The organism is Pseudomonas sp. C9 (assembly GCF_002000165.1).
Classification (GTDB): Bacteria; Pseudomonadota; Gammaproteobacteria; order Pseudomonadales; family Pseudomonadaceae; genus Aquipseudomonas.
The window spans coordinates 4,549,670-4,607,116 of record NZ_MPAK01000001.1; the positions used below are offsets into that span (position 1 = coordinate 4,549,670).

Annotated in this window: 50 protein-coding genes and 1 rRNA gene; 30 read left to right on the plus strand and 21 right to left on the minus strand. The window is 59.8% G+C overall.

Features of this window, described 5'->3' with window-relative positions; all coding sequences use genetic code 11:
- Positions 1-60 precede the first annotated feature (60 nt).
- The 6 genes from rrf (at position 61) to BMS17_RS21335 (ending at position 7,979) form a co-directional block, all read left to right on the plus strand.
- Positions 61-176: ribosomal RNA gene (rrf, locus tag BMS17_RS21310) — 5S ribosomal RNA — on the plus strand.
- Between the two features lie 213 nt (positions 177-389).
- Positions 390-2,282 (plus strand): penicillin-binding protein 2, encoded by a 1,893-nt coding sequence (gene mrdA, locus BMS17_RS21315; RefSeq protein WP_046032623.1) that lies wholly within the window; start codon positions 390-392, stop codon positions 2,280-2,282.
- Positions 2,283-2,403: 121 nt separating this feature from the next.
- Complete coding sequence (locus tag BMS17_RS21320) at positions 2,404-4,308, plus strand: sigma-54-dependent Fis family transcriptional regulator (protein ID WP_046032624.1); 1,905 nt, start codon at positions 2,404-2,406, stop codon at positions 4,306-4,308.
- Entirely contained in the window at positions 4,308-6,026 is a 1,719-nt protein-coding gene (locus BMS17_RS21325; RefSeq protein ID WP_046032625.1) for an ABC transporter ATP-binding protein, read from the plus strand. Before BMS17_RS21320 ends, BMS17_RS21325 begins: the two co-directional genes overlap by 1 nt.
- A complete protein-coding gene (locus BMS17_RS21330) occupies positions 6,016-6,693 on the plus strand; it encodes a S8 family serine peptidase (protein ID WP_077431688.1) in 678 nt (225 codons plus the stop codon). The genes BMS17_RS21325 and BMS17_RS21330 overlap by 11 nt, the downstream gene beginning before the upstream one ends.
- A complete protein-coding gene (locus BMS17_RS21335) occupies positions 6,690-7,979 on the plus strand; it encodes an NAD(P)/FAD-dependent oxidoreductase (protein ID WP_046032627.1) in 1,290 nt (429 codons plus the stop codon). Before BMS17_RS21330 ends, BMS17_RS21335 begins: the two co-directional genes overlap by 4 nt.
- A gap of 123 nt (positions 7,980-8,102) precedes the next feature.
- On the opposite strand, the gene BMS17_RS21340 is transcribed toward BMS17_RS21335, so the two are convergent.
- The gene (locus tag BMS17_RS21340; RefSeq protein ID WP_046032628.1) at positions 8,103-9,593 is read right to left on the minus strand and encodes an aldehyde dehydrogenase; all 1,491 of its coding nucleotides are present in this window, start codon (positions 9,591-9,593) and stop codon (positions 8,103-8,105) included.
- A 276-nt stretch (positions 9,594-9,869) separates the two neighbouring features.
- Here BMS17_RS21340 and BMS17_RS21345 point away from each other — a divergent pair, with 276 nt between their 5' ends.
- Positions 9,870-10,124, plus strand: coding sequence for a DUF1652 domain-containing protein (locus BMS17_RS21345; RefSeq protein ID WP_046032629.1), 255 nt, complete (start codon positions 9,870-9,872; stop codon positions 10,122-10,124).
- Between the two features lie 48 nt (positions 10,125-10,172).
- On the opposite strand, the gene BMS17_RS21350 is transcribed toward BMS17_RS21345, so the two are convergent.
- The gene (locus BMS17_RS21350; RefSeq protein WP_046032630.1) at positions 10,173-10,529 is read right to left on the minus strand and encodes a hypothetical protein; all 357 of its coding nucleotides are present in this window, start codon (positions 10,527-10,529) and stop codon (positions 10,173-10,175) included.
- Between the two features lie 342 nt (positions 10,530-10,871).
- Here BMS17_RS21350 and peaA point away from each other — a divergent pair, with 342 nt between their 5' ends.
- From peaA to peaD, 4 genes are all read left to right on the plus strand, one after another.
- A complete protein-coding gene (peaA, locus tag BMS17_RS21355; RefSeq protein ID WP_046032631.1) occupies positions 10,872-12,452 on the plus strand; it encodes a quinohemoprotein amine dehydrogenase subunit alpha in 1,581 nt (526 codons plus the stop codon).
- An 81-nt stretch (positions 12,453-12,533) separates the two neighbouring features.
- The gene (peaB, locus tag BMS17_RS21360) at positions 12,534-13,964 is read left to right on the plus strand and encodes a quinohemoprotein amine dehydrogenase maturation protein (protein ID WP_046032632.1); all 1,431 of its coding nucleotides are present in this window, start codon (positions 12,534-12,536) and stop codon (positions 13,962-13,964) included.
- A gap of 1 nt (position 13,965) precedes the next feature.
- Positions 13,966-14,289, plus strand: a complete 324-nt coding sequence (gene qhpC, locus BMS17_RS21365; protein ID WP_046032633.1) for a quinohemoprotein amine dehydrogenase subunit gamma — start codon at positions 13,966-13,968, stop codon at positions 14,287-14,289.
- 24 nt (positions 14,290-14,313) lie between these two features.
- A complete protein-coding gene (peaD, locus tag BMS17_RS21370; RefSeq protein ID WP_046032634.1) occupies positions 14,314-15,432 on the plus strand; it encodes a quinohemoprotein amine dehydrogenase subunit beta in 1,119 nt (372 codons plus the stop codon).
- Between the two features lie 105 nt (positions 15,433-15,537).
- On the opposite strand, the gene BMS17_RS21375 is transcribed toward peaD, so the two are convergent.
- The gene (locus BMS17_RS21375) at positions 15,538-15,939 is read right to left on the minus strand and encodes a lysozyme inhibitor LprI family protein (RefSeq protein WP_046032635.1); all 402 of its coding nucleotides are present in this window, start codon (positions 15,937-15,939) and stop codon (positions 15,538-15,540) included.
- 245 nt (positions 15,940-16,184) lie between these two features.
- On the opposite strand from BMS17_RS21375, the gene BMS17_RS21380 reads away from it, so the two are divergent.
- Positions 16,185-16,673 (plus strand): SRPBCC family protein, encoded by a 489-nt coding sequence (locus tag BMS17_RS21380; protein WP_077431689.1) that lies wholly within the window; start codon positions 16,185-16,187, stop codon positions 16,671-16,673.
- A 291-nt stretch (positions 16,674-16,964) separates the two neighbouring features.
- Here BMS17_RS21380 and inhA read toward each other — a convergent pair whose 3' ends face one another.
- The gene (gene inhA, locus BMS17_RS21385; protein WP_077431690.1) at positions 16,965-17,642 is read right to left on the minus strand and encodes an isonitrile hydratase; all 678 of its coding nucleotides are present in this window, start codon (positions 17,640-17,642) and stop codon (positions 16,965-16,967) included.
- Positions 17,643-17,732: 90 nt separating this feature from the next.
- Here inhA and BMS17_RS21390 point away from each other — a divergent pair, with 90 nt between their 5' ends.
- A complete protein-coding gene (locus BMS17_RS21390) occupies positions 17,733-18,716 on the plus strand; it encodes a GlxA family transcriptional regulator (RefSeq protein WP_077431691.1) in 984 nt (327 codons plus the stop codon).
- 71 nt (positions 18,717-18,787) lie between these two features.
- Here BMS17_RS21390 and BMS17_RS21395 read toward each other — a convergent pair whose 3' ends face one another.
- Positions 18,788-19,177 carry a hypothetical protein gene (locus BMS17_RS21395; protein WP_046032639.1) on the minus strand — a complete coding sequence of 130 codons (390 nt, stop codon included), beginning with the start codon at positions 19,175-19,177 and terminating at the stop codon, positions 18,788-18,790.
- 393 nt (positions 19,178-19,570) lie between these two features.
- Here BMS17_RS21395 and BMS17_RS21400 point away from each other — a divergent pair, with 393 nt between their 5' ends.
- The 5 genes from BMS17_RS21400 to BMS17_RS21420 all read left to right on the plus strand — a co-directional run bounded on the left by BMS17_RS21400 (position 19,571) and on the right by BMS17_RS21420 (position 28,136).
- Positions 19,571-20,305, plus strand: coding sequence for a thioesterase II family protein (locus BMS17_RS21400; protein WP_046032640.1), 735 nt, complete (start codon positions 19,571-19,573; stop codon positions 20,303-20,305).
- 445 nt (positions 20,306-20,750) lie between these two features.
- A complete protein-coding gene (mgtA, locus tag BMS17_RS21405) occupies positions 20,751-23,453 on the plus strand; it encodes a magnesium-translocating P-type ATPase (protein WP_046032641.1) in 2,703 nt (900 codons plus the stop codon).
- A 263-nt stretch (positions 23,454-23,716) separates the two neighbouring features.
- Positions 23,717-24,124, plus strand: coding sequence for a chemotaxis protein CheY (locus BMS17_RS21410; protein ID WP_046032642.1), 408 nt, complete (start codon positions 23,717-23,719; stop codon positions 24,122-24,124).
- Between the two features lie 151 nt (positions 24,125-24,275).
- The gene (locus BMS17_RS21415) at positions 24,276-24,896 is read left to right on the plus strand and encodes a response regulator transcription factor (RefSeq protein WP_046032643.1); all 621 of its coding nucleotides are present in this window, start codon (positions 24,276-24,278) and stop codon (positions 24,894-24,896) included.
- A gap of 12 nt (positions 24,897-24,908) precedes the next feature.
- A complete protein-coding gene (locus BMS17_RS21420; protein ID WP_256577203.1) occupies positions 24,909-28,136 on the plus strand; it encodes a transporter substrate-binding domain-containing protein in 3,228 nt (1,075 codons plus the stop codon).
- 3 nt (positions 28,137-28,139) lie between these two features.
- On the opposite strand, the gene dkgB is transcribed toward BMS17_RS21420, so the two are convergent.
- The 3 genes from dkgB to BMS17_RS21435 form a co-directional block, all read right to left on the minus strand.
- Positions 28,140-28,943 carry a 2,5-didehydrogluconate reductase DkgB gene (gene dkgB, locus BMS17_RS21425; protein ID WP_077431693.1) on the minus strand — a complete coding sequence of 268 codons (804 nt, stop codon included), beginning with the start codon at positions 28,941-28,943 and terminating at the stop codon, positions 28,140-28,142.
- A 114-nt stretch (positions 28,944-29,057) separates the two neighbouring features.
- Entirely contained in the window at positions 29,058-29,597 is a 540-nt protein-coding gene (locus BMS17_RS21430; protein WP_046032646.1) for a PaaI family thioesterase, read from the minus strand.
- 95 nt (positions 29,598-29,692) lie between these two features.
- Positions 29,693-30,601: a LysR family transcriptional regulator gene (locus BMS17_RS21435; protein WP_175648983.1), complete on the minus strand. Its 909-nt coding sequence runs from the start codon at positions 30,599-30,601 to the stop codon at positions 29,693-29,695.
- Between the two features lie 104 nt (positions 30,602-30,705).
- On the opposite strand from BMS17_RS21435, the gene BMS17_RS21440 reads away from it, so the two are divergent.
- The 5 genes from BMS17_RS21440 to BMS17_RS21460 all read left to right on the plus strand — a co-directional run bounded on the left by BMS17_RS21440 (position 30,706) and on the right by BMS17_RS21460 (position 35,219).
- Positions 30,706-31,572 carry a pirin family protein gene (locus tag BMS17_RS21440; RefSeq protein ID WP_077431694.1) on the plus strand — a complete coding sequence of 289 codons (867 nt, stop codon included), beginning with the start codon at positions 30,706-30,708 and terminating at the stop codon, positions 31,570-31,572.
- Positions 31,573-31,665: 93 nt separating this feature from the next.
- Positions 31,666-32,349 (plus strand): isochorismatase family protein, encoded by a 684-nt coding sequence (locus BMS17_RS21445; RefSeq protein WP_046032648.1) that lies wholly within the window; start codon positions 31,666-31,668, stop codon positions 32,347-32,349.
- A 56-nt stretch (positions 32,350-32,405) separates the two neighbouring features.
- Positions 32,406-33,032: an isochorismate family cysteine hydrolase YcaC gene (gene ycaC / locus BMS17_RS21450; protein WP_046032649.1), complete on the plus strand. Its 627-nt coding sequence runs from the start codon at positions 32,406-32,408 to the stop codon at positions 33,030-33,032.
- 158 nt (positions 33,033-33,190) lie between these two features.
- Positions 33,191-34,633, plus strand: a complete 1,443-nt coding sequence (locus tag BMS17_RS21455) for a mechanosensitive ion channel family protein (RefSeq protein ID WP_077431695.1) — start codon at positions 33,191-33,193, stop codon at positions 34,631-34,633.
- A 145-nt stretch (positions 34,634-34,778) separates the two neighbouring features.
- Positions 34,779-35,219 (plus strand): carboxymuconolactone decarboxylase family protein, encoded by a 441-nt coding sequence (locus tag BMS17_RS21460; RefSeq protein ID WP_046032651.1) that lies wholly within the window; start codon positions 34,779-34,781, stop codon positions 35,217-35,219.
- On the opposite strand, the gene BMS17_RS21465 is transcribed toward BMS17_RS21460, so the two are convergent.
- Entirely contained in the window at positions 35,220-36,812 is a 1,593-nt protein-coding gene (locus BMS17_RS21465; protein WP_046032652.1) for a DHA2 family efflux MFS transporter permease subunit, read from the minus strand. It lies immediately after the preceding gene.
- Positions 36,809-37,930, minus strand: a complete 1,122-nt coding sequence (locus tag BMS17_RS21470) for an HlyD family secretion protein (RefSeq protein ID WP_077431696.1) — start codon at positions 37,928-37,930, stop codon at positions 36,809-36,811. The genes BMS17_RS21465 and BMS17_RS21470 overlap by 4 nt, the downstream gene beginning before the upstream one ends.
- A gap of 336 nt (positions 37,931-38,266) precedes the next feature.
- On the opposite strand from BMS17_RS21470, the gene BMS17_RS21475 reads away from it, so the two are divergent.
- The 3 genes from BMS17_RS21475 (at position 38,267) to BMS17_RS21485 (ending at position 40,689) form a co-directional block, all read left to right on the plus strand.
- On the plus strand, positions 38,267-38,617 hold the full coding sequence (locus BMS17_RS21475) for a hypothetical protein (RefSeq protein ID WP_046032654.1): 351 nt from the start codon (positions 38,267-38,269) through the stop codon (positions 38,615-38,617).
- A gap of 95 nt (positions 38,618-38,712) precedes the next feature.
- Complete coding sequence (locus tag BMS17_RS21480) at positions 38,713-39,132, plus strand: PAS domain S-box protein (RefSeq protein ID WP_046032655.1); 420 nt, start codon at positions 38,713-38,715, stop codon at positions 39,130-39,132.
- Positions 39,133-39,138: 6 nt separating this feature from the next.
- On the plus strand, positions 39,139-40,689 hold the full coding sequence (locus BMS17_RS21485; RefSeq protein ID WP_077431697.1) for a sulfite reductase flavoprotein subunit alpha: 1,551 nt from the start codon (positions 39,139-39,141) through the stop codon (positions 40,687-40,689).
- A gap of 68 nt (positions 40,690-40,757) precedes the next feature.
- On the opposite strand, the gene BMS17_RS21490 is transcribed toward BMS17_RS21485, so the two are convergent.
- Positions 40,758-41,939 (minus strand): acetyl-CoA C-acyltransferase family protein, encoded by a 1,182-nt coding sequence (locus BMS17_RS21490; protein ID WP_046032657.1) that lies wholly within the window; start codon positions 41,937-41,939, stop codon positions 40,758-40,760.
- Positions 41,939-42,718 carry an enoyl-CoA hydratase gene (locus BMS17_RS21495; RefSeq protein WP_077431698.1) on the minus strand — a complete coding sequence of 260 codons (780 nt, stop codon included), beginning with the start codon at positions 42,716-42,718 and terminating at the stop codon, positions 41,939-41,941. The genes BMS17_RS21490 and BMS17_RS21495 overlap by 1 nt, the downstream gene beginning before the upstream one ends.
- A gap of 229 nt (positions 42,719-42,947) precedes the next feature.
- Between BMS17_RS21495 and BMS17_RS21500 the strand changes: the two genes are divergently transcribed.
- From BMS17_RS21500 to BMS17_RS21510, 3 genes are read left to right on the plus strand one after another with little or no spacing between them, the layout of a single operon-like run.
- A complete protein-coding gene (locus tag BMS17_RS21500) occupies positions 42,948-44,051 on the plus strand; it encodes a polyamine ABC transporter substrate-binding protein (RefSeq protein ID WP_046032659.1) in 1,104 nt (367 codons plus the stop codon).
- A gap of 30 nt (positions 44,052-44,081) precedes the next feature.
- Positions 44,082-45,500 (plus strand): aminotransferase, encoded by a 1,419-nt coding sequence (locus tag BMS17_RS21505; protein ID WP_077431699.1) that lies wholly within the window; start codon positions 44,082-44,084, stop codon positions 45,498-45,500.
- Entirely contained in the window at positions 45,497-46,384 is an 888-nt protein-coding gene (locus BMS17_RS21510) for a LuxR C-terminal-related transcriptional regulator (RefSeq protein ID WP_077431700.1), read from the plus strand. The genes BMS17_RS21505 and BMS17_RS21510 overlap by 4 nt, the downstream gene beginning before the upstream one ends.
- 150 nt (positions 46,385-46,534) lie before the next feature.
- Here the strand turns inward: BMS17_RS21510 and paaZ are convergent, their stop codons facing one another.
- The 9 genes from paaZ to paaA all read right to left on the minus strand — a co-directional run bounded on the left by paaZ (position 46,535) and on the right by paaA (position 55,786).
- Complete coding sequence (paaZ, locus tag BMS17_RS21515) at positions 46,535-48,604, minus strand: phenylacetic acid degradation bifunctional protein PaaZ (RefSeq protein WP_077431701.1); 2,070 nt, start codon at positions 48,602-48,604, stop codon at positions 46,535-46,537.
- A 58-nt stretch (positions 48,605-48,662) separates the two neighbouring features.
- Entirely contained in the window at positions 48,663-49,916 is a 1,254-nt protein-coding gene (locus BMS17_RS21520; RefSeq protein ID WP_046032663.1) for an OprD family porin, read from the minus strand.
- A gap of 34 nt (positions 49,917-49,950) precedes the next feature.
- Positions 49,951-51,597, minus strand: coding sequence for a cation acetate symporter (locus tag BMS17_RS21525; protein WP_077431702.1), 1,647 nt, complete (start codon positions 51,595-51,597; stop codon positions 49,951-49,953).
- On the minus strand, positions 51,594-51,902 hold the full coding sequence (locus BMS17_RS21530) for a DUF485 domain-containing protein (RefSeq protein ID WP_046032664.1): 309 nt from the start codon (positions 51,900-51,902) through the stop codon (positions 51,594-51,596). Before BMS17_RS21530 ends, BMS17_RS21525 begins: the two co-directional genes overlap by 4 nt.
- A 184-nt stretch (positions 51,903-52,086) precedes the next feature.
- The gene (paaE, locus tag BMS17_RS21535) at positions 52,087-53,163 is read right to left on the minus strand and encodes a 1,2-phenylacetyl-CoA epoxidase subunit PaaE (protein ID WP_077431703.1); all 1,077 of its coding nucleotides are present in this window, start codon (positions 53,161-53,163) and stop codon (positions 52,087-52,089) included.
- A 33-nt stretch (positions 53,164-53,196) separates the two neighbouring features.
- Complete coding sequence (paaD, locus tag BMS17_RS21540) at positions 53,197-53,730, minus strand: 1,2-phenylacetyl-CoA epoxidase subunit PaaD (protein WP_077431704.1); 534 nt, start codon at positions 53,728-53,730, stop codon at positions 53,197-53,199.
- Positions 53,717-54,478: a 1,2-phenylacetyl-CoA epoxidase subunit PaaC gene (gene paaC, locus BMS17_RS21545; protein ID WP_077431705.1), complete on the minus strand. Its 762-nt coding sequence runs from the start codon at positions 54,476-54,478 to the stop codon at positions 53,717-53,719. The genes paaD and paaC overlap by 14 nt, the downstream gene beginning before the upstream one ends.
- Positions 54,479-54,486: 8 nt before the next feature.
- Positions 54,487-54,768, minus strand: coding sequence for a 1,2-phenylacetyl-CoA epoxidase subunit PaaB (paaB, locus tag BMS17_RS21550; RefSeq protein WP_007943393.1), 282 nt, complete (start codon positions 54,766-54,768; stop codon positions 54,487-54,489).
- 28 nt (positions 54,769-54,796) lie between these two features.
- Positions 54,797-55,786 (minus strand): 1,2-phenylacetyl-CoA epoxidase subunit PaaA, encoded by a 990-nt coding sequence (paaA, locus tag BMS17_RS21555; protein WP_046032668.1) that lies wholly within the window; start codon positions 55,784-55,786, stop codon positions 54,797-54,799.
- Between the two features lie 488 nt (positions 55,787-56,274).
- Between paaA and BMS17_RS21560 the strand changes: the two genes are divergently transcribed.
- Positions 56,275-57,156, plus strand: coding sequence for a hypothetical protein (locus BMS17_RS21560; protein WP_256577204.1), 882 nt, complete (start codon positions 56,275-56,277; stop codon positions 57,154-57,156).
- Positions 57,157-57,447: the final 291 nt, after the last annotated feature.

Consider the following 57,447-nt stretch of genomic DNA (forward strand, 5'->3'; position numbering starts at 1 on the left):
CTATCGCATACCCAATTTGCTGAAGCGCGGCCAGCTGGCCACGATTCGGTACCCGAATTTCTTGACGACCATAGAGCATTGGAACCACCTGATCCCATCCCGAACTCAGCAGTGAAACGATGCATCGCCGATGGTAGTGTGGGGTTTCCCCATGTGAGAGTAGGTCATCGTCAAGATTAAATTCCGAAACCCCAATTGCGAAAGCAGTTGGGGTTTTGTTTTGTCTGCAGAAAAGTCGGTATTGTCCTTTTGACGCTCAAGAACAACCGTTCGAGGAAATCGCACTCAAGTGACCGGGCAGTTTTTGGTATGGTGCAGCTCGTTTTTTAACGGACTGATTTCACGCCTACGGATCGGCACCCTTTTTTAGTCAAAGAGTTGCCGCAGAAATGCCCGAACCGATTCCGATCAAAGACCACGAAAAAGAAACGCGCCTGGTTAAGAAAAGGCTGATGGCTTGCGGCTTGTTCGTCGCCGCCATTACCTGCGCGCTGGTGGTGCGCATGTATGTCCTGCAGGTGGTCGAATTCGACTATCACTCAACCATCTCCGAAAACAACCGCGTCCACGTCCTGCCAATTACTCCCACCCGTGGACTGATCTACGACCGCAACGGCGTGGTGCTGGCAGACAACCGGCCAAGCTTCAACCTGACGATCACCCGTGAACGCGCTTCCGACGTGAAAGAAGAACTGGATGAGGTGGTAGACCTCCTGCATCTGCCGACAGAAGATCGAACACTCTTCGACAAGGCGATGAAGCAGGCCCGTCATCCGTTCGTGCCGGTCACCCTGTTCTATGAACTGAGCGAAGAGCAGATCGCGATACTGGCGGTCAATGAGTTCCGCCTGCCGGGAATCGATGTCGAGCCTCAATTCGTTCGCCATTACCCGATGGGCGCGCACTTCGCGCATTCGATCGGCTACGTCGGTCGCATCAACGAGAAAGAATCCAAAGCCCTGGATAACGTGGAGTACCGTGGCACTCAATCGATCGGTAAAACCGGCATCGAAAAATTCTACGAGTCCGAGTTGCATGGCCACGTCGGTTACGAAGAAGTCGAAACCAATGCCCAGGGCCGCGTTCTGCGTGTACTCAAGCACACCGACCCTATCCCCGGTAAAAACATTGTCCTGAGCCTGGACGTTAAACTCCAGGAAGCCGCCGAAGAAGCCCTGGGTGATCGTCGAGGTTCAGTCGTTGCGCTTGACCCCTCCACCGGTGAAGTGCTGGCAATGGTCAGCAAGCCAAGCTTCGACCCGAACCTGTTCGTTACCGGGATCAGTTTCAAAGAATACGCGGCGTTGCACGACTCCATCGACCGCCCACTGTTTAACCGCGTGCTGCGCGGTCTCTACGCGCCGGGTTCGACCATCAAGCCGGAAGTGGCCATTGCCGGCCTCGATGCGGGCGTCGTCACGCCCCAGACCCGTGTCTTCGATCCGGGTTACTACCAGCTCCCGGATTTCGATCACAAATACCGTAACTGGAACCACAGCGGCGACGGTTGGGTCGACATGGACGCCGCGATCATGCGCTCCAACGACACCTACTTCTACGACCTGGCGCACAAGCTGGGCATCGATCGGCTCCACGACTACATGGCGATGTTCGGCCTCGGAGAGAAGGTCTCGATGGACATGTTCGAAGAGTCTGCCGGCTTGATGCCGTCCCAGGCCTGGAAACGGGCTACGCGCCGACAGGCCTGGTTTCCTGGCGAGACGGTAATCCTCGGTATTGGTCAGGGCTACATGCAGGTCACACCGCTGCAGCTGGCCCAGGCCACTGCGCTGATTGCCAACAAGGGTGTCTGGAATCGTCCGCATCTGGCCAAGTCAGTGGACGGTGTTGCGCCAGTAGATGAGCATCCGATGCCCAACATCCTGCTTAAGGATCCACGTGACTGGGAACAGGTCAACCACGGCATGCAGATGGTGATGCATGACGCTCGCGGGATTGCCCGGGCGGCAGCGCTCGGGGCGCAATACCGCATTGCTGGCAAGAGCGGTACTGCGCAAGTCGTTGCGATCAAGCAGGGCGAGCGCTACAACCGGGCGAAAACCCTGGAACGTAACCGCGACAACGCCTTGTTCGTCGGATTTGCCCCGGCTGAGCACCCGAAGATTGTCATCTCGGTGATGATTGAAAACGGCGAGGCGGGTGGTCGCGTCGCAGGTCCCGTGGTGCGACAGATCATGGACGCCTGGCTGCTCGATCAGGAAGGTCACCTCAAGCCGCAATACGCCGCGCCGAGCAAAGCCCCGGGTGATCCACACGTTTAAGTGGTCGTTCTGAAACCACAGGTGCTGTAAGGCACTTGCCATCGCCCTGACGTTAACGTAAAGATTGCGGCAGGGCGCTGATTTTAAAAATAGCGCAGGGCGGACCGACTCGGAGCGCTTGATGACGCTAATAAAAACAACACCACCCAAACTGCACCGTGAAGCTCGCCTGGCCCGGGAAAAACTCCATCTCGAGGGCGAAGTTCCCGACGGCGTGTTGCGCGCGGAAATCGACGCCTCGTGGCGACGCAGTCTCAGCCACGGTGTGCATTTCAATGGCAAACACGAACTGGCGCTGGAATCGAGCGCGAGCCTCGACGTGTTGCTGGCGAGCAACCGACTGCTGATCGACGCAGCATTGCCAGCCATCGATTACCTGGCCGAACGTCAGGGCAAGGAAGGCCTGGTTATCCTCGCCAACTCCGATGCCACCATCCTCGCCGTCGAAGGGCGCGCCGATCGCCTCAAAGGCAGCGGCCTGCAAGACATCACCTTGGGTGCCTGCTGGAGCGAAGCCGCTCGCGGCACCAACGCGCTAGGCACCGCCCTGGTCGAAGCCCGGCCAACGATGATCGACTGCGGCGAGCATTATCTCGATCGCCTGACTGATTTCTCCTGTACCTCGGTGCCGATTTATTGCCCTCAGGGCGACATCCTCGGCGTGCTCGACCTGACCCGTGAAGGCCCGCTAGGCCGCGTCCATGACAGCACCGCGTTGTTAGCCATGGCGGTCAGCCAGATTGAAAGCCGCGTCTTCAACGCCAGCTACCCGGACGAAATCGTCCTGGCGTTCCACAGCCGTCGCCAATACCTCGAATCTCCATGGCAAGGCCTGCTGGCAGTGAGCCTTGGGGGCCAGATCCTTGCGGTCAGTGCCCAGGCCTGTCAGTTGCTTCACGCCGAACGCTCGGCGTTGGTGGGCCGACGTTGCGAAGAGTTTTTGGGCGTCGATGGCCTGCAATTGCTGGCTCGCCTGCACCAGGGCGGTGTCGGCAGCCTGCAAACTGCCAAAGGCGAATTCTTCTACAAAACCCTGCGTGCACCGCAACGCTCGATCAGCGTCAGCAGCCCTCCACGCAGCACCGTCAAAACCGCCAAACCGCAACCGGACCTGGAGTCCCTGGCCGGCAGTAACGTGCGATATGCCCGAGCGTTGCGCATGGCTCGTCAAGGCCTGGCCAATGAATTGCCGGTGTTGCTGCTCGGTGAAACTGGCACCGGCAAAGAAGTCATCGCCCGCGCTTTGCACCTGGCCGGTGCTCGCTGCGACAAACCCTTTGTGGCGGTGAATTGCGCCGCCATTCCCGAAGGCCTGATCGAGTCGGAACTGTTCGGTTACCGCGAGGGCGCGTTCACCGGTTCCCGTCGTGGTGGCATGGTCGGTCGCTTGCAACAGGCCCATGGCGGCACCTTGTTTCTCGATGAAATCGGCGACATGCCGCTGGCCCTGCAAGCGCGTTTGCTGCGGGTGCTGCAAGACCGCAAAGTCGCGCCATTGGGTGCTGGCGAAGAGCAGGACATCGACGTCGCGCTGATTTGCGCCACCCATCGTGACCTCAAGCGCCTGGTGGATGAAAAGCACTTCCGAGAGGACCTGTTCTACCGGGTCAACGGCATCAGCGTGATGCTTCCGGCCCTGCGCGAACGTGAGGACTTCAGTGGTCTGGTCGGGCGATTGCTGGCCAAGCTCGATGCGCCGGCCGTCGTGCTGCATGACGATTTGAGCCGCTTGCTCGGCGGTTATCACTGGCCCGGCAACATCCGCCAACTGGAGATGGTATTACGCACCGCGCTGGCCATGCGCGAACCGGGAGAGACCGTCCTCACGCTCGATCACTTGCCCGACAGCATGCTCGACGAGTTGAGCGCGAGCGAACGACCACAGGCTGGCAGCATCCGCGAGAACGAACTGGAGCTGATTCGGCAGTCCCTGGACACTCACCAGGGCAATGTCTCGGCGGCCGCCGACGCGTTGGGCATCAGCCGCGCGACGTTGTATCGCAAGCTCAAACAGTTGCGTTCGTGATGCAGCGCCTGATCGTCCGGCTGATCGACAGCCAGCACCCCGAAGCCTTGCAAGCGGCATTGCGCTGGCTCTACAGCTTCGTGCGTCCGCATCGTTTGGCCATTGTCGGGCTGCTCGGTTTATCGGTGTGCGCCTCGCTGCTGGTGTTGGTGCAACCGTGGCTGACCAAGCTGCTGATCGACGATGGCCTGCTAGCCCGCAATTTCCCGATGCTGGTGTTGATTGCCGGGTTGATGATCGTTGCCGGGCTGCTCGGCACGGCACTGTCGGGCATCAATCGCTATCTGCACACGCGGTTGTCCGGGCGGATTCTTTTTGCTTTGCGCGATGATCTCTACCGGCATTTGCAGACACTCTCACCGAGCTTCTACGGTCAACGGCGTATCGGAGACTTGATGTCGCGCCTGGATGGCGACGTCGCGGAGATCCAGCGTTTTGCCGTGGATTCATTATTCTCGGCCGTGTCGAGCGTGATCGGTCTGGTCTGCGCGGTGGCGATGTTGTTGACCCTGTCATGGAAGCTGTCGTTGCTGGCCCTGGTGCTGATTCCCCTCGACGTGCTCTGGCTGCGCTGGATGCGGCGCAAAGTCGAGCGCGACGTACGGCAATTACGCGAGCGCTCGGCGGACATGTCCTCGTTCATGGTCGAGACCTTGCCGGTGATGAAATTCATCCAGTCCGCCGGCCAGCAACAACGTGAATCGCGGCGTCTGCAGACGCTGGGCCAAGGCTACATGAGCCAATTGCTGCGCCTGCAAGTCACCGAGTTTTTCACCCAGGCCGTACCGGGCACATTGACCTCATTGTCCCGCGCCTGTGCGTTTTTGATCGGCGGTTACTGGGTGGTGCAGGGCACTTGGCAATTGGGTGCCTTGATTGCGTTTTCGACCTACCTGGGCATGGCCGTCGGACCGGTCCAGAGCCTGCTCGGCCTCTACGTCGCCATTCAACGGATGACCGTCAGTCTCGGACGCGTGATGGAGCTGCGCGGTGAAGAGCCCACAGTTTTGACGCCGGTCCAACCGCAACCGATGCCGATCTGCGGCGACCTGCGATTCGACGATGTGCACTTCAGCCATCCCGGCCGCCCGACGACTTTGCGGGGTATCGAAGCGCGAATTCCCTACGGCTTGAAAGTCGCCCTCAGCGGCGGCTCCGGGGTCGGCAAATCTACCCTTATCGATCTGCTGCAGCGTCATCACGATCCGCAGTCCGGTCGGGTGTTGCTGGGGGAGGTTGATCTTCGGGAGCTGGACCTGTTCCAGTTGCGGCAGCGGATTGCCGTTGTCAGCCAGGACATCGTGCTGTTTCGCGGCAGCCTCGCCGATAACCTCGCTTACGCGGTGCCGGACGCCAGTCGCGAGGCCATTGCCGACGTCGCGCGCCTGGCACAACTCGACAGCCTGATCGAGTCGTTGCCCGAGGGGCTCGACAGTCCGTTGGGCGAGCGTGGCCAGCAGTTGTCCGGCGGCCAGAAACAGCGCATCGCCATTGCCCGTGCACTGCTGCAGGATCCGTTGATTCTGGTGCTGGACGAGGCCACTTCGGCGGTGGATGAAGCCACCGAGCGCGAGGTCATCGAGGCCATCGACCGACTGTTTGCCGGGCGCACACGCATCTTGATCAGCCATCGTCCCTCAACCCTGGCCGATGCCGACCTGCGCTTTGAATTGCTCGACGGCGTACTCACTTCGAAAACGGTGCTGCATGAAGCCTGAACTACGCATCGGGGTGGTCGACAGCGGGCATTCGGCGGCGCAACGGGTGGAGGTCGTGGCCGGGCGACGATTTTCGTTGTTGGAGGATGGGCTGGCCGAAAGCGACTTGCGTGATGATCCATTGGGTCACGGTAGCGCAGTCATCGAAGCCATCGGACGTCGGGCACCCTCAGCGGTATTTTGCGTGGGGCAGGTGTTTGACCAGCGCGGCGTCACCAGCGCCTTGCAGATTGCCAGCGCCATCGACTGGCTGGTGGCACAGGACGTCCGGTTGATCAATTTGAGCCTCGGTTTGCGTCAGGACCGCAGCCTGTTGCGCGAAGCCTGCGCGGCGGCGGTGAGCCAGGGCGTTTTGCTCTGCGCCTCCAGCCCGGCGCAAGGTGAAGGTGTGTTCCCGGCGAATTATCCACAGGTGTTGCGCGTCACCGGCGACGCGCGATGCGCTGAGCAGGAGTGGTCATGGCTCAACAGCGCTCAAGCGGATTTCGCCGCGTGTGTGCATGGGACTTATCCGGGGCAGTCCGGCGCCAGTCTTGGCTGCGCAGCGTTGAGTGGACACATTGCCGGTTTCCTGATGGCACACCCTGAGGCGAGCAACGAGCAGGTCATCGAGTGGCTGCGCGAAAACGCTCGTTATCGCGGTCCTGAACGGCGCGTTGGCCCATGATTGTGATTCTCGGCGCAGGACCGGCGGGGGCCGCAGTCGCCCTGGGTTTGCGCCGACTCGGCTATCCCGTCACGCTGGTCAGCGAGTGGCGCCGATTTGCGGCGCTGGAAGGCGTTTCGGTCCGTGTGCTGGAGGCCTTGCGCGGTGCGGGTGTGCATCAGGCGCTGGCGGACGCGGCGTTGCCTTCCCAGCGGCAGGTGTCGTGGAACGGCCAGCAGCACGCGCAGAACATTGAGTTTTTACTCGATCGCCCATGCTTCGACCGAGGCCTGCGCGAGGACCTGCGCCTGGCTGGCGTCGAGCTGATCGAAGGTCGAGTGTTGACCGTTGAGACCGACGCGACGGGCCATCGGATCGACATTGATGGGCGCGAAACGCTGCTCGCAGACTTTTTAGTGGAAGCCCGCGGTCGCCAGGCCCCGGCGCTCGGCAAAGGCCTGCGCGGGCCCGAGACGGTCAGCTTGCTCAATCGCTGGCAAGGCCCTCCGGGCACCACCGCCAGCGCCGTGGAAAGCCTTGAAGACGGCTGGGCCTGGATGGCGCGGCGGGCTGACGGCCAGTGTTACTGGCAATGGACGGTGGACGTGGCGAGCGCCGACCTGCCGGGCAAGGCGCAGTTGCTCGACTATTGTCGTCAGCGGCGCCAGGGTTCGGCGTTGGCTCAGGCGTTTTTCGCTGACCAGGCCGAAGTCGATCTGCAATTGCATGCCCGCAGCAGCACCGCGATTCTATGCCCGCAGGTGTGCGGCGATCACTGGATTCGGGTTGGCGATGCCGCCATGGCGGTGGACCCGCTGTCGGGCAACGGGATTTTTCAATCACTGTCTTCGGCGCTTCAGGCGCCGGCAGTAATCAACACGTTGTTGCGCAAACCCGAACGAGCGGCGTTGGCCCAGCGCTTTCATCAGCAGCGGGTCGAGCAGTTGTTTTTGCGCTTTGCACGAATCGGTCGGGATTTTTACGCCGATGAACTGCGTTGGCTGGATCAGCCATTCTGGCAAGCGCGGCGGCGTTGGCCGGATGCTGAAGTCGCCCATGCCGAGGCTGATTTTTCAGCATTGAGGATCGAGCGAGCACCGGTGCTCAAGGACGGATTTGTCGATGAGGCCGAGGTGGTGATCACGACGGATCAACCGTTGGGCATCTGGCATGTGCAGGGGGTTGAATTGGCGCCGCTTGTGCGGCGGTTGCGCACCGAGCCGGCGGAACGGGTATTGGCGGGGTTGACGGTGGAGCAGGGGCGGGTGGTTCGGGGGTGGTTGTTGGCTCAGGGTTTCAAACCTTGAGATTTGTAGTGGCCGGTCTGGCCCCTTCGCGAGCAAGCCCGCTCCCACATTGATTCTGTGTCGAGCACAAATTAAATGTGGGAGCGGGCTTGCTCGCGAAGGCGGCCTAACCAACGCAGACAATCACAGCTTGATCAACACCGACTTCAACTCGGTGTAATGCTCAATCGCCGCATACCCCATTTCACGCCCGACCCCCGACATTTTGTACCCGCCAAACGGCAGGGCCGGGTCCAGTGCGCTGTGGCAGTTGACCCACACCGAACCCGACTTGATCCGCGGAATCATCCGGTGCACCGCCGCCAGGTCATTCGACCAGATGCTCGCTCCAAGCCCATAAGGGCTGTCATTGGCCATGCGCAACGCATCGGCCTCGTCATCGAACGGAATCGCTACCAGTACCGGGCCAAAAATCTCTTCCTGCACCAGCGAGTGTTTTTGATCGACGTCGACAATCACGGTCGGCTTGACGAAAAATCCCGGTCCGAACTGCTCACCACCGCAGGCGATGGTCGCACCACTTTCCCGGCCCTTTTCGATATACCCGTAAACCCGTTCCTGTTGGCGCCGGGAGATCAATGGCCCCATTTCAACACTGGGGTCCAGCCCGTTGCCGAGCTTCATGGCATTGGCGATATCGCTGATGTCCGCCACCACATTGTCGAAATGTTTGCGCTGCACATACAGCCGCGAACCGGCGCAGCACACCTGTCCCTGATTGAAGAAAATTGCACTGGCGGCACCGGCCGCGGCGGTTTTCAGGTCGGCGTCGGCCATGACAATGGTCGGTGATTTGCCGCCCAGCTCCAGGGTTACGCGGGTCATCGAATCCATGGCGATCTTGCCGATCTCCTTGCCCACGGCAGTGGAGCCCGTGAAGGTCAGCTTGTCCACCAACGGGTTGTGCGTCAGGGCTGAGCCGGCGGTAATACCGGTGCCAGTGACCACGTTGAACACGCCTTCGGGGTAACCGGCTTCCAGCACCAGTTCGGCAAGTTTCAGCGCGGTCAGCGGGGTTTCATCGGCGGGTTTGAGCACCACGGTGCAGCCGGTGGCCAGGGCCGGGCCGAGCTTCCAGCAAGCCAGCAGCAGCGGGAAGTTCCAGGCGACGATGGCGCCGACCACACCCACCGCTTCGCGACGGATGAAACTGTGGAACTGATCGTTGGGCATCAACGGCAGCGACACTTCGACACTGGAGCCTTCAATCTTGGTCGCCCAGCCGGCCATGTAGCGCAGGAAATCGATGGCCAGTTGCACGTCCATCACTTGCGCCACCACCGCGCTTTTACCGTTGTTGAGGCATTCCAGCTGCGCCAGCAGTTCGGCGTCGCGCTCCATCAGGTCGGCGAGTTTCCACAACAGGTTCTGCCGCTCGCGTGGGCGGGTGCGGGTCCAGGTCGAATCATCAAAAGCCTGGCGGGCCGCGAGCACGGCGCGGTCGACATCCTCGGGCGTGGCCCGTGGCACCACACACAACACTTCGCCGGTGGCGGGGTTGTGCAGGGGCATGGTCTGGCCATCGGCGGCCTCGACCCAGTCACCGCCGATCAGCATGCGCGGGGCGCGCTGGATAAACGCGGAAGTGGCGGGAAGCAAATTAGGGAGCGACATGGCGAGGCCTCTTATTATTCGTGAGAACAGGGCTTTCGCAATGGCTGTGCCAAGTCGCCGCAAGGTCAGGCGAACCGTTGATTGGCCGGGGTTCGCCAGGTGAAAAGGGTTGGTAACGCCGGTGATTTTTTTCGCAAATTGCGACAACGGCTGAGACGACGAGCAACCCGGTTGCGCCCTTGAGACCCCTCGTGTTGAGGAATAGAATTTTCTGGCTCGGTGGGTGAAGTGATGGAGCACTCTCCCGGCCACACATCTCGCGCAAGGGAGGTACTGATGAACCTTTCAACCCTGGAGATTCAAAGCATCATTGAGCAGAGTTTTCTGCCTTCGGTATGCACCTGCAGTATGGCGCCGGATCAGTCGATGACGATTCGGGTCTGCGATTGCACCACCGGCAAAGTGGACCTGGTGAGCCACGTTGCAGTCTGGGAACTGGACACTGCTCATGCGATCACGGCGTTGGTGACGCAGATGCAGCAAGAGATCAGCGCACACAAAGGCCTCCTCCCTCCGACGTTTCCAGGCTGAACCGGCCAAGCCGCACCACCGCGCGTGGTGCGGCTCGCGTTGACACACTCATGACGGTACTTTTCGGTAAATTTCCTCGAACGTGTCGCTATCAACGGCAGCGAGTAGCTTTTTGTCATCCTTGAGCGTGGCCAGGAAGGTCACTTCGGTTTCCTTGCCTGCCAGCATGAACCCCGCAATCGCGCCGATTGGGCCCAGCAGCATGGCGCCGGCCACGCCGAACCCGATGGCGTCCTTGAAGTTGTTGATCGACTCCTCGTTAGCCACTTCCACACGCTTGAACGATGAGAGCGGAAGACTGAGACCGGGCCACGGGTGAAGCGGCGTCCTGAGGGTAAAAACGCCGTCCCTGTACTCTCCATCACCCTGCAGGAAGTCCCCCGCCAAGACAGTGATGTTTGCCATTTTTGATCCCCTGTCGGCAATCGGTGAACAACCATTTCGCCCCTTGATCCCGATGCCGTCAATCGTCGAGCGATGAGCTGTTCCGTGCGGGCATCTATGCTTGTCGCAGATTGCAACAACTGTCGCGATATTAGACGCAGGTGATCTGGTCGACAGCGCTTCGAACGCCATCTTTTTAACGCAACTGATTGATAGGAAAGGATATCGGCAAGCTGGCACGCTCCGTGTATTGCTCATCGCAGACGTTTCTCTTGCCTGCGTCGGTGGTTCGCCGCTGACGCTAGAAACCATAAAAACGATAAGCCACAAAAATAAGAAAGCACCGTGCGAGGTTCGACGTTGATGAAGAGAAAACTCCGATCAGGCCTGAGCGCCAGCCTGCTGGCCGTAGCCGCTTGTGTGGCGCTGCATGCGCCGGACAGCCAGGCAGCCCGAGACGCCCAGACCATCCTCAAGGAAACCTGTCAGGGCTGTCACACGCCCGAAGCCGGTAACGCCCTCAGTCGTATCAGCCACCAGCGCAAGACCCCGGAAGGCTGGCTGATGAGCATCGCCCGAATGCAGACCATGCATGGTTTGCAGATCAGCGATGAGGACCGCCGCACGCTGGTCAAGTACCTGGCCGACACCCAGGGCCTGGCGCCGAGCGAAACCGACGGTGTGCGTTATGCCCTTGAGCGCCGGCTCAATACCGTCGAAAAATTCGACGACCAGACCAGCCAGATGTGTGGCCGCTGCCACTCCGGTGCACGGGTTGCACTGCAACGCCGTCCGGCCCAGGAATGGGAGCGTCTGGTGAACTTCCACCTCGGCCAGTGGCCGTCGCTGGAATACCAGGCCCTGGCCCGCGACCGTGACTGGTTCGACATCGCCCGCAAAGACATGGTGCCGTTGCTGGCCAAGCGTTATCCGCTGGATAACCCGGCCTGGAAAAAATGGCAAAGCGTCGCGCCCAAATCCGATGCACTGGTGGGGGACTGGAGCTTCAGCGGTCACTTGCCAGGCAAGGGCGAACTGGCCGGCGTGATGACCGTCAGCGCCGATGGCAGCGACACCTTCAAGGTCAGCATCAAAGGCCAATACGCCGACGGCAGCCCGTTCAACGGCGACGGCAGCGCGATTCTCTACACCGGCTATGAATGGCGCGGCAACGTGACCATCGATGGCGTGACCCTGCGCCAGGTATTCGCCGCCCAGGGCAATGCCATGCAAGGCCGCATGTTCGAGGCCGAGCATGACGAGCGTGGCCTGGACTTCGTCGCCGCCAAGCAAGGCTCCAGTCGTTTGTTGGCGGTGCAACCGGGTTACGTGAAAGCCGGCAGCGAAACCGAAGTGACCCTGATCGGCAGTGGTCTCACCGGCAAACCGAACTTCGGCAAAGGTGTGGAAGTGCTCGAAGTCGTCGAACAGAGCCCGGACCGGATCAAGGTCAAACTCAAGGCCGCCGCCAATGCCCAACCGGGCCTGCGCACGGTGACGGTGGGCACGTTGAAAGGCCCGAGCCTGTCGGTCTACAACTCCATCGCCGAAGTCAAAGTCGTGCCGGAGTTTTCGGTCTCGCGGATCGGCGAGGGTGGTGGTTCGACGCCGAAAGTCCAGGGGCGTTTCGACGCCGAGGCATGGGGCAAAGGCGCCGACGGCAAGCCTTATCGCATCGGTGTATTCCCGGCGCAATGGAAAGTCGAAGCCTTCGATGATCGCGCCAAGGAAGACGAAGACGTCAAGTTCGCCGGCACCATGCAGGCTGACAGCGGCGTGTTCACGCCGGGCGATGCCGGGCCGAACCCGCAACGCAAAATGTCCACCAACAATGCTGGCAACCTCAAGGTGATCGCCGCCGTCGACGACGCAGGGAAATCCCTGACCGGCGAAGGCCACATGATCGTCACCGTGCAACGCTGGAACAATCCACCCATTCCGTGATTTGCCCTGAAACCCAAGGCTTCAGACACTTTTCGGAATGACCGCAGGCCCCGTCGAACGGGGTTTGCACAGGAGGTTGCAATGGGCGCTATTTTGAATCTGGTCGAACGGAACCTGCACGAAGTGCACGTCGATGCCGACCGCATGCTGTTTCACATCCCCAGCAGTTCGCTGTTCGCCAGCGATGAGTTGACGGGCACCATCATCGATACCTTGCGCGGTCCGGGCTGTTCGTCCGATGACCTGATCCAGCGTCTGGCCGCGCGCTTCAACGGCGAAGAAATCACCGAGACGCTGCGTGAATTGATCTCGCTGGAACTGGTCAGCGACGGTTCGCCGCTGACCCCGGACATCGGCACCAAACGGGTCGAACGCACGGCGATCAATACCGTGGTGCTGAACGTCAACACCGGCTGCAATTTGAGCTGCACCTACTGCTACAAGGAAGACCTCGACAAGCCTTCGGCCGGAAAGAAAATGGACGTGGAAACGGCGATTGCCTCGGTAGAAATGCTGCTGCGCGAATCCCCCGACGAAGAGCGTTTCACCGTGGTGTTCTTCGGTGGCGAACCGCTGAGCAATCGCAAGCTGATCGAGTACATGGTCGACTACTGTGAGAAACGTTTTCGCGAGGCCGGCAAGTTCGTCGAATTCGTGATGACCACCAACGCCACGCTGCTCACCGAAGAAACCGTCGACTACCTGAATGCCCACCGCTTCGGGCTCTCGGTGAGTATCGACGGGCCGAAGACCGTGCACGACCGCAACCGCATCACCGTGGGCGGGCAGGGCACGTACGACGTGGTGCGGCGCAAGGCCGAGATGCTGCTGTCGCGCTACAACAGCCGCCCGGTCGGTGCCCGTGTGACGTTGACCACCGGCGTCACCGATGTCGAAACCATCTGGGACCACCTGTTCAACGAGCTAGGGTTTGCCGAAGTCGGTTTCGCTCCCGTGACCTCCGGCGATATCAGCACGTTCAACCTGACCAGCGACGAGCTGATCGAAGTGTTCGCCAACATGAAAAAACTCGGTCGTCGTTACCTGGAAGCCGCGCTGGAGCACCGCAACATCGGTTTCTCCAACCTGCACCAGTTGATCACCGATATCCACGAAGGCCACAAAAAAGCCCTGCCGTGCGGCGCGGGCCTGAAGATGCTGGCGGTGGATCACAAGGGCGAGCTGAACCTGTGCCATCGCTTTACCGGTTCCAGCCTGCCGACGTTCGGCAACGTCCACAGCGGTGTGAAGCAAGTCGAGTTGAACGACTTCTTGTCCCAGCGCCTGGACCGCACCAACACCGGTTGCGAAGACTGCCAGATCCGCAACCTGTGTTCCGGCGGCTGCTATCACGAGAGCTACGCCCGGTATGGCGACCCGACTCATCCGACTTATCACTACTGCGAACTGATGCGTGACTGGGTCGACTTCGGTATCGAGGTCTACACCCGGATCATGGCCAATAACCCTGCGTTCATCAGCAGCTACATCACTCCGCGCAAGGCTCACTGATATGAAACATCTCAAGGCAATCAATAACAAAGCGCTGAAAATGGATCAGGCCGCGGCCGAAAACCGCATCGAAGAAGTGGTCGCGATGAGCTCCGTGGCGGGCTGCGCCTCGACCACCGACCCGGGCTGGGAAATCGACGCGTTTGGTGGTGTGTCGTCGCTCTGCCAACCGATGGAAGCCGACCTGTATGGCTGCTCCGACCCGTGCTGGTGGCCGGCCCAGGTGCCCGACATGATGAGTACCTACCCGGACTGGAACAAGGATGCCCAGGCGTCCAACGAAAACTGGCGCAACCTCGGCACTGTCTTCCCGAAAGACAAGTGATCAGATAAGAAGAAGGATTCCAGCATGCACAGCATCAAAGCCTGCGGCCTGGCCGCATTCGCCGCCCTGAGCACGTGTTCGTTCACTGTTCTGGCCGATGAAAACACTGCACTGCAAGACGGTCACGAGTACATGTTGACCACCAATTACCCGAACAACCTGAACGTGATCGACCTGGCCACCGACACCTTGCTCAAGACCTGCAAGATGCCTGACGCCTTTGGCCCCGGCACCGTGCAATTGTCACCGGACCGCAAGACCGCCTACGTGTTGAACAATCACTATGCGGATGTCTACGGCGTCGAACTGGACAACTGCAAGCAGGTGTTCCACGCCAGCATCACGCAAAAAACGGGGGAGAAAGCGCGCTCGATGTTCGCCTTCACCCTTAGCCACGACGGCAAGGAACTGTACACCGTCGCCAACCCGACACTGATGCTCAACGACCGCTACGAAGTGCAGCAACCGCGGCTCGATGTGTATGCCACCGATGCCGGGATGGACGCCAAACCGGTGCGCAGTTTCCCGGCACCACGGCAACTGACCATCATGCAGAGTGGCGATGACGGCACGCTGTATGTGGCGGGGGCGGACGTTTACAAGGTCAATGTGAAAACCGGCAAGTTCGACGTGCTGATCCCCAGCCGTCACTGGAAACGCGAGAACTACAGCGCGCCGGACGTGCTCTACGTGTGGAACCAGCAGACCTATCGTCATGACTTCTCGCTGCTCTACACCGCCGCGAAATTCAAGGACAAGAAGCAGGACCCGGCCACTGCCGAGTACCTTTACGGACTGTTCAGCATCGACCTGAAAACCGGCAAGACCGAAACCACTGACTTCGGTCCTTTGACGGAAATCTACTTCAGCGGCATGCGCTCGCCGAAGGATCCGAACCTGATGTTCGGCGTGCTGAACCGCTTGGCCAAGTACGACATCAAGGAAAAGAAAATGCTGCAGGCGGCGACGCTGGATCATTCCTACTACTGCATTTCCTTCAACAAGGACGGCAGCAAGATCTACCTGGCCGGGACGTTTAACGACGTGGCGATTTTTGATGCCGACAGCCTGAAGCAGATCGGCAGCATCAAGATGCCGGGCGGGGACATGGCGATTACCACGGCACAGGTGTTTGTCCGGTAATCATTTTTGCCTGATCAGACGCCATCGCGAGCAGGCTCGCTCCTACGCACATCCAATGTAGGAGCGAGCCTGCTCGCGATGAGGCCCTTGAGAACGCTGGAAACCTTACTGTCCCGGCACCGGGCAGCCCAAATCCCCCTCCTGACACTTCAAGTAAGTCTTGAAGGTCTCGGCTCGCGCCTTGGTCAATTCAGTCACGCAATTGCTGTAGATCAGTGGATAAACACTCCCGCCTTCCACCCCGGACGCCGAAAAATTGCATTCGGCATCCCGAAACGCAATCCACGCACGCTGCGCACCCACTAGCGACTTCTTGCGCTCGGGCTCACTTTTGAGTCGCGTGGTGATTTGCTGATACAGCGCATTCAACTCCTTGTCAGCCGCCGCATGCTGCTGCGCCGCGCACTGGTTCATCGTGGCCTGGTCGGCGGCATTGTCGCAGTCCAGAGCGAAGGCCATCGAGGTAAACAGCACGGGTGTCAGTGCCAGGAGAACGCGTGAGTACATGGAGGAAAACTCGCTGTGACAGAGGAGATTGAGGTGCAGTGTAGCGAATCGTTTTTGCCTTGCGCCGACAGAAGACCTGCCACCTGTGAGGCCCCGCCAGCCAACAGTCTCGTCCGTCTGTCAGAACTTATGCATGCAAATGCGGCCGAATATTGCGGGCAAGGTTGATCGCGGCAAGCGATTGATACATTTTAGGGTTGGTCTTGTGGTCTTACTGACCTACTGTTCAATACAGGAGGTGACTTATGAACGCAGCATCTGATCGCATCGAAAGGAAAGTCCTGCTCAAGGTCAAGCGTTCGCACGTCTGGCGCGTGCTGGCCAACGCAGAGGCATTCGGGCAGTGGTTTGGCGTGGCACTGGAAGGCAAGCGTTTCATCGCCGGTGAGTGGACTCAGGGGCAGATAACCTATCCCGGTTATGAACACTTGCGGTGGAATGTCCTGGTGGAGAGCGTTGAGCCGGAGCGGCTGTTTTCGTTTCGCTGGCACCCTTATGCCGTCAACCCGGACGTCGACTACTCCCAGGAGCCGACCACACTGGTGAAATTCGAGCTTGAAGACGGGGACGACGGCACGTGGCTCAAAGTGTCCGAGTCCGGTTTCGATCACGTCCCCCAAGCTCGTCGTGAAAAGGCTTTCCGTATGGACAGCCGCGGTTGGGAAGAGCAGATGAACAACATCGAACAGTATCTGATCGAAAACGCCAAGGCCCATGAGCGTGAGGGTGGCTGATTGGCTGGAAGTCTCTGTACCGAAGCTCTCCGGCGAGATGCCTGAGGCGTCTAGGGGTTTTCGGAAGGGTGGCTATAGCGAATGTCTTACACGCGGTGGTAGCTATGTCGACTATTGCAGATTGGATCCGACGCGTAATCTAGCTCCATCAACTGAAGCACAGGAAGCGCTTCAGGATCACGGATGATCGACCATCAGCAAGGATTGGCTACCGACAGGGAGTCGATAATGGTCTTGGGAAAAACCCGCTTCGGCGGGTTTTTTTTTGCCTGTCGAAAAGTCTGGCAGTGCTTAGAGCCTGGCCGCTGCCCGTTGGGTGATCAGTGCCCGTTGCTCAATCGAGGCGGCGGCACGGCGATGCGCTTCAGCCAGAACACTCTGCGGCGCGGTGTCAGGGCTGCCCGACTGGAACGGCGGTGCCGGGGCATATTCAAGCTGCAACTGCAGCAGTTGCGCCGTGTCCTTGTCGAACAACTCTGCCGCCAGGGTCAGGGCAAAATCGATCCCCGCGGTGATCCCGCCACCGGTCAGCAGATTGCCGTCGCGCACCACCCGGTCCTTGACCGGGATCGCGCCCAGCGGCTTGAGCAATTCGTGATAGGCCCAGTGCGTGGTCGCCCGTTTGCCCTGGAGTAAACCCGCTGCGCCGAGCACCAGCGCCCCGGTGCAGACCGACGTGATATACCGCGCGTTGACGGCTTGAGCCTTGAGGAAAGACAGGGTTTGCTCATCCTCCATCAACGGCCCGACGCCGCTGCCGCCGGGAACGCAAATCACGTCCAGCGCCGGGCAATCGTCGAACGTCGTGGTCGGTTTGAGCATCAGGCCGGTGCTCGCGGTCACCGGCACCAGGTCCTTCCAGATCAAATGCACCTTCACGTCCGGCAATGAGGCCAACACATCGTAAGGGCCGGTCAGGTCGAGTTGCTGAACCTGGGGAAACAACAGAAAACCGATCTGCAACGTCATGGCTTATTTCTCCTGAAGTGGGTGGACGTCTTCACTGTAGGCTCGTAGGATTTGGCGTATCCGCCAATAACCCCACGAATTACGCCAACCATGCCGAAATCCATTCACGTGCTCGCGTTTGCCAATGTGCAACTGCTCGACGTCACCGGGCCGTTGCAAGTGTTTGCCTCGGCCAACGACATCTGCCGTCAGAAAGGGCTGCCACCGCCGTATGCACCCTCGGTGATTGTCAGCGGCGGCGGGGCGGTGATGTCGTCGTCGGGGTTGGCGTTGTTGGCTGAACCGTTACCCGAAAATGGCAGTGACACGCTGATCATTGCCGGTGGCTGGGGTGTTTATGCGGCGGCGGAAGACGCGTCGCTGGTGGCCTGGGTGCGTGAGCATGCGTCGGGTTGTCGGCGAATCTCGTCGGTGTGTACCGGGGCCTTCTTGTTGGCGGCCAGCGGCTGGCTCGATGGTCGTCGAGTGGTCACGCACTGGACGCGTTGCGAGCAGTTGGCGCAAAAACATCCACGCCTTCAAGTCGAGCCCAATCCGATTTTCATCAATGACGGCCCGGTCTGGACCTCGGCGGGCGTCACGGCTGGCATCGACCTGGCGCTGGCCATGGTCGAAGAGGACCTGGGCCGCAACACCGCGTTGGAAGTCGCCCAGCAACTGGTGGTGTTCCTCAAGCGTCCGGGCGGCCAGTCACAGTTCAGCGTGACCTTGTCTTTGCAGAAGCACGGTGACCGTTTCGACGAGCTTCACGCCTGGATCAGTGAAAACCTCACCCAAGACCTCGGCATCCCGACCCTGGCATTGCAGGCGGGCATGAGCGAACGCAGCTTCGTGCGCCACTACCGCGCCGACACCGGCCAAACCCCGGCACGCGCCATTGAGTTGATTCGGGTCGAAACGGCGCGGCGGTTGCTCAGCGACACCTGCGTGCCGATCAAGCGGGTGGCGGTGCAGTGCGGGTTTGGCAGCGAAGAGACGCTGCGCCGTAGTTTTCTGCGAGCGATGGGGGTGACACCGCAGGCTTATCGCGAGCGTTTCAGCGTCAGTCCCCAAGCCGAGCCGGTCATGCTCTGATGTCAGGTTGGGGCGATTGGCCGCCAAGTAGTGGACGAAGCTCGTGATGCAAGTCGACCCTGTGCCTCTCCCTAAGCGTCCACTTCCGCCACCTGATTAAAGTACTTCGACCGATCCGGTGTAAACGTCACCACCATACCGGTCCTGGAGCAGGCCAACGCCCGCTCTTTGCCCAAATCAACATCCAGATCCTCCCCGCGCAACCCTTGCCATTGGGCGAGGTATTTGAGAGATCCGTATTTTTCGAGTTTTTTCAGGCTACGACTGACGCCACCCTTCCAGCCGAGCACCGGCAGTTCACCGGCTAGGCTGCGTCGGGCGAGTTCGGGGAAGCGGGTGGCGCGTTGACGGCCGATTTCCCAGCATTTGATCAGGCCCTTGTCCGGACCTTCCCACAATTCATCGCGGTTCAGGCCGGACCGGAGGGGGGCGTCAATGCTGCGGTGGATGCGCTGGTTCATTCTGGTTCCTTGAATTCGGGTTTTGTTGGACAGCTCCGCTGTACCCGTTGACGCTGGATGTTAGGGGGCGATGTAACGACTGGCAACAAGGTATTTCCGAGTGTAGGAATGTGCTGTGCCGGAGGAGGACGGGGCTCATTGTTTGGGTTTTGTCGGCTACAAGACTACAGCGCCCGCCAGCATTAGGGTGTTATGCCTTTGGGGGATGTTTAAGTACCTTGTAGGTAGGTCTCATTCCTACAATTGGCGGCGTAAAACGGGAAAGTTCCTACGGGTTTTGTCGGTTGCAGGCGCCCCTGCAGCAAAGGATCTCCCACAGGGTTATCGGTACGCCTAATTCCAGGTGTGCTTCATCCGTTCTTCTATACAGACTAATTTTTTGAGGAAAGCCCGGTGACCCAGCTGACATTGCTGTGCTTGCCCTATTCGGGCGCCAGCGCCATGGTTTTCAGCCGCTGGCGGCGCAAACTGCCGCAGTGGCTGGCGCTGCAACCGGTGGAGCTGCCCGGCCGCGGCGCGCGGTTTGGCGAGCCGTTGCACACCGACATGCGGCGGCTGGCGCTGCAACTCGCACACGAACAAAAAGCCACGCTCAAAGCCCCTTATGCACTGTTCGGCCATAGCCTTGGGGCATTGCTGGCTTGTGAAATGGCCCATGCGTTGCGCTCGCTGGGCTGTCCGGAGCCCGTGGCGCTGTTCGCTTCAGGCACGGCCGCGCCGACAATGCGTGCTGACTATGATCGCGGTTTTGCCGAAGCGAAAACCGATACCGAGTTGATCGAGCAACTACGCACGTTCAATGGCTCCCGCGAAGAGGTGTCGGCCAACGAAGAGCTGATGAGCCTGACGCTGCCGGTCTTGCGCGCCGACTTTTTGCTGTGCGGACGCTTCGAACCGCAGCAGCGCCCCTTGCTTAAATGCCCGGTGCACGTGCTGGGTGGCAAGGCCGACCGCGCCACCACTGAACAGTTGATCGGCTGGAGCAAGGAAACCCACGGCAGTTTCTCCGTGGACATGCTGGCGGGTGGTCACTTCTTTATTCATGAGCAAGAGGCCAAGGTGTTGCGCGTGATCAAGGACCAGCTCGATGTTCACCATCGCCGACATGCCCTGGCCGCCAGCGCCTGAGCCTGCAAAAAAATCGGGCGCTTGCTCCGGCGGCGCTCCGACGAATAAGCCCTGAAGAACACGCCCCAACCTCAATGCTGAACCCTTCCTGAAGAACCCTGCGATTCCCCCGTCTCACGCCGTTCCTTCGTTTACTCTGAAAAAATCGGGGCGTAAGCTTCGCGCGTTTTCATCAATAGCGGAGACCCACAGTGGGTACGTGTTCGAGTGACAGTAGTCGGCCGGTTTCAGTAACCGGCACCTTCTCGGCAAGCTAACGCGCAGCTTTTTTTGTGCCGTTGTCTCGCCGTACAGCGAGTAGCGGCCTCCCGGTCGAGCCAGTCCTGGCCCGGCTCCCGATGTCCTCTCATCGACACACTATCGTGTGATGGCGACTGCCCTGTCGTCATCGCCGCGACTCGACACGCCTGCTCGAAGGTTTCCCGGCTGACCCTGGGGCAACGCCATGAACCTGACCCTGCTAAAGGAATTCTTCGCCGGATTCCTGCGCACCCGCCACATCGCCCGGCACTTCCGTCGCCTGGCATTGCTTGAATCCTTGACCGACACCACGGTCAGCCGTGAAGTGCCGCCGGCGCTGGCGCAAACCCTGGTAAGCGCGGCCAACAGCGACACCGGTCAACTGCTGGAAAAATTGGGTACGCACACCGATGGCTTGAGCGAACTCGAAGCCGACACCCAGCGCGAGCGTTTCGGCCTCAACGAGGTTGAGCATGAGCAGCCGCTGCCCTGGTGGACCCACCTGTGGCACTGCTATAAAAACCCGTTCAACCTGTTGCTGACGCTGCTCGCGGTCATCTCCTGGCTGACCGAAGACATGAAAGCCGCCATTGTGATTTTCTCCATGGTGGTGCTCTCGACCTTGCTGCGGTTCTGGCAGGAAGCCAAGTCCAACCAGGCCGCCGATGCGCTGAAAGCGATGGTCAGTAACACCGCGACGGTACTGCGTCGCGATGCACTGCGCACCGAGTTGCCGATCAAACAATTGGTACCGGGCGACCTGATCGTGTTGTCGGCCGGCGACATGATCCCGGCCGATTGCCGGGTTCTGAGTGCCAAAGACCTGTTCGTCAGTCAGGCCGCGATGACCGGTGAATCGATGCCGGTGGAGAAGTTTCCCCGCCAGCAAGACAGCGACACTTACAATCCGCTGGACCTCGACAACATCCTGTTCATGGGCACCAACGTAGTGTCCGGCACGGCGATGGCGGTGATTCTCGCCACCGGCAACAACACTTATTTCGGTGCCTTGGCCCAACGGGTCGGTGCCACCGATCGCGCACCGACGTCGTTCCAGACCGGGGTCAACAAAGTCAGTTGGTTGCTGATCCGCTTCATGTTCGTGATGGCGCCGCTGGTGCTGTTCATCAACGGTTTCACCAAAGGCGACTGGTCCGAAGCATTGCTGTTCGCGCTGTCGATTGCCGTGGGCCTGACCCCGGAAATGCTGCCAATGATCGTCACCTCGACCCTGGCCAAGGGCGCGGTATTCCTGTCACGTAAAAAAGTCATCGTCAAACGCCTGGATGCGATCCAGAACTTCGGCGCCATGGACGTGCTGTGCACCGACAAGACTGGCACCCTGACCCAGGACAAAATCTTCCTCGCGCGCAATGTCGATGTCTGGGGCAACGACTCCGACGACGTGCTGGAAATGGCCTACCTCAACAGCTATTACCAGACCGGTCTGAAAAATCTGCTGGACGTGGCCGTGCTGGAACACGTGGAAATCCACCGTGAGCTCAAGGTCGGCACGGCGTTTCGCAAGATCGACGAGATCCCGTTCGACTTCACCCGCCGGCGTATGTCAGTGGTGGTCGCCGAGCGCGAGCATGCGCATCTGCTGATCTGCAAGGGCGCGGTAGAAGAAGTGCTGGCGGTGTGTACGCGCGTGCGTCACGGCGTTGTCGATGAAGCGTTGAGTGATGAACTGCTGGCGCGGATCCGTCAGGTGACTGCTGCCTTCAACGCCGAAGGGCTGCGGGTCGTGGCCGTGGCCGCGCGTCCCATGATCGAAGGGCGTGACACTTACAGCCTGGCCGATGAACAGGCGCTGACGCTGATCGGTTACGTGGCATTCCTCGACCCTCCCAAGGAAAGCACCGCACCGGCTCTAAAAGCGCTGGCGGCTCACGGCGTGGCCGTGAAAGTGCTGACCGGCGACAACGAGCTGGTGACCGCGAAAATCTGTCGCGAAGTCGGTCTTGAGCAGCAAGGCCTGCTGATGGGCAACGACATTGAGCGCATGAGCGACGCTCAATTGTCCGTGGCGGTCGAGACCACCAACGTCTTCGCCAAACTCACGCCGTCGCACAAGGAGCGTATTGTCCGGTTGCTCAAAGGGAACGGCCATGTGGTCGGCTTCATGGGCGATGGCATCAACGACGCCCCGGCGCTGCGTACCGCCGACATTGGTATTTCGGTGGACAGCGCCGTCGACATCGCCAAGGAAGCCGCCGACATTATCTTGCTGGAGAAAAGCCTGATGGTGCTGGAGGAGGGCGTGCTGGAAGGGCGCCGCACCTTCGCCAACATGCTCAAGTACATCAAGATGACTGCCAGTTCGAACTTCGGCAACGTGTTCTCGGTGCTGGTGGCCAGCGCGTTCATCCCGTTCCTGCCGATGCTGCCGATGCACCTGTTGGTGCAAAATCTGCTCTACGACATTTCGCAGATTGTCATCCCGTTCGATAACGTCGATGAAGAAATGCTCAAGCAGCCCCAGCGCTGGCAACCGGCGGACGTCGGGCGCTTCATGTTGTTCTTCGGGCCGATCAGCTCGATCTTCGACATCAGCACGTTTGCGCTGATGTGGTACGTGTTCGACGCCAATACCCCGGATCACCAGACCTTGTTCCAGTCCGGCTGGTTCGTGGTCGGGCTGCTGACCCAGACGCTGATCGTGCACATGATCCGTACCCCGAAAATCCCGTTCCTGCAAAGCCGTGCAGCGATGCCATTGATGGTGATGACCGGGATCATCATGGCCGTGGGCATTTTTCTGCCGATGGGGCCGTTGGCGCATTACTTCAAATTGCAGGCGCTGCCTTCGATGTACTTTGTGTTTCTGCCGGTCATCCTGTTGGCGTACATGGCGCTGACACAGGCTGTGAAGGGGTTCTACATTCGGCGGTTTGGCTGGCAGTAGTACCTGTCGTTGTGTTGCCCAGCGTCAGCAATTGCTGGCGCTGGGGTGCACGCCAGGGCAGGGCAGACCGGTATGCGCGGCCGATGAGCGGTGAGGATTTCATATGCTGGCTGCAACGACGCGATGATCCCGTGACTGAGCATTGAGCTCACGTTTACATCAGATTGAATGACGTGACATTTAGGAAAAGTCCTACATCAACCGTTATGGGTCTTCCGTAGTCTTTGCGCCTCACGAATACATCAGCCTACGCAGGCTTTATCATGAAGAACAAAGCTTTACGTATCCTGATCGCCGACGAACAACACTTTAACCGAATGAAAATCGAACGCCTGTTCAATCAGCTCGGTTACTACGGGGTGGCACCGGTTCAACACCTTGAAGAACTGCTGAGCCTGGTCGAGTACGGCTGTTTGCCATTCGATCTGGTGGTCATCAATGCTTCACTTACGCAGGGAGCCTTGGACCTGCCAGGTCTGTTTCTCGACAACCCGCAGGTTCGTCATACCCTGATCTTCAATGTGCCACGCGAGCCATCAGCGCCGATGCCTGCCCGCGGGCGACAGACGATTCATGTGAGCCACGCAGGGTATCCCGACCTGATGTGCATCCAGCAATTGATGTCCTCCCTCGACTCGTTGGTGCCTGCCGGTCAGCAAAAGGCCGGTTGATCGGGGGTGACCATTCGTCGGAACTGTCATTTATGACAGGTAGTTTTCATCTGCCCGCCATGCAAGAGTTTTCTCGCACCTGCTGCGTGTATTCGGCCTTTTGTAGCGGGCATTCGTGGCGTCATCGTCGATTTTTGCACAGGGAGTTTCCATGAAGTCAGTGCTGATTGTGGACGATCATCCGGTGGTTCGCGCCGCAGTCAAACTGGTACTTGAGCAGGAAGGTTTCAAACAGATACAAGAAGCCTCCAACGCGGGCGAGGCGTGGTCGATACTGCGTGAGCACAGCATTGATCTGGTGATTCTGGATCTGGTGATGCCCGGCGGTAACGGGCTGGATGTGCTGGAGCGAATCCGGGTCGGCAACCTGTCGTGTGTGGTGCTGGTATTCACGTCGCTTGAACCGTTGTTTTTTCAAGAGCGCTGCATGCGTACCGGCGCCTTGGCCTATGTCGCCAAGACCAACGAGCTAAGTCAACTGCACAAGGCCGTACACGCCTTGAAGGCCGGATATACCTATTTCACGCAGCTGCCCAGCGGATCAATGAACACGCTGCAGCGCAGCGAAAAACAATTGATCGATCATCTCTCCAACCGCGAGTTGACCATCCTCCAGTACCTCGCCCGGGGAACTCCAAACAAGGAGATCGCCACGGCGATGCACTTGAGCCATAAGACGGTCAGCACCTACAAGATCCGGTTGATCGAAAAACTCGGCGTAAACGCGGCCGTGCATCTACGTGATTTCGCCAAGCGCAACCAATTGATCTGAGGGTGCCAGAACGTGCGTGTCCTGTTATGCGCCTTGATGTTGTGCCTGATGCCTCCGGCGCAGGCGGCCTGGGGGGACGGGCCGAAGTCCTTGCAATTGCTGGGGCGTTCCACCGTGGAGGGTTACGAGGCCGCTCTGGATGACAAGGACCGGCAATGGCTGCGCAGCAAGCGTGTCTTGCGCCTCGGAGTCAGTGGCGCGGACTACCCGCCCTTCGAAGTGACGCGCAGCATGGATGAGCTGGAAGGCATCACCGCCGATTACGCTCAACTGATCGCGCAACTGCTGAGCGTTCCGATTGAAGTGCAGCGTTATGCCACGCGGGAAGCAGCCATGGAGGCCCTGAAATTCGGCGAGCTTGATCTTTTGGGGACCTCGAACAGTTTCGAAGCGGCCGACCCTGAACTGACCCTGTCCAGCCCCTACGCTGAAGATCAACCCATGCTGGTGACCCGACTGGACGAGCGCATGCCCGAAGATCTGGCGGGTAAACGCATCGCCATGGTCGATGACTATCTGCCGGCGAAAACCGTTGAAACGTTTTATCCCAAGGCCAGCCTGCAGCGTTATCCATCGGCGCTCGATGCGCTGGGAGCGGTGGCCTATGGGCAAGATGACGTGTACCTCGGGGACCTCATCAGCGCCAATTACCTGATCAACAATAACTACCTCAATAACGTTCAACTGATGGGACCGTCCGGTCTCGACGCCAACCCGTTCGGCTTTGCTTTGGCGCGGGACAACCTGGTGCTCAAGGACATCATCGACAAGGCGCTGGCAGCGATCCCCATGGATCAGCGCGCAACCATCGACCTGCGCTGGAGCGCCGGCAGGGTTAACAGGCTGGGGCAGTCACGGGTCAATCTGAGCGCCGGCGAACAGGAGTGGCTGGACCGTCATCCACAGGTGAAAGTCGGGGTGGTCGAGAACTTTGCACCGCTGACATTCTTCAATGCCGAAGGGCAATTCAATGGCTTGACCGCGCAATTGCTGACACTGATCAGCCAGCGCAGCGGATTGAATTTCAATGTGCTGCGGGGCCGCTCTCTTGACCAGCAGATCGAGCGACTCAGGGCCGGCGAGATCGACCTCATACCCGCCATCATCCCGGCGACTGAAGGTGTAGCAGACCTGCATTTCACCAGCCCCTATGTGACCAATCCGTACACACTGGTCAGCGCCGACACCCCCGATAGCCCGAAGACACTGGGCGAGCTGACCGGTAAACGTCTGGCGATTTATCACAGCCACCCGGCGCGCGCGTTCATTCTTGCGCAGGTGCCGGGCGTGCGGACGGTGGATGTTGACAACCCGGCGCAAGGCCTGGAGTTGGTCATGAACGGACAGGCGGACGCGGCCGTCAGCTCATTATTCATGACCCGTTACCTGATTGCCCGGTACTACCCGGGACGTTTGCGCATCCGCAGTACCGTGGGCGATGAACCGGCGCGCATCGCCATGGCCTCCGATCGCGGTGCCGTGGAATTGCATTCGATTTTGAACAAAGCGTTGCTGAGCATTTCGCCTGAAGAAATGGACGGTCTGGTCCTCCGTTGGGGCAATGATGTGGTGGAGGATGACAACTATTGGCTGCGTTATCGCCCCACCATTTTGCGGGCGTTTGCCGCTGCTGCTGTATTGCTCACGCTGGCCCTGAGCTGGATCGCCTGGCAGCGCCGGCAGATCCGCCAGCGCCAACAATGGTTACAGCAATTGCAGGACGCCAAGGACGCCGCCGACGACGCCAATCGTGCGAAAACCACCTTCCTGGCCACCATGAGCCACGAAATCCGTACGCCGATGAATGCCCTGATCGGCATGCTTGAATTGGCCGAAATGCGGGCGAAAGAAGGGGTGGCGGACCGTTCCGCCCTGGAGGTGGCGTCCACGGCCGCGCAGCAGCTACTGGCATTGATCGGCGATATCCTGGACATCGCCCGCATCGAATCCGGACATTTATCCCTGACCCCCGAACGTGTCAATTTGCAGGCTCTGGTGGCATCGGTATGCCGGGTGTTCGAAGGCTTGGCCCGGGAGAAAGACCTGGTATGGCGTGTTGATCTGGACGCACGCAGTGACCGTGACGTGTTGATCGACCCCACGCGTTTCAAGCAAGTGTTGTCCAACCTCTTGAGCAACGCGGTCAAATTTACCGATGAAGGTGAAGTGAGCCTGACACTGCGGGTGGTACCAGGGATTTCAGGTCATCTGGCGGTGAACATACACATCGAAGACAGCGGCATCGGCATCAGCGCGGTTGATCTGCAGCGCTTGTTCAACCCGTTCGTCCAGGCTGGCAACAACCAGCAGTCGGGCCGCAAGGGCTCCGGGCTGGGGTTGGTGATCAGTCGTACCCTGTGCGAAATGATGGGTGGGCGGCTGGTGCTTGGCAGCGTCCTTGGACGGGGCACAGAGGCTGAAATCAGCCTGTCGCTGGTGGTGTTGAAAGCCTTGCCGGCCAGTGACGTGGCGGACACTGGGCAGGCGGTTTCCACCCGTCCCCTGACGATTTTGGTGGTCGATGACTATCCGGCCAATCGCTTGTTGCTGACGCGTCAGCTGAGCTATCTGGGGCACTATGTCCTGGAAGCCGAGGATGGCGAGCAAGGGCTCGAACAGTGGCGCGCGCAGACGTTTGATGTCGTCATCAGCGACTGCAACATGCCCCGGTTCAGCGGTTATGAACTGGCAGGTGCGATTCGTGATGAAGAGCGCGCCTACGGCATGCTGCCGACTCTGATACTGGGCTTTACCGCCAATGCGCAACCTGAGGAAAAGGTTCGATGCCTGGAAGCGGGCATGGACGATTGCCTGTTCAAACCCATCCTGCTGGCGGATTTGAGTGCCTGGCTGGCATCGCGATTTACCGGTGAATTGCCGGCACCGCTTGAGCCGGTTGAAGCGCCACCAACAAGCGAAATCGACTTGAGCGGCCTGGAGCTATACGTCGGTGAAGACCGGACCCTAATCAATCAATTGTTGCGCGAACTGGCCGAGTCCAACCGTGAGGACCGAATTGAGTTGCTGCAAGCGCACGTTGGCGACAACCGCTTTCGTCTTGAAGAGTTGGCGCACCGCATCAAGGGCAGTGCGCGGATGGTCCGCGCAGCGCGATTGATCGAGTGTTGCGAGGATCTGGAGCGAGCCTGCGCCGAAGGCTGTGCGGCACTGATCGATGAAGCGGTCGACCGGTTGCAGCGTGCCATGAAAAGTCTTGGGCAGCACCTTAAGCGCGACTGACGCTTAGTCCCAATGCGGTGCAATGCCTTTTGGGTTGGTCAGCCGTTGGTTGCGATCAAGACCGGCGATCAACGCCATGTCGGCCTCGCTCAAGATCAAGGTGCAGGCCTTCAAATTGCTTTGCAGGTTCGCGTGTTTGGTCGAGGAGGGGATCACCGAGTAACCCGACTGCATGGCCCACGCCAGCGCGACTTGCGCTGCGCTAGCCTGACGGCGTTCGGCAATCTGCTGGATGATGGGGTCCTTGAGCACTTCGCCATAAGCCAGGGTCATGTACGACGTGATGTGGATGCCCTGGCTTTGCGCGAACTCGACCACCTTGCGGTTTTGCAGGTACGGGTGCAGCTCGATCTGGTGGGTGGCGATGTGTTCGGCACCGACGGCGGCGATGGCTTGTTGCATCAGGTCGACGGTGAAGTTGGAGACACCGATCAGCCGGGTCAGGCCCAGTTGTTTGGCTTCGAGCAGGGCCCCCATGAATTCTTCAACCGGCACCTGGTTTTTCGGGGACGGCCAGTGGATCAGCGTCAGGTCCAGGTAGTCGGTTTGCAGTTTGCGCAGGCTCTCTTTGAGGCTGTCGATCAACCGCTCTTTGGCAAAGTTGGCGACCCAGATTTTGCTGGTGATGAACAGTTCGTCGCGGGCAATACCACTCGCGGCAATGGCCTCGCCGACCTCGGCTTCGTTTTCGTAGATTTGCGCGGTGTCGATCACCCGGTAGCCCAGCGCCAGGCCTGTGCTCACCGAATCGATGAGCACCTGGCCTTGCAGGCGAAACGTACCGAGACCGAAGGCGGGAATAGACATCTATGACTCCAGGGGTTGCTGTAGGAATGGGCACGAGTATCCGCGCCTGCATCCGTGAGAAAAACCGCTGGAGCGGCAAAGCAATGTTTACCGAAAGTCATGAATCCGCGGAACCTACCCCCGCGCCTCAAGAATCATGCAAGTCGTCGACCCCGTGGCATACAACCGTCCATCCACATCATAAATGCGCCCTTCGGCCAACGCCGTGGAGCGTCCCAGATGCACAATTTTCCCCTCGGCCCGCACCGGTCCACTGGCGCCCGTCAGCGCACGAACATAGCTGATGCGCAGATCCAGCGTCGTATAGCCCTGGCCCTTCTTCAGCTGGGTATGAATCGCACACCCCATGCACGAATCCAGCAACGTCGCCGCATACCCGCCATGCACACTGCCCAACGGGTTGTAATGCCGTGCGTCCGGTGTGCCCTGAAAGATAAACAGCCCGGCCGACCATTCGATGGGGATGAAATCCATCAGCGCACCAATCGGCGGTGAGGGCAGTTCACCGCTGCCAATGCCTTCGAAGAATTCGGTCGGCGACAATGCGCTGACATCAGCCATGGACAGGCTGCCAGGGCCAGCGAGGCGGGCACGCATGGCCTGTTCCTGAGCGATCCATTGAGCGAGCGTGGCTTCGCGGGTGGGACTTTGCATGATCGTGTCCTCGGACGGGGCGGATATTATGGTTGTAATCCAGATCGATATTATGTCCGAAATAAAAACTCCGCCAGCCCCGCGTGTCGCGTCATTCAGGCAATGTCTGCGTGATTGAATTCCTCGCCCAGAAAATCGATCAATGCCCGCACCGAGGGCAGCAGCCCACGGCGAGACGGGAAGATTGCATGGATGATTCCGCACTTTGGCGCCCAGCCCGGCACCAGATCCACCAGCTTGCCGGCCGCAACGTCATCACGTACCACCACGCTGGGCAGGTGCACGACGCCAATCCCCGCGACGGCTGCGTGACGCAACGCGAGCAGATCGTCCGTCACCATGCGGGGCGTATGCCGAATCAGCGCGCTGGCGTCATCGGGACCGAACAATTCCCACTGATATTCACGCTGCGCCGCGCCCCAATGCAGGCTGGGCAAACCGCTGAGATCAGCCGGGGAGGCGGGTGACGACAGGCGTTCGGCAAAGCTCGGGCTGCCCACCAGGCATTGAGTGCTGTTGCCCAGCACTTTCATCACCATGTCGGTGTTTTCCAGCGGTGGAAAGCGCACGCGCAAGGCGATATCAAACCCTTCGTGGATCAAGTCGACCCTTCGGTTGGTGCTTTCGATGAAGAGCTCCACCCGCGGGTACTTGAGCATGTACCGCGTCAACATCGGCCCTACCCAGGAGTTGAGCAGTGCCGTCGGACAACTGATGCGCACCAGGCCTTGGGGTTCGGAGCGATTGCGCTCGATCAGTTCGGCGGCGCTTTCCGCTTCCACGCGCATGGCCAGGCAGCGCTGGTAGTAGGCCTGGCCGATTTCGGTCAGTGAACAATGTCGGCTGGTGCGATGCAGCAGCCGGACCCCGAGGCGTTCTTCAAGCTCGGCAATTCGCCGGCTGAGCTTCGATTTAGGCATGTCCAGCGCGCGTCCGGCCGGGGCGAAACCGCCGTGTTCCACCACTTGGGTGAAGTAGTAGAGGGTGTTGAGGTCTTCCACCATCGTTCTCCAGATAGAACGCTAAGACTGATTTTTGCAGTCTAGTGCACTAATGGTTGCGGTTTTAAGCTTTGTCCATGGCTTCACTCACCTCATCAGGAGACACCATGAAAAACATCATCGGTATCTACACCAGCCCACGTGCCCATTGGGTCGGCGACGGTTTTCCGGTTCGCACGCTGTTTTCCTACGACAACCTGGGCAAGCACATCAGCCCGTTCCTGCTGCTGGATCATGCCGGCCCTGCAGAGTTCACCCCGACCACCGAGCGGCGTGGCGTTGGTCAGCATCCGCACCGAGGGTTCGAAACCGTGACTATCGTTTATAAGGGCGAACTGGAGCACCGCGACTCCACTGGCAGCGGTGGCAAGATCGGCCCTGGCGACGTGCAATGGATGACCGCCGCCTCAGGGATCCTGCATGAGGAGTTCCACTCCGAAGGTTTCGCCAAGCGCGGCGGCACCCTGGAAATGGTGCAGCTGTGGGTCAACCTGCCGGCCAAGGACAAAATGGCCGACGCCGGTTACCAGACGATTCTCGATGGCGACATCCCGAGCATCCCGCTCAAGGACAAGGCTGGCAGCCTGCGCCTGATTGCCGGTGAGTTCGATGGCTACACCGGCCCGGCGCGCACGTTCACCCCGATTGATGTCTGGGACCTGCGTCTTAATGGCGGCAAATTGCTGACTCTGGACCTGCACGAAGGTCGCAACACTGCATTGGTGGTGTTGCGCGGTACGGTTCAGGTCAATGGTCTGGAGTCGGTGCGTGAAGGGCAGTTGGCCCTGTTCGATCGCAAGGGTGACAGGCTGACGCTGCAAGCCAGCCAGGACGCCGTGGTGCTGTTGCTCAGCGGTGAGCCGATCGACGAGCCAATTGTCGGTCACGGCCCGTTCGTGATGAACACCGAGCAAGAAATTCACCAGGCGTTCGCCGACTTCCAGTCCGGTCGCTTCGGCCAGATGCACGGTTAACCCGTAGCGCCTCAACAACCCGCTCTACACAGGATGCGTAGGCCGGTTCTCAGGCCAGGGATGGCTGTTGCCCAAACGAAAGAGGAAACGCACATGAATACCGTCAACGCGGCTAACTTCAACGGCCTGAAACCGACCATCGACCCCAATGACAGCGCCATGCTGTTGATCGACCACCAGAGCGGACTGTTCCAGATCGTCAAGGACATGGATGTACCGCAATTGCGCGCCAACGCGATTGCCCTGGCCAAGGCCGCGACCCTGTTGAACATGCCGGTGATCACCACCGCCTCCGTCCCGCAAGGACCGAACGGACCGTTGATCCCCGAGATTCATGAAGCCGCACCGCATGCCCAATACGTGGCACGCAAAGGTGAAATCAATGCCTGGGACAACGCCGAGTTTCATGCAGCAGTCAAAGCCACCGGCAAGAAAACCCTGGTGATCGCCGGCACGCTGACCAGTGTTTGCCTGGCGTTTCCTTCCATTGCGGCGGTGCATGAAGGCTACAAAGTGTTTGCCGTGGTCGATGCCTCGGGCAATCACTCGAAACTGGCCACTGATCTGACTGTGGCCCGTTTGACGCAAGCCGGGGTGGTGCCGATCGACATCATGGCTACGCTCTCTGAGCTGCAAGGCTCGTGGAACCGTCCGGATGCCGAGCAGTGGGCCGCTGTCTACGCCCAGGCCATGCCGCATTATCAATTGCTGATCGAAAGCTACCTCAAGGCTCAGCAAGTGGCGAATGAACACGAAGTGCTGGACTCCCAGCGCTGAACGGCAACCCCACGCCGATTTCCACTCGGCATCGATAACACGCGAGGACTATTGCAATGACCACTTCCTACAAGCGTCTCGACAAGAACAACGCCGCCGTTTTGTTGGTTGATCACCAGGCGGGGCTGCTGTCACTGGTGCGCGACATCGAACCGGACCGTTTCAAGAACAACGTGCTGGCCCTGGCTGACCTGGCCAAGTACTTCAAGCTGCCGACCATCCTCACCACCAGTTTCGAGACCGGCCCCAACGGCCCGCTGGTGCCAGAGCTCAAGGCGCTGTTTCCGGATGCGCCGTACATCGCCCGTCCTGGCCAGATCAACGCCTGGGACAACGAAGACTTCGTCAAGGCGATCAAGGCCACCGGCAAGAAACAACTGATCATCGCCGGCGTGGTGACCGAAGTCTGCGTGGCATTCCCGGCACTCTCGGCGCTGGCCGAAGGCTTTGAGGTGTTCGTGGTGACGGACGCTTCCGGCACCTTCAACGAGCTGACCCGGCAATCGGCCTGGGACCGCATGTCGGCCTCGGGTGCGCAGTTGATGACCTGGTTCGGCCTGGCCTGTGAGCTGCATCGCGACTGGCGCAATGACGTGGAAGGGTTGGGCACTTTGTTCTCCAACCACATCCCGGACTACCGCAACCTGTTTACCAGCTACAACGCGCTGACCAACAGCAAGTAAATCCGGCAACACCTATTCAATGTGGGAGGGGGGCAAGCCCGCTCCCACATTGATTTTTGGTGTTTAGAAAATTGCATTCATCTTGCAGAATCAAACACTCCTACACTGTGGCCAATGTGTGCGATCTTTGCGCCATCGGTCCTTGATGGAGTTGCTCGATGCTGTCTTTTTTCACCGATCATCCGTTGGTCTGCGCTCTGGTCCTGATCCTGATAGACCTTGGGCTGTGGCGTTTGATTACCGCCAGCGGCAGCAACTGGAAGCTGCTGGTCCGGCTGGTGATTTTCTCGTTGTTCAGCGTTCTGCTGTTCAACGAAGGCTTGAACCCACTCGAGATAGCCCCCTGGCCCGACAATGTGCCGTTGCACCTGGCGGCCACCGGTTTGCAGATCGGTTGGTGGCTGTTCGGCGCGCGGACCCTGACGGTGCTGATCGGTGCGGTAATGATGCAACGGGTCGGACACACCGGGCGCTTGCTTCAGGACTTGCTCGGGGCGGTGATCTTCCTGATCGCGATCATCGCGGCGTTGGCGTACGTGCTCGATCTGCCCGTCAAAGGCGTGCTGGCAACCTCCGGCGCCGTTGCGATCATCGTCGGCCTGGCCTTGCAAAGTACCCTTAGCGACGTGTTCTCCGGGATTGTCCTCAACACCACCAAACCGTATCTACTGGATGACTGGATCTCCATAGACGGCACCGAAGGCCGGGTCACTGACATCGACTGGCGCGCCACGCGCATGCAAACCGCCCAAGGCAGCATGGCGGTGATCCCCAACTCGTTGGCGGCCAAGGCCAAGATCATCAACTTCAGCCGGCCGAGCGACATTTTCGGCGTGTCGATCAGCCTGCAACTGAGCCCGCACGCGCGCCCGCAAACGGTGATCGACGCGCTGGAACGAGCGATGCAGGGCTGTCGTTATTTTTTGAGTCATCCGGCACCGTGCGTAGCCCTCAAGGGCTCCAGCGCCGCGGGCGTGGAATATGAAATCAGTGGTTTCGTGGTCTCGATGGATCAAAAGCGCATGGTGCGCAATCTGCTGTATGACCTGGCCTACCGGCATTTGCAGGCGTCTGGTATCAACCTGTTGTCGAGCGTTGAGCCCAATGCGCCGGCGAACCTGTCGCGGGCACGCGCTTTGCTGGACAGCTCGAACATTTTTTCGACCCTGCGCCAGGATGAGAAAGAGACTTTCAGCCAGCACATGACCCTGCAAAACTTTCGTGCCGGGGACATGATTCTGCCGGCGGGGGAGATCAGCGATCATTTGTTCATCATCGAATCCGGGGTGGTTTCGGTGGAGATGAGCCGTGGCGGGGTCAAGTTCGAGCCGGGACGCATGGGGCCGGGCGAGGTGATCGGCGAGGGCGGGATTTTACTGGATGCCGCGATGCCGGCAGACTTCGTCGCCAAAACGGCCTGCAGCTTGTACCGGATCGAGAAGGAGTACCTCAAACCCTGCCTGGAGGCGCGGCATGACATCGGCGAGTCGATGAAGGCGCTGCTGGATTTCCGCTTGAACAAGGCGCAGACGTTGACTCAGGAAGTGCCGAAGGTGGTGGCGAGGAAGGGGTTTTTGCAGTGGCTGCGTAACAGGGCTTAGAGGACTGCGGAGGATGGCAATTTCAGACCCGGCTAATTTCTCATTGGTCTCCAATGGCCTCCTCGACTTCTGGAATATTGGCTATTTGTCAGAAGGGCGGGTGGGATTAACTTAGCTCCACGCCCACTTGCTATTGGAGTCCACCATGAAACCTCGTATCGATTTCTACACCGCTTCCCCAGATGCGCTCAAAGCCATGATCGCCCTGGAGACCGCTGTTTCGAAGCTGCCGCTGGAAAAAAACCTGATCGAACTGGTCAAGCTGCGGACCTCGCAGATCAACGGCTGCGCCTTCTGTCTCGACATGCACAGCGCCGATGCCCGCAAGGGCGGGGAAGACGAGCGCCGTCTGTTCACGTTGTCGGCCTGGCGCGAAACGCCGTTCTTCACCCCGCGTGAACGCGCGGCACTGGCCTGGACTGAGTCCATGACGCTGGTGAGCCAGACTCACGCTCCAGATGAAGACTATGAACTGGCCGTGTCCGAGTTCAGCCCGAAAGAAATGGTCGACCTGACCGTGGCCATCACCACCATCAACGCCTGGAACCGCCTGGCGATCGGCTTTCGCAAAATGCCTCAAGCCTGATCAGTGAGCATCCGCTGACGGCGCGGCCGGTGGTTGCACCTTGCGCATCAAGGGCACCATCGCCGTGGCGATGATGAAGCAGACCATGATCATCAAGAACGCGTCGCCATAGGTTTGTGTCTGGGCTTCGCGGTAGGTCAACAGCCATAGCTGATGCAGGCTGGCGGTGACGCCCGTGTCGCCGCTTTGGCCGAGGGCAGTGAAGTTGTTGCCGACCTGTGACAGCCACTGGTTGAGCGCTTCGTTGCTGCTGTTCAGGTGTTCCGCCAGCCTTGTGAAATGCAGGTTGGTGCGGTCGTTGAGGATGGTTGCGCAGGCGGCGATGCCGATGGCGCCTCCCAGGTTGCGCATCAGATTGAACAACCCCGACGCATGCTTGAGCCGTGCTGGCGCCAGACCACCCAGGGTCAACGTCACGGCCGGCGGCACCGCCAGTTGCTGGGCAATCCCGCGCAATGCTTGCGGCAGCATCAATTCCCTGGCCCCCCAGTCATGGGTGATCGGGCTGAAATCCCACATCGATAACGCGAACAACCCAAGGCCGGTCATCATGATCCAGCGCAGATCGACGCGGTTGGCCAGAAAGGCATACAGCGGAATCGCCATGATCTGGAACACTCCGGTGGAGAAAACCGCCAGGCCAATGTCCAGCGCGCTGTAGCCACGCACCCGTCCGAGAAACAGCGGCGTCAGGTAAATGGTGGCGAACAGGCCGATGCCGGTGACGAACGAAAAGAAGCAGCCGAGGGCGAAGTTGCGGTCCTTGAGGGCGCGTAAATCGACGATCGGGTTGGCCACGTGCAAGGTCCGGCCGATGAAAGCGAGGCCGGCGAGGCCGCTGATCCATGCGGTGATAAGAATGGTGCTGTCGCTGAACCAGTTCCAGCGCGGGCCCTCTTCGAGGGTGTATTCCAGGCAGCCGAGAAACAGCGCCATAAACACCATGCTGAGGTAATCGGCGCCCTTGAGCAGCGACAGTTCTGGCTGGTCGATTTTCACCAGCATCGGCACTGCCACGGCAACGAAAATCCCCGGCACCAGGTTGATGTAGAACAGCCAGTGCCAGGACGAAATATCGGTAATCCAGCCGCCGATCACCGGCCCCAGGGTCGGCGCCAGCGAAGCCACGGCGCCAATGGTGGCGGCGGCAATGACGCGTTGTTTGCCGGTGAAGAAAAAGAACGCCGTGGTGAACACCAGCGGGATCATCGAACCGCCGATAAAGCCTTGCAGGGCGCGGAAGGCGATCATGCTCTGGATGTTCCAGGCCGCGCCGCACAACAGGCTGGCCAGGGTAAAACCTACCGCCGAAGCGCAGAACAGCCAGCGGGTGGAAAACACCCGCGACAGCCAGCCTGAAAGCGGAATCACGATGATTTCGGCAATCAGGTAGCTGGTCTGCACCCACGCCGTTTCGTCGGTGCCGGCCGAGAGCCCGCCGCCGATGTCACGCAATGAGGCTGAAACGATCTGAATGTCCAGCAGCGCAATGAACATGCCGATACACATGCTGGCGAAGGCGAACACCTTGGTCGCCGTCGCCATGTTGGCCGGGTTGAACGGTTGCGCCGGGACGGCGAGGGCGCGGCTCATGGTGCGCTGGCCACGTCTGGGGTTTCAGCGCTTTTGCGGGTGTCGACTTCAGCGGTTACGGACAGGCCGGGGCGCAAGTGGCCGAGCACACCGTCGGCCGGATCGAGGACGATACGCACCGGTACACGCTGGACGATCTTGGTGAAGTTGCCCGTGGCGTTTTCCGGTGGCAGCACGCTGAACTGCGAACCGCTGGCCGGCGCGAGGCTGCCCAGATGACCGTGGAATTCCTGCCCGGACAGCACGTCGGCATGAATGATCACGCGTTGGCCCGGAATCATCCGCGCCAGTTGATCTTCCTTGAAGTTGGCGTCCACCCACAAGCCACTGGAAGGCACCACTGAGAGTAATTGCGAACCCGCCTGCGCATACGCGCCGACCCGCGCCCGGCGATTGCCGATCACACCATCCACCGGGGCTTTCAGTTCGGTGTAACCGACATTCAATTGCGCCAGGTCCCGTTCGGCCCGTGCCTGCATCAGTGCGGCGCGGGCTTGCTGTTTCTGGGTTTCGATCACGTTCAACTGGCGCTGCGCCGCCAGCAACTCGGCCTGGGCTCGCGAGCTGAGCGCCTGAGCGGTCTTGAAGGTGGCATCGGCGCGCTGTGCACTTTCGACCGAGACGGCGTTGGTGCTTACCAGTTTTTTGTAGCGGGCATTGTCATCCCGCGAGCGCGCGGTTTCGGCACCAGCGGCCTCGATTCCGGCGCGGGCCTGGCCGATGACCGCGTACTGCAATTGTTCAGTGGCGTCGAGATTGGCCAGCAGGGCTTCTTCGGCGGCAACCGCGCCTTCGGCTTTGGCGAGATTAGCGCGATAGTCGCGGGAATCGAGGCGAATCAGCACATCGCCGGCCTTCACTGGCTGGTTGTCGGTGACCAGCACTTCTTCGATATACCCGGCCACTTTCGGGCCGATTACCGTGACGTCGCCGCCAATGTACGCATCGTCGGTTTCTTCGATGAAACGACCGGCCGTCCACCAGTGACTCGCATACAGCCCGGCAAACACCAGGGCTGCAATAACCGCCGTCAGCAGGATCAACCGTTTGAGCAGGGGAGGCTTGGGTGTGCTCACCGGGACTGCAAGGTCGGATTCAAGGCTGGGCATGCTGGTCATGGGGTTTACCTGTAGGAAACGGGTGTTTATTACGTAGGTAATATGACGTATGTAATATTTGGTGGCAATTGATTTTTGCTGCCGGTCGTCAGGATGTTCGCCGACCGGGCATCCACCATCGCCAACCCATCCTGCGCGTCCCGATTACCTCCCCTGTCAGTCAGTCCTGCAATATTGCTGGCTTTGTCATATCGACTATGTTGTTGTCATAAAGACTCCTTTTATACGGAGTCCTTATGACAACGTTGTTTTGTAATCTGTTGATTTATAAGTATTAATAAGTTGGCATGCTTCATGAAATGACGAGAGCAACGTAATCGAAACAAGGAAGATGTCATGCCTCGTTCAATCCCGCTCAGCTTCACATTGTGTTTGTTGATCTCACCCCTTTGCATGGCCGATCAGGTCGTGCGCGAAGTCCCTGATACCACCGCTGGCAAAGGTTTCGGTGCGCTCACTGGAATGATGGTCGGCGCGGTGGGCGGTCCTGCGGGCGCGCTGGTCGGCCTTGGGGCTGGATTCTTTGCCGGCAGCGCTGTGCAGCAAGCGTCCGGCCATACGGAAACCGCCTACGAAGTCAAAAACGCCCAAGGCGAAATCAGCACCGTGCGCTCGCCCAATGCGCGCTTCGAGGTGGGGCAGCAGGTCACGCGTAAAGGTCCGCGTCTGGTGGCTCAGGACAACTGAGTCGCCACTCCATAAAAAATAGAAATGCATACACCGTGGGCTGGCCCGATTTGAATTTGATGTACCAACTTTTGATCCTTTAAGGGGGCAACACAATGCAAGCCATCAACGCCAAAGTATTGGGCGCGCTGGAAAACGTCATGGTGATTTCCACCACCGACTTGCAAGGCAACATCACCTACGTCAACGACCTGTTCTGCAAACTGACCGGCTACAACAAGGAAGAACTGCTGGGCCAACCCCACAGCATCGTCCGCCATGCCTCCGTGCCAAAAAGCACCTACAAGCAGATGTGGGACACCATCAAAAAAGGTGAAATCTGGACCGGCGTTATCCCAAATGTCGGCAAGGGTGGCGGGCTCTACGTGGTCGACACCACGGTGCAACCGCTGTTCGACGAGCAGGGCAACATCGTTGAGTACATCAGCATTCGTCGTGTGATTAACGACTTGATGGGGGACTTCGAAGCACTGGAATTTTCCAAGGAGCAATTCGACGAACACTACGACAGGTAATCGGCCATGCCAGGGTTAATCGAACGCATCGTGATCGGTTATGGCTCTGAGTCCGGCAATGCACGCGGGTTGACGCAACGGTTGTTGCGTCTGCCCTGTGTGCAGCCGTATGCATTGGCCGTGCAGGATCTGAATGCACTTGAGCTTGAAACGCTGACCACTCGGGATCTGTTGATCGTTGTGTGCAGCTCGTTCGGCGACGGCGAACCGCCGGGCAACGCCGATCGTTTACTGGATCAACTGATCCAGTGCGAACACCTCAGTAGTGTGCCTTACGCGATCTTTGGTCTGGGTGACACTGCTTACCCGACTTTTTGCGGTTTCACCAAAAGCCTGGACGCTGCACTGCTGCAAAAGGGCGCAGCGCCCTGGATCAATCGCGTGGACGCCGACACCGATTTCGAGGGCTTTTTCGAGACCTGGTGCGCCACCCTCGAAGCGGTCTTGAAGGGCGACCGCCGGGCCGGCACCACCTTGCAATTGCAAGTCACCGCCTACGGCGAAAACGCCGCGTGGCCAGCGCGGGTGATCTCCCGTACGCGGCTCAATGCGACGGCGCCTTATGCCTGGCAGGTGCGCCTCGACATCGAAGGCAGCGGCATCAAATACCGCGCAGGGGACAATCTTTATGTGCTGGCGCAAAACGATCCACAACTGCTGGCGCAGATCGGTCAATGGTTCGGTCGCGACGATGCCCATACGCTGCTGGCGACCAAGGAGCTGCGACAACTGGGCAAATCGCTGTTGCGCGACATGGCTCGGGTCAGTCAGCACGACACCTTGAAAACCTTGCTCAAAGTCAGCAACCGTAAAGAGCTCGAAGGTTATTTGTACGGCAAGGACTTGCTCGATGTGCTCAGCGACTTCTGTGAGCCAGGGCAAATGAGTCTGGAAGAGTTGGCCGAGTGGCTGCCGGATGTTTTGCCGCGTGCCTATTCCATTGCTTCTCACGACCAGCCGCACTACGTCGATCTGTGCATTCGGGAAATCGCCTATCAATTGGCCGACCGCCCGCGCATCGGCACCGCGACCGGCCATCTGGCGGGCAAGCTTGCCCAGGTTCAAGTGTTTGCCCGCAGCAACGCGCGCTTTCACCTGCCACGACAGGCCGATCATCCCGTCGTGTTGATTGGCACGGGGACTGGCATTGCACCGTTGATCGCATTGCTGGAGCAGATAGAGCAACAAAGCAGCCCTGCACAAACGTGCCTGATCTTCGGTGATCGACGCCGGGCATCGGACTTTCTCTACCAGCCGCGCCTCGAAAAATGGCAGGAAACGGGCGTGCTGGATCAGCTCATCACCGCGTTTTCACGAGACGCTGACCGTCGCTATTACGTGCAGGATGCCATGCTCGAACACGGTGCCTATCTGTGGGCCTTACTCAGTCAGGGCGCGCATGTGTATGTGTGCGGCAATAAAAGCCACCTGGAGCGAGCCATCGATGAGGCGCTGGTGAACATTGCCATGAGGTACGGCCATTTGGCCGAAGAAGACGCGCAGCAGTTTGTGGCCGACCTGTCGAGCTCGGACCGGGTACACAAAGAGCTGTATTGAGGGCGTGGGGTTTGAAATGAACGAAGGCCGGTGATCTACCCGATCACCGGCCTTCGTTGTTTTAACGCTTAAACCCGCTCAAAAATCGCCGCAATCCCCTGGCCGCCACCGATGCACATGGTCACCAGCGCATAACGGCCGTTGGTGCGGTGCAGTTCGTGGATGGCTTTGGTGGCGATGATTGCGCCAGTCGCGCCGACCGGGTGGCCCAGGGAAATACCCGAACCGTTCGGGTTGACCTTGGCCGGGTCGAGGTCCAGTTCCTGGCTGACCGCACAGGCCTGGGCGGCGAAGGCGATGTTGGCTTCGATCACGTCCATGTCGGCGACGGTCAGGCCGGCACGCTTGAGCGCCAGGCGGGTGGCAGGCACCGGACCGAGGCCCATCAATTCCGGTTCAACACCGGCGTGGGCGTAGCTGACCAGACGGGCCAGCGGGCGCAGGTTGTTGCTCTGTACAGCGGCACCGGTGGCCATGACCAGCGCAGCGGCGCCGTCGTTCAGGCCAGAAGCGTTGCCGGCCGTCACCGAGCCATCTTTCTTGAACGCTGGCTTCATGCCCGCCAGTTGTTCCAGCGTGGTAGCGCGAGGGTGTTCGTCGACGCTGAACAGCTTGGTTTCCTTGCGATCACGGATTTCCACGCCAACGATTTGCTCGCTGAAGTAGCCATTGGCGATGGCGAAGGCCGCGCGCTTCTGGTCTTCCAGGGCCAGGGCGTCTTGCATTTCACGGGTGATGCCGTTGCGTTCGGCGACGTTCTCGGCGGTGATGCCCATGTGGATGCCGTGGAACGGGTCATGCAGGATGCCCAGCATGTAGTCGATGGCCTGGATGTTGCCCATGCGCGCACCCCAGCGGGCGGCTGGCATGATGTACGGCCCGCGGCTCATGGATTCGGCGCCGGCACCGACGACGATGTCGGCATCGCCCAGCATCAGGGTTTGCGCGGCATTGATGATCGCTTGCAGGCCGGAACCGCACAGGCGATTGACGTTGTAGGCCGGGGTTTCTTTCGGGATGCCGGCGTTCATGGCGGCAACGCGGGAGATGTACGCGTCGCGGGTTTCGGTCGGGATCACGCTACCCATCACCAGATGGCCGACTTGCGCCGGGTCTACGCCGGAGCGTTGCAGGGCGGCCTTGACGGCCGTGGTCGCCAGGTCGGCCAGCGGAACGTCTTTGAGCGAACCACCAAAGGTGCCAATGGCGGTACGTGCGGCGCTGACAACAAAAATATCCGGGGTGTTCATTACGGCTTTCCTCTTGGTGAATGCTTTTCTGTACTGCGATTGAGTAGGGCGGTCAACGCTGTTTGCGCTTCAGGCGTGTTGACGCGCTCGATGAACAACAGGTTTTCCTGGCGAATGGTGGCTTTGAGCTCTGGCAACGACGCCTGTTTGAGCAGTTGCCGGGTCTGGCGCAGGGATTCTTGTGGCAATGCCAGCAGGCGCCGGGCCAGAAATTGTGCGGCGGCGAGGCATTGTTGGCCGTCGTCGAACAGTTCGTTGGCCAGTCCACACGCGACCGCCGCAGCGCCGTCGAGGCTGTCGCCCCATAACAATAGACGCGCGGCGCGAGCGTGGCCGAGCAGGCGCGGCAACAACAGACTCGCGCCGAATTCCGGGCACAGCCCCAGGTTTACAAACGGCGTGCGCAGCTTGGCGTTATGCGTGACCAGCACCTGATCGCAATGCATCAGCAACGTGGTGCCAATGCCGATGGCCGCGCCGCAAACAGCAGCGATCAGCGGCTTTTGCAGATGAATGACGACATTCATCAAGCGAAACGCCGGGCTGTCCAGATGCGTCGGCGGATGTTCGAGAAAGTCCGCCAGGTCATTGCCGCTGGTAAAGCACGTAGGGCCACCGGTGAGCACAATCACGCCGACGTCGTCGTCTTCATCAGCGGCCAGCAAGCGGTCGGCCAACTGCGTGTACAGGCTGTTGTTCAGTGCATTGAGCTTGTCGGGGCGGTCAAGGGTGAGCGTCAAAACGCCTTCGTTTCGATCGTGTTTGATCAGCTCGCTCATGAAATGCCCCCGCCTGTTTTGTCCGGCAGCCACTCTAAGCGCCCGGCCCGCGCGGGAGCTATGACAAAACGAGTCAACGAATCTGCTGCTTTTTGCCATGTTGCACCACGGCGCCAGCGGTCAAACGGTTCACACACCCATTCGGGGTATGGTGCCGATTGCCCAATCGCTCAATAGTGGCGTCAACCGGTCATCCAGAACCGACTTCGCTTGATAAGGTGAATTTGCTATGCGCAAGGCCCTCATGGTGATTTCCAGTCTGTTGCTTGTTCCGCTGACATTGAATGCCCACGCCGACGACGTGAACGAGAGCAATACCCTGCGGCTTTATAATTGGGCCGATTACATTGGCGAAAAAACCATTGCCAATTTCGAGAAAGCCTCCGGCATCAAAGTGATCTACGACACGTTTGATGCCTATGAAACGGTGCAGGCGAAGTTGCTGACCGGGCACTCCGGTTACGATCTTGTGGTGTTGAATGCCTCCCTTGCGCCACCGCTGATCAAGGCCAAAGTGTTCCAGCCGCTAGACAAGAAGTTGCTGCCGGGCTGGACCAATCTTGACCCGAAAGTCTTGCAGGACTTGCAGGGTTTTGATGCCGGAACGGTGTACTCCGCGCCTTACACCTGGGGCAGCAACGGCATCACTTACAACGTCGACAAGATCAAGGAGCGCATGCCGGATGCGCCAATCGGTTCGCTGGCGATGATTTTCGATCCAAAAATCGTCTCACGCTTTGCTGACTGCGGCGTCACCCTGGTCGATGCGCCCACTGAAGTCATTCCCCTGGCCTTGAAGTACCTGGGACGCGATCCGCGAAGTGCGGCCCCGGAAGATCTGAAAGCCGCGCAAGAGTTGCTGTTGACGGTCAGGCCTTACATCAAGAAGTTCGATTCGGTGAACTACCTGACCAGCCTGCCCAATGGCGATGTCTGCATGGCCATGACCTGGTCTGGCGACTACGCGACGGCCATGGCCCGCGCCGAAGAAGCCAAGTTGAAGATCAAACTGGCCTATTTCATTCCCAAGGAAGGTTCGCTGATCTGGTTCGACAACATGTACATCCCCGCCGATGCCCCGCATGTCGCCAATGCCCACAAGTTCCTCGAGTACTTGATGCAGCCGCAGGTGATGGCCGACGTCACCGACTTCATTCATTACGCCAACAGTAACGCGGCGGCCACCCCGTTAGTGGATGCCGACGTGCGCAACAACCTGGCAATTTATCCCGATGAAGAAACCCGCCAGCGCCTGTTTCCGCAAAAGACTCAGGACGCCAAGGAAATGCGCGCCATCACCCGCGTCTGGAGCACGGTGAAGAGCGGGATTTGATCGTTTAACCCTTCGGTTTGAGGTTTTTGTATGGTTACTCCAACGTTGAAAGTACTGCCGACCGTGAATGACGCCCATTTGATCAAGGCTGATAAAGCCCATTACATGCACGGCTATCACATGTTCGACGAGCACGCCGAACAGGGGGCGCTGAACATTGTGGCCGGTGACGGTGCCTACATCTACGACGCTCAGGGCAACCGTTTTCTCGATGCGGTGGGTGGCATGTGGTGCACCAACATCGGTTTGGGCCGTGAGGAAATGGCCCTGGCGATTGCCGATCAGGTGCGGCAACTGGCGTATTCGAATCCGTTTTCCGACATGTCCAACAACGTCGCCATTCAGTTGTGCGAAAAACTCGCCAGCCTGGCGCCGGGCGATCTCGACCACGTGTTCCTGACCACTGGCGGCTCCACCGCTGTGGACACCGCGTACCGCCTGATTCAGTACTACCAGAACTGCCGTGGCAAACCGGAAAAGAAGCACGTCATCGCCCGTTTTAACGCGTATCACGGCTCCACCACGCTGACGATGTCGATCGGCAACAAGGCCGCCGACCGCGTGCCGGAGTTCGATTACGCCAACGACAAGATTCACCACGTGTCCAACCCCAACCCGTACCGCGCACCGGACGGCATGGACGAGGCGCAGTTTCTCGAATTTCTGATCAAGGAGTTCGAAGACAAGATTCTTTCCATCGGCGCGGACAAGGTGGCGGGCTTCTTTGCCGAGCCGATCATGGGTTCCGGCGGGGTGATCATTCCGCCCAAGGGTTACCTCAAGCGCATGTGGGAAGTCTGTCAGCGCTACGACATTCTGTTTGTGGCCGATGAAGTGGTGACCTCGTTCGGTCGCCTGGGCAAGTTCTTCGCGTCTTATGATCTGTTCGACGTGCAGCCCGACATCATCACCACGGCCAAGGGCCTGACCTCGGCCTACCTGCCGCTGGGTGCGTGCATTTTTTCCGACCGTATCTGGAAGGTTATCGCCGAGCCCGGCAAGGGCCGCTGCTTTACCCACGGTTTTACCTACAGCGGTCACCCGGTGTGCTGCACGGCGGCGCTGAAGAACATCGAAATCATCGAGCGCGAACAGTTGCTGGCGCATGTCGATGTGGTCGGCGCTTATCTGGAGGAACGGCTGGCGACGCTCAGCGACTTGCCGCTGGTGGGCGATGTGCGCTGCCAGAAGTTCATGGCGTGCGTGGAGTTCGTGGCCGACAAACGCACCAAGGCGTTGTTTGCCGACGAGGTGAATATTGGCGAAATGATTCACTCCCGTGCCCAGTCTCGCGGCTTGCTGGTGCGGCCGATCATGCACCTCAACGTCATGTCGCCGCCGCTGATTCTGACGTGTGCCCAGGTCGATGAAATCGTCGAGATTCTGCGGGTGTGCATTCTTGAAGTGGCGGCCGAACTTGAGAAAAACGGCCAGTACGTCGGGCAATGAATACGCTCAATCTGCGGTTACCCGGTGCCGGTTCTCCCGCTAGACTGCGGGGCATGAGCAAACCCAACGACGAAACGCTGATCGCATTGCCCTTCGGGGCGTTGCACAAATGGCACGGCGACATGCGCGAAGCATTCGCCCATGTCGACGAGCCTGATGCGCTGCAATACCTGGCGTCGGCGTTCGGGCACCTGGTGTCCATCGAGTCGGTGATGATCAGCCTCGAACACAAGGACCGCGCGCCGCAGTTGCTGTACCAGCGCGGTATCCCGGAGCAGTACCGGGACTCGATCATCGACCGCTATTTTTCCGGTGGCTACTTGCTCGACCCGTTTTGCCTGGCGGTGGAGCAGGGCCTGGCCGAAGGGTTTTATCACCTGGAGGAAATCGCTCCTGACAACTTCTTCGACAGCGAGTACTACAAGACTTATTACTTGAAGACCGGGTGTTCGGAGGACAGTTTTTACCTGATCGATACGGGGCATGACAGTCAGGTGTCGGTCAGCCTGTTTCAGGGGTTTGGCGGGGAAAGCCTGCGGGCGGAGCAACTGAACCTGTTGCGGGCGGTCGAGCCGTTGGTTCGGGAATTCATCAGCGAGTTTGGCCGTCGTGGGCTGGTGCAAAGCGCAGTCACTGAAAGTGACGACCTGAAGCAACGCGTGCAGTCTGCATTCGAAAATTTTGGCTGCGATTTGCTGACCGAGCGCGAGCGGGAAGTGGCGCACATGGTGCTCAGGGGGCATTCCGTGAAGTCCACGGCCAGCCAGATGAGCATCTCGCCGGAGACGGTGCGCATGCACCGCAAGAACCTGTATCTGAAACTGGAAGTCGGGTCGCAGTCGGAGTTGTTTGCGCTGTTTATCGAGTGGTTGCGCCAGCACTGACCCAAATCTACAACCCACCCGAAAAAAACCTGTGGGAGCGAGCTTGCTCGCGATGAGGCCATGACATTCAACATCAATGCTGAATGTAAGTCCGCTATCGCGAGCAAGCTCGCTCCCACAGGGGAGAGGGGTTGACCACAATATTTGTGGTCAGTCCTCGCGTTTAACGACAAGGGTCAGAATGTCGTAACTGGCCACCAGCTCTCCCAGCTGGTTAGTCACCTCAACATCCCACGCCACCACCCCTTGCGGAATGCCTTGCGGGCTCTTCTTCCCTTGGTCGATTTTGCGTTTGCAGGTCAATCGCGCCTGAATCGTGTCGCCAATCCCCACCGGATTGATAAAGCGCAATGTATCCAGGCCGTAGTTGGCCAGTACCGGCCCCGGCGCTGGGGAAACGAAAAGCCCGGCCGCCGCCGACAACACGAAGTAGCCGTGGGCGATGCGTTTGCCGAATTGCGATTCCTTGGCGGCGATGTCATCGAAGTGCATGTAGAAGTGATCGCCGGACAGGCAACCGAAGTTCACCAGATCGGCTTCGGTCACGGTGCGACGGTGCGTCAGCAGCGACTCACCAATCTGCAGATCCTGGAAGAACCGGCGGAATGGATGCACCTCGGTTTCGATGACCTGGGCGCCGCGTACGTATTCACCGGTGACGGCGGCCAGCATGGTCGGCGAGCCTTGTACCGCTGCGCGTTGCAGGTAGTGTTTCACCGCGCGCAGACCGCCGAGTTCCTCACCGCCACCGGCACGACCCGGGCCACCGTGCTTGAGTTGCGGCAGTGGCGAGCCGTGGCCGGTGGACTCGGCGGCGCAATTGCGATCCAGCACCAGCAAGCGACCGTGCCACGCCGCTGCGACAGGGATGGCCTTGGCGGCGATCTGCGGATCCTTGGTGATCAGACTCGCCACCAGGCTGCCTTTGCCGCGTGCCGCCAGTACCAGCGCTTCGTCGAGATCGTCGTACGCCATCAGGGTGCTGACCGGGCCGAACGCTTCGATATCGTGCGCGCCACCTTCGGCGTGCGGATCGCGAGCTTGCAGCAAGGTCGGGGCGAAGAACGCGCCCTGGCTGACGTTCTCGCCGCGCGGTTCGAAACCGTCACGGGCGCCGAACAGCATGTCGCTGCTCTGCAACAGGCTTTCCAGGCGCTCGGCCACGTCTTTCTGCTGATCGTGGGACGCCAGCGCACCCATGCGCACGCCTTCCACTGACGGGTCTCCGACCACGACTTTGGCCAGGCGATCACGCAAGCGGGTCGCGACCGCGTCAATGTGTTTGGCCGGCACGATGGCGCGGCGGATGGCGGTGCATTTCTGCCCGGCCTTGGTGGTCATCTCCCGGGCGACTTCCTTGATGAACAGCTCGAATTCTTCGTCGTCCGGGGTCACGTCCGGGGCGAGGATCGCGCAGTTCAGCGAGTCGGCTTCGGCATTGAACGGCACCGAGTTGCGGATCAGGTTCGGATTGACCCGCAGCTTGGCGGCGGTGTCGGCGGAACCGGTGAAGGTCACCACGTCCTGGCCCTGCAAGCGGTCGAGCAAGTCACCGGTACTGCCGATGATCAACTGCAAGCTGCCCGGTGGCAGCAAGCCGGATTCGTCCATCAGGCGCACCACGGCTTCGGTCAGGTAGCTGGTGGCGCTGGCCGGTTTGACGATGCACGGCATGCCGGCGAGAAAGCTCGGTGCAAACTTTTCCAACATGCCCCAGATCGGGAAGTTGAAGGCGTTGATGTGCACGGCCAGGCCACCCCGTGGCACCAGAATGTGCGTGCCGGCGAAGGTCCCGAGTTTGCTCAGCTGCATCGCCGGGCCTTCATGGACGATGTTGCCCGATGGCAATTCCCGCGAGCCCAGGCTGGCGTAGGTGAAGAGGGTGCTGTTGCCGCCTTCGATGTCGATCCAGCTGTCGGCACGGGTCGCGCCGCTGTGGTGGGAAATCGCGTACAGCTGTTCCTTGCGCTCGCTCAGGTACAAGGCCAGTGCCTTGAGACGTTGGGCGCGTTGCTGGAAGTCCAGCGCCATCAAGCCACTGATGCCTTGGCGGCGGCCGTGCTCGATGGCTTCGGCGAAATCCGGGCGCTCTTCGTGAGTGCGGGCGATTTCATGGCCGTCGATGGCGCTGCGCAGGATCTGTGCGCCTTGTTGACCGATCCAGCGACCGGCGATGAAACTCTGCAGAGTAGGGGCATGCAGTGTAGGTGAAGAGGACATCACGATTGCTCCTGATTGTGAACGGTTGTGGCGCGGTCGCAACCGCGCCCTTTCGGAATTACCAAAGCGCCAAGGTGTAACCGACGATCAAGCGGTTCTCATCGATGTCGGTCGTCAAGCCATTGCCGGAACGGAATGTCACGTTGCGCCAGCGCAGGCTGACGTTTTTGAACGCACCGCTCTGGATCACGTAACTGATATCGGTGTCGCGCTCCCATTCGCTTCCGTTGTCGACCCTGCCCGCGTTGACATGGCTGCCGTCGGTGTAGCGGGTCATGAAGGTCAGGCCGGGAATGCCTTGCGCGGCGAAGTCATAGTCATAACGCAGCTGCCAGGAATCCTCGTCGGCGCGGGTAAAGGTGTTGAAGGTCACCAGGTTGACCACGTACGGATCGCCACCGTTGAGGAACGGAAAGGCGCTGTCGCCGGACAACTGCTGGAAGGCGGCGCTGACCTTGTGGGCACCGTGGGACACGGTGAACATGCTGTTGAAGTTACGGTTGTCGATACGTCCGGCCTTTTCGGCACCGTCGCCGCGGCTGTCGAAATAACGCAGGTCGCTGCGCAGGTTGAAACCGTTGCCCAGCGGCAGGGTATGCACTAGCCCGACGAATTGCTGACGATAAATCTGGTCGAGCTTGCCGTAGTAGTAGCTCACATTCAGTTGCGGACTGAACGCGTAGCCGCCGCCACCGAAGTCGAAGTGATCGCTGGTGGCGGCGGCGTAGCCGATGTCATCGTTGCTGGAGGAGTCCCGCAGGTTGGCCTTGGTCAGGCGCCCGGCATTCACCGTCAGGCCGTCGATTTCCTGGCTGGTCAGCAAGCCACCTTCGAAGGTAGAACCCAGAAGGCGTGTGTCGTTGTAGGTCACCACCGGTAGCAAGGGTTGCAGGGTGCCGAGCTTCAACAGGCTTTTGGACACGCGCAGTTTGCCGGTCAGGCCCAGTTCGCTGTACTCGTCGTCGGGCTCATGGCTCTGCGGGCCGAAGGGCAGCAGCCCGGTGCCACGGCGATCCGGGCTGGAGTCGAGCTTCAATCCAAGCTCTCCCAAGGCGTCGAGACCGAAACCGAAGGTGCCGTCGGTGAACCCGGACTCGATGCGCGCAGTAAATCCCTGGGCCCATTCCTCGGCTTTGGATTGCGGCGCGTTGTTCTGCCGGAAATCACGATTGATGTAATGGTTGCGCATTTCAATCCGGGCCTTGCTGTCGTCGATGAAGTCGGCCATGGCGCAGGGCGCGACCATGGGCAGACTTAATGCGGCGGCGAGCGAAAACAGTGACTCGTAAGGTGCAGTACGTGCGGGTTGCATTATTTTTATTCCCTGCCAACTGATCGGTCGTTATTTAGTGTTTGCTGGCGCCGGAGGCACCAATGCCAGTCATCGATCGGATGAACTGCGCCAGATAACGGCCACGCTCAAGGGCTGCACGAGGTGACGTGTCGGTGACAGAAAATGCCCAGGCACTGAAGAACGCCAGGCTCATGGAAAACAGCGCCGGGTTGGAGTAGGGGAACAGTGCCTTGTCGTGATGCAACACGTTGACCCATACCGCCGGGCTCAGCACCAGCAACACAATCGCCGAGACCAGCCCGGACAAGCTGCCGAGGACGGCGCCACGGGTGGTCAGGCCTTTCCAGTACATCGAAAGGAACAGCACCGGGAAATTCACCGACGCGGCGATGGCCAGTACCAGGCCAGAGAGGAAGGCAATGTTCTGTGATTCGAACAACAGGCCGAGAATGATCGCCAGCACCCCGATGCACAGCGTGGCGATTCGCGAGACGCGGATTTCCTGCTGCTCGGTTGCCTGACCTTTGCGCATCACACAGGCATACAAATCGTGGGAAACCGCCGAGGCGCCGGACAGCGCCAATCCGGCAACCACCGCCAGAATGGTCGCGAAGGCAACCGCCGAAATGAAGCCGAGGAACAGGTTGCCACCCACGGCCTGAGCCAGGTGCACGGCAATCATGTTGCCGCCGCCGATGATCGCGCCGCTGGCATCGCGGAAGGCAGGATCAGTGCCGACCATGACGATGGCGCCGAAGCCGACGATGATCAGCAACAAGTAGAAGTAGCCGATGAAGCCGGTGGCGTAGAACACGCTTTTGCGCGCTTCCTTGGCATCGCTGACGGTGAAGAAACGCATCAGGATATGGGGCAGGCCAGCGGTGCCGAACATCATGCCCAGTCCCAGGGAAATCGCATCGATCGGGTTGGACAGCAAGCCGCCTGGCGCCATGATCGCACTGCCCTTGGCATGCACCGCGGTGGCGCCGGCAAACATCGCTTCGGTGCTGAAACCGAAATGCTTGAGCACCATGAAGGCCATGAACGTGGTGCCGAACAGCAACATCACGGCTTTGATGATCTGCACCCAAGTGGTGGCGAGCATGCCGCCGAAGGTCACGTAGAACACCATCAACACGCCGACCAGCATGACGGCGTAGAGGTAATCGATACCGAACAGCAATTCGATCAGCTTGCCGGCCCCGACCATTTGCGCCACCAGGTACATCAGGGCGACAGTCAGGGTGCCGAAGGCCGAAGTCAGGCGTACCGGGGTTTGTTCCAGTCGATAGGAGACTACGTCGGCAAAGGTGTATTTGCCCAGGTTGCGCAGGCGTTCGGCAATCAGGAACAGGATGATTGGCCAGCCGGCCAATACGCCCAATGCGTACAGCAAACCGTCGTAGCCATTGAGGAACATCATCGCGGAAATGCCGAGGAACGAGGCTGCCGAAATCATGTCGCCAGCAATCGCCAAACCATTCTGGAACCCGGTCATGCCACCGCCCGCGGTGTAGAATTCGCTGGCGGATCGGGTTCGCAGTGCTGCCCAGCGAGTGACGCCGAGGGTGAACAGGACGAACACCAGGAACATGCCGATGGCGTTCCAGTTCAGAGGACGGGACACACCGTCGGCGGCTGCCGCAAAGTCAGCAACAAAAGCCAGGGGCAACAGGAGTAATCCAGGAAGACGGCTCATCGGGCGCACTCCTGCTTGAGTTTTTCATTCAGCGGATCGATCACGTTGTTGGCGCGATAGACATAGAAACCGGTCAGCGCGAACGCCAGCACGACAATCACCACGCCCACCAGCATGCCTACGGTGGTCACGCCACCACTGAGGGATTGACCGAGGGTGCTGGGAGAGAACGCAACCAGCAGGACGAAACCGAAATAAATCGCCAGCATGATCATCGACAGCGGCCAGTACAGGTTCTGTTTACGTCGTACCAACTGGATGAAGTCGGGATTCTGGCGAATGAGTTCTATGTCTTGGGGTGTCATGGCACGCTCTCTTTTGTTGTTTTTGTTGTGGGGTAAACGGTGTATCCGGGATTGATCACTGAAACTGTGGGCGCGGGCTTGCCCGCGATGAGGCCATCACCTTCAACATTGCCGGTGGTTGACCCACCGCTATCGCGGGCAAGCCCGCTCCCACAGGGGTTGGGTAGTTCCTGCAAACGGGGTTTCAGAGCTGATCGAAATCGAGCACAACCTTGTCGCTGATCGGGAACGCCTGGCACGACAGCACATAGCCGGCGGCCACTTCGTAGTCTTCCAGGGCGTGGTTGCTGTCCATTTCTACTTCGCCTTCGATGACCTTGCACTTGCAGGTCGAGCACACGCCGGCCTTGCACGAGTAGGGCAGTTCGGCACCCTGGGCGTTGCCGGCATCGAGGATGCTCTGGCTGTTGCGCGGCAGATCGAAGGCCAGCGCGCGGCCATCGCTGATGACGGTGATCTGGCTGACCGCCGCATCCACCTGGTGGGCCGCCTCGCGGGCTTCACGTTTCTGCTGGCTGCCAGCGGCGGCGAACAGTTCGAAATGGATACGCTCAGGCGCCATGCCTTTGGCCTTGAGGCTGTCGCGCACGGTTTCAGTCATCTCTTGCGGGCCGCAGATAAACGCGGCGTCGAGGGCTTTGACGTCGAGCCAGCGGGAGAACAACTGTTCGCATTTCTCGGCGTTGATCCGGCCGTTGTACAGGTCGACATCCTGCTGCTCGCGGCTGAACACGAAAATCAGGTTCAGACGCTGCAAGTAGCGGTTTTTCAGGTCCTCCAGTTGCTCGCGAAACAGCGCGCCGGAGCTGGAACGGTTGCCATACAGCAGGGTGACGCGGCTGTGCGGCTCGGTTTCCAGGGTGGTCTTGATGATCGACAGGATCGGCGTGATGCCGCTGCCCGCTGCTACAGCCAGGTACTGGCCGTGGCGCGCCGGGTCGAGTTCGACACTGAAGTGCCCGGCGGGCGGCATGACGTCCAGCGTGTGCCCTGCCTTGAGTTGCTCGTTGGCAAACGCCGAGAAGCGCCCACCCGTCACCCGCTTGACCGCGATGCGCAGCTCACCGTCATTCACGCCGGTGCAGATCGAGTAAGAACGGCGGACTTCTTCGCCGTCCAACTGGGTGCGCATCACCAGGTGCTGGCCCTGGGTGAAGTGAAAACTGTCCTGCAGGTGTTGCGGAATCTCGAAGGCGATGGACACCGCGTCACGGGTCTCGGTGCGCACGTCCTTGATGGTCAGGCTGTGAAATTTACTCATTATTGTTCTCCAGCTGGGACGGCCGATTGCCGCTCAGATGCACTTGAAATAGTCGAACGGTTCCCGACAATCGATGCAGCGATACAGGGCCTTGCACGCGGTGGAACCGAACTCGCTGAGCACTTCGGTGTGGGCGCTGCCGCATTGCGGGCAGACGACCACCGGGCTTTCACCGAGCAGGCTGCGCTTGCTGGTGCTGCCCTCCGGCGGGGCGATGCCATAGGCGCGCAAGCGTTCACGGCCACTGGCGCTGATCCAGTCGGTGGTCCACGCCGGGGTCAACTTGCGCTCAAGTTGCGGCGCCTTGAACCCGGCCAGTTCCAGTGCCTCGCGGATGTCGCTTTCGATCACTTCGGTGGCGGGGCAACCGGAGTAGGTCGGCGTGACCACCACGTGCAAGTGACCGGCCTGCCAGTCCAGGTCGCGGACGATGCCGAGGTCGACCACGCTGACCACCGGCACTTCCGGGTCCATGACCTGCGCCAGGGTTGCCCACGCAGCGGCCAGGTCGGTCGGTTGTGCCGCACGGGCGCCCAGGTCGCTGGCGATCAGCTCACCAGGTTGCATCGGGGTACGCTCGTGGCAGGAATTGCATCTCTGCCAACAGGATGCCGAGGTGTTCGGTGTGCAGCCCTTTGCGTGCGTTCAGGTAGAAATAGTTCGGCGCGGCAGGCACGGGCAGGGTAGCGCTGGCGAAGATCGCGCTGACCCTGGCTTGCCACTGCGCGGCAACGCTGGCGATGTCCGGGGTGATGCCGGCTTCGCACAAGCGCTGCTCGCTGTCATCGGCGGCAATCAGTTCGACGGTGAAGCGCCAGACCTCAGGGATCGCCGCCAGCATGCGCCGATGGCTTTCTTCAGTGCCGTCACCCAGGCGCTCGACCCACTCGCCGGAGCGGCGCAGGTGATAGGTCACTTCCTTGACCGCTTTGGCGGCGATCCCGGCAATGCGTTCGTCGCTGGACTGGCTCAGTCCCTGCAACACCGGCAAATGCCAGGCGTCATAGAGGAACTGCTTGAGCATGGTCACCGCGAAGTCGCCGTTGGGTTGTTCCACCAGCAGCAGGTTGCGATAAGCGCGCTCGTCACGGCGGAACGCCAGGTCATCGGCGCTGCGGCCGTCGTTCAGCAGTTCGGCGGCGTATTCCAGCCAGTTACGCGCCTGGCCCACGAGGTCGAGGCCGACGTTCATCAACGCCAATTCTTCTTCCAGCGCCGGGGCCTTGCCGCACCATTGGCACAGGCGCTGGCCCTGGATCAGGGCGCTGTCGCCGAGGCGCAGCAGGTATTCGATCAGATCAGTCTGGTTGTTCATGGTCGACCTCACATGTGCCCGACTTCGGCCGGCAGCTCGTAGAAGCTGGCGTGGCGATACACCTTGTCGTCCGACGGATCGAACAGCGGGTCTTTTTCATCCGGCGACGAAGCGGTAATCAGTGCCGACGGCACCACCCACAGGCTCACGCCTTCGCTGCGACGGGTGTAGAGCTCGCGCGCGTTCTCGATGGCCATGGTGGTGTCGGCGGCGTGCACGCTGCCGACGTGCTTGTGGTTGAGGCCGTGCTTGCTGCGCACGAAGACTTCAAAAAGGGTCCATTCAGACATTTCAATGACTCCACATCAGGTGGCCGGATCAGGCGGCGTTCTTGTTTTGTTTTTTGCGGGCGTGGGCGACGGCGGCTTCGCGAACCCAGGCACCGTCTTCAATCGCCTTGCGGCGGGTGGCGACGCGTTCCTGGTTGCACGGGCCGTTGCCCTTGAGCACTTCGTAGAATTCGCTCCACTGGATCTCGCCGAAGTCGTAGTGGCCGGTTTCGGCGTTCCACTTCAAATCCGGGTCCGGGCAAGTGCAGCCCAGCAGTTCCAGTTGCGGGATGGTCTGGTCGATGAAGCGCTGGCGCAGTTCGTCGTTGCTTTGGCGCTTGATTTTCCAGGCCATGGACTGAGCGCTGTTCGGCGAGTGTTCGTCGCTTGGGCCGAACATCATCAGCGATGGCCACCACAGGCGGTTGATCGCGTCCTGGACCATGTCTTTTTGCGCCTGATTGCCGTGGCGCATCATGGTCAGGAGGATTTCGTAACCCTGGCGCTGGTGGAAACTTTCTTCCTTGCAGATCCGCACCATGGCCCGGGAGTAGGGGCCATAAGAGGTGCGCTGCAACACCACCTGATTGACGATTGCCGCGCCGTCCACCAGCCAGCCCACCGCGCCCATGTCGGCCCAGTTCAGCGTCGGGTAATTGAAAATGCTCGAATACTTGGCCTTGCCGCTGTGTAGCTTGGCGATTTCTTCATCGCGGTCGGCGCCCAGGGTTTCCATGGCGCTGTAGAGGTACAGGCCATGGCCGGCTTCATCCTGAATCTTCGCCATCAATTGCAGTTTGCGTTTCAGCGTCGGCGCGCGGGTGACCCAGTTGCCTTCGGGCAGCATGCCGACGATTTCAGAGTGAGCGTGCTGGGAAATCTGCCGGATCAGGGTTTGCCGGTAGGCATCTGGCATCCAGTTCTTGGCTTCGATCTTGATTTCTGAATCGATTTTTTCCTGGAAGGCGCGTTCTTCCTCGGACATCTCCGAGAGGTCTTTGATGCGCTTTACGCCGGTTTCTACGAGCTGTGCGTACATTTTTGGTCTCCCGCCGTGAATCTGTTTGATGGCATGGAGAACTTTATAAGCGATACAGAAATTAATATCAAACATAAAATGGTGTGTCGTATGTGTTTTTGTATCGCTTTGGGATGGGTGGTTGGTTTGGTCGGGGGCATATCCGTTTTTTTTGTGATGGCTTCTATTGGTTCCGCTCTTACAGCGGGTCACTTTGGAAGAGCGCCAAAGTAACCAAAGCGCGTTTGCCCCTTTCGTTCGGTGCCTCGCCTAGGCTCGGCATACCCTCGCTCCGGTCCTGCTCCGTGGGCCCGCCGCCATCGGCCATCCATGGCCGGGGGCGGCTAACCCGGCATCCTTGCCGGGTTGCCCACTGCGCAGAACCTGCGCTCGGCCTCTCGAGGGGGCTGTGCATCAAGATCAAAAGCTGCAGCGAGCTAACGCTCGGCCTTGAGTGGTGAGAAGCGAAAGCCGTATGCCGATTGATCGTTCCCACGCTCTGCGTGGGAATGCACCCCCTGACGCTCCCCGTCACAGAGGCTCCGATTTCTGGACAGCCTGATGGCTACTTAGTAGCATCCGCCGCATACGGATTTTCTCCTGCGCGTCGACTGACGTGGGTCTATCAAGGAATCGAAATGCACACTTTCACCCATGGCGATAAATCGGTTGTTTTCACTGTCCTGAGCGGTGAAGTGGTGGGCAGCGAAAAGCTCAGCGAAACCCGCGTAACATCCACTGGCGGCGTTCATGTGAGCGGCAAGGACAGTGAAGTGACGCCGGTGCGTGTCAGTTCGGTTTCGATCATTAATCATGAGTTTTGGGTCAAAACCCCGGACGGCGTCGAGCACGACGTGAAGTTGCGCGGTGTGGATATTCCGTTGCGCACCGGCCAGGACATCTCGTTGATCAGCGCTTTGAAAAAGGATGGTTCGCCGCTGCATGCCATTTTGCAGAACCACACCGCCTCCAAACGCTGGGTATTGCGCGACGGCAACGCGCTGCACACCGAGCTGGAGCTGGCGCCCTTCAACTGGAATACCGTGCTGATCGTGTCTGGATTGTGTGTCGCCGGTATTGCGACCGCAGGTCTGGGGCTTTTAGCGGCAGCGGGCTATTTGTTCTATGCGATTTATCAGGGCTCTCAGCGCAAGAAGCTGCTGGTCAGCGATTTGAACGCCTACCTCGAGAAGCTGGAAAATCAGGTCGCCAGTCGCATTCAGGCACCAAGCCCTGCACAGGTTATGCAACCGGCCCAGACCGATCTTTTTGCCCTGGCAGAAGTCATTGTTCAGGAAGAAGAGGTTGTACAGGCAAGCGTCGAGGCTCCCGCAGAAAACGCAGTGCTCAACAGCGACAGCGTACGCCGGGCGCTGTCACGCAAACTCTGAGCAATAGGCCTTTGAGGGTTCTTGCGCAGACCCAAACCTCGCATCGATAACGGGACGCAGAGCATCCCCGGCGGCATTCCCACGCGGAGCGTGGGAACGATCAAAGCAAAAGCATCGCGAGCAGGCTCACTCCTACAAAAAATCGGGGTACGGCTTTGGCTTCTCACCACTCAACAGGCCGAGTGTTAGCTCGCCTGCCGCTTTTGATCTTGACGCACCGCCCCCTCGAGAGGCCGAGCGCAGGTTCTGCGCAGTGGGCAACCCGGCATGGATGCCGGGTTAGCCGCCCCC

Bases quoted from the DNA above. Each gene is read 5' to 3' on its own strand.
- BMS17_RS21525 (WP_077431702.1), bottom strand. From the start codon at position 51,597: ATGAGCCGTCTTCCTGGATTACTCCTGTTGCCCCTGGCTTTTGTTGCT.
- qhpC (WP_046032633.1), top strand. From the start codon at position 13,966: ATGAAACATCTCAAGGCAATCAATAACAAAGCGCTGAAAATGGATCAG.
- BMS17_RS21455 (WP_077431695.1), top strand. From the start codon at position 33,191: ATGCTGTCTTTTTTCACCGATCATCCGTTGGTCTGCGCTCTGGTCCTG.
- paaD (WP_077431704.1), bottom strand. From the start codon at position 53,730: ATGCAACCTGGTGAGCTGATCGCCAGCGACCTGGGCGCCCGTGCGGCA.
- mgtA (WP_046032641.1), top strand. From the start codon at position 20,751: ATGAACCTGACCCTGCTAAAGGAATTCTTCGCCGGATTCCTGCGCACC.
- BMS17_RS21520 (WP_046032663.1), bottom strand. From the start codon at position 49,916: ATGCAACCCGCACGTACTGCACCTTACGAGTCACTGTTTTCGCTCGCC.
- BMS17_RS21470 (WP_077431696.1), bottom strand. From the start codon at position 37,930: ATGACCAGCATGCCCAGCCTTGAATCCGACCTTGCAGTCCCGGTGAGC.
- BMS17_RS21350 (WP_046032630.1), bottom strand. From the start codon at position 10,529: ATGGCAAACATCACTGTCTTGGCGGGGGACTTCCTGCAGGGTGATGGA.
- BMS17_RS21430 (WP_046032646.1), bottom strand. From the start codon at position 29,597: ATGCAAAGTCCCACCCGCGAAGCCACGCTCGCTCAATGGATCGCTCAG.
- ycaC (WP_046032649.1), top strand. From the start codon at position 32,406: ATGACCACTTCCTACAAGCGTCTCGACAAGAACAACGCCGCCGTTTTG.
- paaA (WP_046032668.1), bottom strand. From the start codon at position 55,786: ATGTACGCACAGCTCGTAGAAACCGGCGTAAAGCGCATCAAAGACCTC.
- paaZ (WP_077431701.1), bottom strand. From the start codon at position 48,604: ATGTCCTCTTCACCTACACTGCATGCCCCTACTCTGCAGAGTTTCATC.
- BMS17_RS21325 (WP_046032625.1), top strand. From the start codon at position 4,308: ATGCAGCGCCTGATCGTCCGGCTGATCGACAGCCAGCACCCCGAAGCC.
- BMS17_RS21530 (WP_046032664.1), bottom strand. From the start codon at position 51,902: ATGACACCCCAAGACATAGAACTCATTCGCCAGAATCCCGACTTCATC.
- BMS17_RS21445 (WP_046032648.1), top strand. From the start codon at position 31,666: ATGAATACCGTCAACGCGGCTAACTTCAACGGCCTGAAACCGACCATC.
- inhA (WP_077431690.1), bottom strand. From the start codon at position 17,642: ATGACGTTGCAGATCGGTTTTCTGTTGTTTCCCCAGGTTCAGCAACTC.
- BMS17_RS21505 (WP_077431699.1), top strand. From the start codon at position 44,082: ATGGTTACTCCAACGTTGAAAGTACTGCCGACCGTGAATGACGCCCAT.
- BMS17_RS21440 (WP_077431694.1), top strand. From the start codon at position 30,706: ATGAAAAACATCATCGGTATCTACACCAGCCCACGTGCCCATTGGGTC.
- BMS17_RS21390 (WP_077431691.1), top strand. From the start codon at position 17,733: ATGCCGAAATCCATTCACGTGCTCGCGTTTGCCAATGTGCAACTGCTC.
- BMS17_RS21475 (WP_046032654.1), top strand. From the start codon at position 38,267: ATGCCTCGTTCAATCCCGCTCAGCTTCACATTGTGTTTGTTGATCTCA.
- BMS17_RS21380 (WP_077431689.1), top strand. From the start codon at position 16,185: ATGAACGCAGCATCTGATCGCATCGAAAGGAAAGTCCTGCTCAAGGTC.
- paaE (WP_077431703.1), bottom strand. From the start codon at position 53,163: ATGAGTAAATTTCACAGCCTGACCATCAAGGACGTGCGCACCGAGACC.
- BMS17_RS21485 (WP_077431697.1), top strand. From the start codon at position 39,139: ATGCCAGGGTTAATCGAACGCATCGTGATCGGTTATGGCTCTGAGTCC.
- paaC (WP_077431705.1), bottom strand. From the start codon at position 54,478: ATGAACAACCAGACTGATCTGATCGAATACCTGCTGCGCCTCGGCGAC.
- paaB (WP_007943393.1), bottom strand. From the start codon at position 54,768: ATGTCTGAATGGACCCTTTTTGAAGTCTTCGTGCGCAGCAAGCACGGC.
- BMS17_RS21335 (WP_046032627.1), top strand. From the start codon at position 6,690: ATGATTGTGATTCTCGGCGCAGGACCGGCGGGGGCCGCAGTCGCCCTG.
- mrdA (WP_046032623.1), top strand. From the start codon at position 390: ATGCCCGAACCGATTCCGATCAAAGACCACGAAAAAGAAACGCGCCTG.
- BMS17_RS21395 (WP_046032639.1), bottom strand. From the start codon at position 19,177: ATGAACCAGCGCATCCACCGCAGCATTGACGCCCCCCTCCGGTCCGGC.
- peaD (WP_046032634.1), top strand. From the start codon at position 14,314: ATGCACAGCATCAAAGCCTGCGGCCTGGCCGCATTCGCCGCCCTGAGC.
- peaB (WP_046032632.1), top strand. From the start codon at position 12,534: ATGGGCGCTATTTTGAATCTGGTCGAACGGAACCTGCACGAAGTGCAC.
- BMS17_RS21480 (WP_046032655.1), top strand. From the start codon at position 38,713: ATGCAAGCCATCAACGCCAAAGTATTGGGCGCGCTGGAAAACGTCATG.
- BMS17_RS21495 (WP_077431698.1), bottom strand. From the start codon at position 42,718: ATGAGCGAGCTGATCAAACACGATCGAAACGAAGGCGTTTTGACGCTC.
- peaA (WP_046032631.1), top strand. From the start codon at position 10,872: ATGAAGAGAAAACTCCGATCAGGCCTGAGCGCCAGCCTGCTGGCCGTA.
- BMS17_RS21340 (WP_046032628.1), bottom strand. From the start codon at position 9,593: ATGTCGCTCCCTAATTTGCTTCCCGCCACTTCCGCGTTTATCCAGCGC.
- BMS17_RS21375 (WP_046032635.1), bottom strand. From the start codon at position 15,939: ATGTACTCACGCGTTCTCCTGGCACTGACACCCGTGCTGTTTACCTCG.
- dkgB (WP_077431693.1), bottom strand. From the start codon at position 28,943: ATGTCTATTCCCGCCTTCGGTCTCGGTACGTTTCGCCTGCAAGGCCAG.
- BMS17_RS21465 (WP_046032652.1), bottom strand. From the start codon at position 36,812: ATGAGCCGCGCCCTCGCCGTCCCGGCGCAACCGTTCAACCCGGCCAAC.
- BMS17_RS21345 (WP_046032629.1), top strand. From the start codon at position 9,870: ATGAACCTTTCAACCCTGGAGATTCAAAGCATCATTGAGCAGAGTTTT.
- BMS17_RS21500 (WP_046032659.1), top strand. From the start codon at position 42,948: ATGCGCAAGGCCCTCATGGTGATTTCCAGTCTGTTGCTTGTTCCGCTG.
- BMS17_RS21460 (WP_046032651.1), top strand. From the start codon at position 34,779: ATGAAACCTCGTATCGATTTCTACACCGCTTCCCCAGATGCGCTCAAA.
- BMS17_RS21510 (WP_077431700.1), top strand. From the start codon at position 45,497: ATGAATACGCTCAATCTGCGGTTACCCGGTGCCGGTTCTCCCGCTAGA.
- BMS17_RS21490 (WP_046032657.1), bottom strand. From the start codon at position 41,939: ATGAACACCCCGGATATTTTTGTTGTCAGCGCCGCACGTACCGCCATT.
- BMS17_RS21415 (WP_046032643.1), top strand. From the start codon at position 24,276: ATGAAGTCAGTGCTGATTGTGGACGATCATCCGGTGGTTCGCGCCGCA.
- BMS17_RS21435 (WP_175648983.1), bottom strand. From the start codon at position 30,601: ATGGTGGAAGACCTCAACACCCTCTACTACTTCACCCAAGTGGTGGAA.
- BMS17_RS21330 (WP_077431688.1), top strand. From the start codon at position 6,016: ATGAAGCCTGAACTACGCATCGGGGTGGTCGACAGCGGGCATTCGGCG.
- BMS17_RS21560 (WP_256577204.1), top strand. From the start codon at position 56,275: ATGCACCCCCTGACGCTCCCCGTCACAGAGGCTCCGATTTCTGGACAG.
- BMS17_RS21320 (WP_046032624.1), top strand. From the start codon at position 2,404: ATGACGCTAATAAAAACAACACCACCCAAACTGCACCGTGAAGCTCGC.
- BMS17_RS21410 (WP_046032642.1), top strand. From the start codon at position 23,717: ATGAAGAACAAAGCTTTACGTATCCTGATCGCCGACGAACAACACTTT.